Source organism: Zavarzinella formosa DSM 19928 (genome assembly GCF_000255705.1).
In the GTDB taxonomy this organism is placed as follows: domain Bacteria; phylum Planctomycetota; class Planctomycetia; order Gemmatales; family Gemmataceae; genus Zavarzinella; species Zavarzinella formosa.
On record NZ_JH636439.1, the window covers coordinates 1,290,335 to 1,348,005 of the forward strand.

Annotated in this window: 43 protein-coding genes and 1 tRNA gene (1 of these 44 cut by a window edge); 22 read left to right on the plus strand and 22 right to left on the minus strand. The window is 57.1% G+C overall.

The features are described 5' to 3' along the window. Nucleotides 1–4: 4 nt before the first annotated feature. Together BGIM_RS62540 and BGIM_RS62545 are read right to left on the minus strand one after the other, a co-directional pair. Entirely contained in the window at nt 5–178 is a 174-nt protein-coding gene (locus tag BGIM_RS62540) for a hypothetical protein (RefSeq protein ID WP_020468923.1), read from the minus strand. A 20-nt stretch (nt 179–198) separates the two neighbouring features. Next, the gene (locus BGIM_RS62545; RefSeq protein ID WP_157368634.1) at nt 199–501 is read right to left on the minus strand and encodes a hypothetical protein; all 303 of its coding nucleotides are present in this window, start codon (nt 499–501) and stop codon (nt 199–201) included. Between the two features lie 223 nt (nt 502–724). On the opposite strand from BGIM_RS62545, the gene BGIM_RS48960 reads away from it, so the two are divergent. Further along, complete coding sequence (locus BGIM_RS48960) at nt 725–1,243, plus strand: hypothetical protein (RefSeq protein ID WP_020468925.1); 519 nt, start codon at nt 725–727, stop codon at nt 1,241–1,243. Nucleotides 1,244–1,333: 90 nt separating this feature from the next. Here BGIM_RS48960 and BGIM_RS48965 read toward each other — a convergent pair whose 3' ends face one another. Further along, nucleotides 1,334–4,315, minus strand: a complete 2,982-nt coding sequence (locus BGIM_RS48965) for a PQQ-dependent sugar dehydrogenase (protein ID WP_162136223.1) — start codon at nt 4,313–4,315, stop codon at nt 1,334–1,336. A gap of 219 nt (nt 4,316–4,534) precedes the next feature. Between BGIM_RS48965 and BGIM_RS0106170 the strand changes: the two genes are divergently transcribed. Further along, nucleotides 4,535–5,731: a Gfo/Idh/MocA family protein gene (locus BGIM_RS0106170; protein ID WP_020468927.1), complete on the plus strand. Its 1,197-nt coding sequence runs from the start codon at nt 4,535–4,537 to the stop codon at nt 5,729–5,731. Nucleotides 5,732–5,741: 10 nt separating this feature from the next. Here BGIM_RS0106170 and BGIM_RS0106175 read toward each other — a convergent pair whose 3' ends face one another. The 3 genes from BGIM_RS0106175 to BGIM_RS0106185 are packed head-to-tail and all read right to left on the minus strand — an operon-like array spanning nt 5,742 to nt 6,581. After that, a complete protein-coding gene (locus tag BGIM_RS0106175) occupies nt 5,742–5,954 on the minus strand; it encodes a type II toxin-antitoxin system HicA family toxin (protein WP_020468928.1) in 213 nt (70 codons plus the stop codon). Then, the gene (locus BGIM_RS0106180) at nt 5,951–6,196 is read right to left on the minus strand and encodes a type II toxin-antitoxin system HicB family antitoxin (protein ID WP_020468929.1); all 246 of its coding nucleotides are present in this window, start codon (nt 6,194–6,196) and stop codon (nt 5,951–5,953) included. Before BGIM_RS0106180 ends, BGIM_RS0106175 begins: the two co-directional genes overlap by 4 nt. A gap of 25 nt (nt 6,197–6,221) precedes the next feature. After that, nucleotides 6,222–6,581: a BON domain-containing protein gene (locus BGIM_RS0106185; RefSeq protein WP_020468930.1), complete on the minus strand. Its 360-nt coding sequence runs from the start codon at nt 6,579–6,581 to the stop codon at nt 6,222–6,224. Between the two features lie 160 nt (nt 6,582–6,741). Here BGIM_RS0106185 and BGIM_RS66985 point away from each other — a divergent pair, with 160 nt between their 5' ends. The 5 genes from BGIM_RS66985 (at nt 6,742) to BGIM_RS0106210 (ending at nt 16,225) form a co-directional block, all read left to right on the plus strand. Continuing rightward, entirely contained in the window at nt 6,742–10,194 is a 3,453-nt protein-coding gene (locus BGIM_RS66985; RefSeq protein ID WP_020468931.1) for a DUF1553 domain-containing protein, read from the plus strand. 214 nt (nt 10,195–10,408) lie between these two features. Beyond that, nucleotides 10,409–10,801 carry an endonuclease domain-containing protein gene (locus BGIM_RS0106195; RefSeq protein ID WP_020468932.1) on the plus strand — a complete coding sequence of 131 codons (393 nt, stop codon included), beginning with the start codon at nt 10,409–10,411 and terminating at the stop codon, nt 10,799–10,801. Then, nucleotides 10,798–12,249 (plus strand): DUF1501 domain-containing protein, encoded by a 1,452-nt coding sequence (locus BGIM_RS0106200; protein ID WP_020468933.1) that lies wholly within the window; start codon nt 10,798–10,800, stop codon nt 12,247–12,249. The genes BGIM_RS0106195 and BGIM_RS0106200 overlap by 4 nt, the downstream gene beginning before the upstream one ends. A 29-nt stretch (nt 12,250–12,278) precedes the next feature. Then, on the plus strand, nt 12,279–15,395 hold the full coding sequence (locus tag BGIM_RS0106205) for a c-type cytochrome (protein ID WP_020468934.1): 3,117 nt from the start codon (nt 12,279–12,281) through the stop codon (nt 15,393–15,395). An 80-nt stretch (nt 15,396–15,475) separates the two neighbouring features. Further along, on the plus strand, nt 15,476–16,225 hold the full coding sequence (locus BGIM_RS0106210) for a TIGR02996 domain-containing protein (RefSeq protein WP_157368635.1): 750 nt from the start codon (nt 15,476–15,478) through the stop codon (nt 16,223–16,225). A gap of 456 nt (nt 16,226–16,681) precedes the next feature. On the opposite strand, the gene BGIM_RS0106225 is transcribed toward BGIM_RS0106210, so the two are convergent. Next, a complete protein-coding gene (locus BGIM_RS0106225; RefSeq protein WP_020468937.1) occupies nt 16,682–18,091 on the minus strand; it encodes an alpha/beta hydrolase in 1,410 nt (469 codons plus the stop codon). Between the two features lie 123 nt (nt 18,092–18,214). Between BGIM_RS0106225 and BGIM_RS0106230 the strand changes: the two genes are divergently transcribed. Then, nucleotides 18,215–18,850: a hypothetical protein gene (locus tag BGIM_RS0106230; RefSeq protein WP_020468938.1), complete on the plus strand. Its 636-nt coding sequence runs from the start codon at nt 18,215–18,217 to the stop codon at nt 18,848–18,850. Nucleotides 18,851–18,872: 22 nt separating this feature from the next. Here the strand turns inward: BGIM_RS0106230 and BGIM_RS0106235 are convergent, their stop codons facing one another. Both BGIM_RS0106235 and BGIM_RS0106240 read right to left on the minus strand, forming a co-directional pair. Continuing rightward, nucleotides 18,873–19,649 carry a putative hydro-lyase gene (locus tag BGIM_RS0106235; RefSeq protein ID WP_020468939.1) on the minus strand — a complete coding sequence of 259 codons (777 nt, stop codon included), beginning with the start codon at nt 19,647–19,649 and terminating at the stop codon, nt 18,873–18,875. 126 nt (nt 19,650–19,775) lie between these two features. Then, on the minus strand, nt 19,776–20,183 hold the full coding sequence (locus BGIM_RS0106240; protein ID WP_020468940.1) for a hypothetical protein: 408 nt from the start codon (nt 20,181–20,183) through the stop codon (nt 19,776–19,778). Nucleotides 20,184–20,337: 154 nt separating this feature from the next. Here BGIM_RS0106240 and BGIM_RS0106245 point away from each other — a divergent pair, with 154 nt between their 5' ends. The 5 genes from BGIM_RS0106245 to BGIM_RS0106265 all read left to right on the plus strand — a co-directional run bounded on the left by BGIM_RS0106245 (nt 20,338) and on the right by BGIM_RS0106265 (nt 29,025). Further along, complete coding sequence (locus BGIM_RS0106245; RefSeq protein WP_020468941.1) at nt 20,338–21,846, plus strand: sigma-54-dependent transcriptional regulator; 1,509 nt, start codon at nt 20,338–20,340, stop codon at nt 21,844–21,846. Between the two features lie 186 nt (nt 21,847–22,032). After that, entirely contained in the window at nt 22,033–22,563 is a 531-nt protein-coding gene (locus BGIM_RS0106250; RefSeq protein ID WP_157368636.1) for a hypothetical protein, read from the plus strand. Between the two features lie 27 nt (nt 22,564–22,590). Beyond that, nucleotides 22,591–23,949 (plus strand): efflux RND transporter periplasmic adaptor subunit, encoded by a 1,359-nt coding sequence (locus BGIM_RS0106255; protein ID WP_020468943.1) that lies wholly within the window; start codon nt 22,591–22,593, stop codon nt 23,947–23,949. A 72-nt stretch (nt 23,950–24,021) separates the two neighbouring features. Further along, nucleotides 24,022–27,543, plus strand: a complete 3,522-nt coding sequence (locus BGIM_RS0106260; RefSeq protein ID WP_020468944.1) for an efflux RND transporter permease subunit — start codon at nt 24,022–24,024, stop codon at nt 27,541–27,543. 54 nt (nt 27,544–27,597) lie between these two features. After that, complete coding sequence (locus BGIM_RS0106265; protein WP_020468945.1) at nt 27,598–29,025, plus strand: sensor histidine kinase; 1,428 nt, start codon at nt 27,598–27,600, stop codon at nt 29,023–29,025. A 36-nt stretch (nt 29,026–29,061) separates the two neighbouring features. Here BGIM_RS0106265 and BGIM_RS0106270 read toward each other — a convergent pair whose 3' ends face one another. The 3 genes from BGIM_RS0106270 to BGIM_RS0106280 form a co-directional block, all read right to left on the minus strand. Further along, entirely contained in the window at nt 29,062–30,342 is a 1,281-nt protein-coding gene (locus tag BGIM_RS0106270; RefSeq protein ID WP_020468946.1) for a DUF1501 domain-containing protein, read from the minus strand. A gap of 4 nt (nt 30,343–30,346) precedes the next feature. Beyond that, nucleotides 30,347–32,614 carry a DUF1592 domain-containing protein gene (locus BGIM_RS0106275; RefSeq protein WP_238537534.1) on the minus strand — a complete coding sequence of 756 codons (2,268 nt, stop codon included), beginning with the start codon at nt 32,612–32,614 and terminating at the stop codon, nt 30,347–30,349. Nucleotides 32,615–32,750: 136 nt separating this feature from the next. Continuing rightward, nucleotides 32,751–34,118: a sulfatase family protein gene (locus BGIM_RS0106280; RefSeq protein ID WP_020468948.1), complete on the minus strand. Its 1,368-nt coding sequence runs from the start codon at nt 34,116–34,118 to the stop codon at nt 32,751–32,753. Between the two features lie 126 nt (nt 34,119–34,244). Between BGIM_RS0106280 and BGIM_RS0106285 the strand changes: the two genes are divergently transcribed. Beyond that, a complete protein-coding gene (locus BGIM_RS0106285; RefSeq protein WP_020468949.1) occupies nt 34,245–35,255 on the plus strand; it encodes a zinc-dependent alcohol dehydrogenase family protein in 1,011 nt (336 codons plus the stop codon). 10 nt (nt 35,256–35,265) lie between these two features. Here BGIM_RS0106285 and BGIM_RS0106290 read toward each other — a convergent pair whose 3' ends face one another. Together BGIM_RS0106290 and BGIM_RS0106295 are read right to left on the minus strand one after the other, a co-directional pair. After that, nucleotides 35,266–35,979: a CPBP family intramembrane glutamic endopeptidase gene (locus BGIM_RS0106290; RefSeq protein WP_157368638.1), complete on the minus strand. Its 714-nt coding sequence runs from the start codon at nt 35,977–35,979 to the stop codon at nt 35,266–35,268. A gap of 144 nt (nt 35,980–36,123) precedes the next feature. Further along, a complete protein-coding gene (locus BGIM_RS0106295) occupies nt 36,124–38,223 on the minus strand; it encodes a hypothetical protein (protein WP_162136224.1) in 2,100 nt (699 codons plus the stop codon). 535 nt (nt 38,224–38,758) lie between these two features. On the opposite strand from BGIM_RS0106295, the gene BGIM_RS0106300 reads away from it, so the two are divergent. Continuing rightward, on the plus strand, nt 38,759–39,055 hold the full coding sequence (locus BGIM_RS0106300; RefSeq protein ID WP_020468952.1) for a hypothetical protein: 297 nt from the start codon (nt 38,759–38,761) through the stop codon (nt 39,053–39,055). 17 nt (nt 39,056–39,072) lie between these two features. After that, on the plus strand, nt 39,073–39,657 hold the full coding sequence (locus BGIM_RS0106305; RefSeq protein ID WP_020468953.1) for a hypothetical protein: 585 nt from the start codon (nt 39,073–39,075) through the stop codon (nt 39,655–39,657). A gap of 16 nt (nt 39,658–39,673) precedes the next feature. Here the strand turns inward: BGIM_RS0106305 and BGIM_RS0106310 are convergent, their stop codons facing one another. Then, nucleotides 39,674–40,771 (minus strand): NADH:flavin oxidoreductase/NADH oxidase, encoded by a 1,098-nt coding sequence (locus tag BGIM_RS0106310; RefSeq protein ID WP_020468954.1) that lies wholly within the window; start codon nt 40,769–40,771, stop codon nt 39,674–39,676. Between the two features lie 68 nt (nt 40,772–40,839). Beyond that, entirely contained in the window at nt 40,840–42,819 is a 1,980-nt protein-coding gene (locus BGIM_RS0106315) for a YjhG/YagF family D-xylonate dehydratase (protein ID WP_029629788.1), read from the minus strand. A 454-nt stretch (nt 42,820–43,273) separates the two neighbouring features. On the opposite strand from BGIM_RS0106315, the gene BGIM_RS57035 reads away from it, so the two are divergent. Beyond that, entirely contained in the window at nt 43,274–46,999 is a 3,726-nt protein-coding gene (locus BGIM_RS57035) for a hybrid sensor histidine kinase/response regulator (RefSeq protein WP_020468958.1), read from the plus strand. A gap of 40 nt (nt 47,000–47,039) precedes the next feature. Here the strand turns inward: BGIM_RS57035 and BGIM_RS0106330 are convergent, their stop codons facing one another. The 3 genes from BGIM_RS0106330 to BGIM_RS0106340 all read right to left on the minus strand — a co-directional run bounded on the left by BGIM_RS0106330 (nt 47,040) and on the right by BGIM_RS0106340 (nt 49,213). Further along, entirely contained in the window at nt 47,040–47,972 is a 933-nt protein-coding gene (locus BGIM_RS0106330) for a sugar phosphate isomerase/epimerase family protein (RefSeq protein WP_020468959.1), read from the minus strand. An 84-nt stretch (nt 47,973–48,056) separates the two neighbouring features. Further along, nucleotides 48,057–48,887: a phosphoenolpyruvate hydrolase family protein gene (locus tag BGIM_RS0106335; protein WP_020468960.1), complete on the minus strand. Its 831-nt coding sequence runs from the start codon at nt 48,885–48,887 to the stop codon at nt 48,057–48,059. Then, nucleotides 48,884–49,213, minus strand: a complete 330-nt coding sequence (locus BGIM_RS0106340) for a hypothetical protein (RefSeq protein ID WP_020468961.1) — start codon at nt 49,211–49,213, stop codon at nt 48,884–48,886. Before BGIM_RS0106340 ends, BGIM_RS0106335 begins: the two co-directional genes overlap by 4 nt. A 48-nt stretch (nt 49,214–49,261) precedes the next feature. Between BGIM_RS0106340 and BGIM_RS0106345 the strand changes: the two genes are divergently transcribed. After that, entirely contained in the window at nt 49,262–50,467 is a 1,206-nt protein-coding gene (locus tag BGIM_RS0106345; RefSeq protein WP_020468962.1) for a Tm-1-like ATP-binding domain-containing protein, read from the plus strand. Between the two features lie 67 nt (nt 50,468–50,534). Here BGIM_RS0106345 and BGIM_RS0106350 read toward each other — a convergent pair whose 3' ends face one another. Further along, the gene (locus BGIM_RS0106350) at nt 50,535–51,548 is read right to left on the minus strand and encodes a S1C family serine protease (protein ID WP_040888303.1); all 1,014 of its coding nucleotides are present in this window, start codon (nt 51,546–51,548) and stop codon (nt 50,535–50,537) included. A gap of 194 nt (nt 51,549–51,742) precedes the next feature. On the opposite strand from BGIM_RS0106350, the gene BGIM_RS57040 reads away from it, so the two are divergent. Beyond that, nucleotides 51,743–52,357: a glycine zipper domain-containing protein gene (locus BGIM_RS57040; RefSeq protein ID WP_020468964.1), complete on the plus strand. Its 615-nt coding sequence runs from the start codon at nt 51,743–51,745 to the stop codon at nt 52,355–52,357. 81 nt (nt 52,358–52,438) lie between these two features. Here the strand turns inward: BGIM_RS57040 and BGIM_RS0106360 are convergent, their stop codons facing one another. Further along, nucleotides 52,439–53,194 carry a PP2C family protein-serine/threonine phosphatase gene (locus tag BGIM_RS0106360; RefSeq protein ID WP_020468965.1) on the minus strand — a complete coding sequence of 252 codons (756 nt, stop codon included), beginning with the start codon at nt 53,192–53,194 and terminating at the stop codon, nt 52,439–52,441. Between the two features lie 203 nt (nt 53,195–53,397). Here BGIM_RS0106360 and BGIM_RS0106370 point away from each other — a divergent pair, with 203 nt between their 5' ends. Then, nucleotides 53,398–54,537 carry a glycosyltransferase gene (locus BGIM_RS0106370; protein ID WP_020468967.1) on the plus strand — a complete coding sequence of 380 codons (1,140 nt, stop codon included), beginning with the start codon at nt 53,398–53,400 and terminating at the stop codon, nt 54,535–54,537. A 560-nt stretch (nt 54,538–55,097) separates the two neighbouring features. On the opposite strand, the gene BGIM_RS0106380 is transcribed toward BGIM_RS0106370, so the two are convergent. Continuing rightward, nucleotides 55,098–55,171 (minus strand) — tRNA-Arg (locus tag BGIM_RS0106380). A 246-nt stretch (nt 55,172–55,417) separates the two neighbouring features. Between BGIM_RS0106380 and BGIM_RS0106385 the strand changes: the two genes are divergently transcribed. Both BGIM_RS0106385 and BGIM_RS48980 read left to right on the plus strand, forming a co-directional pair. Further along, nucleotides 55,418–56,218: a BON domain-containing protein gene (locus BGIM_RS0106385; protein WP_157368639.1), complete on the plus strand. Its 801-nt coding sequence runs from the start codon at nt 55,418–55,420 to the stop codon at nt 56,216–56,218. A 122-nt stretch (nt 56,219–56,340) separates the two neighbouring features. Next, on the plus strand, nt 56,341–57,671 hold the 5' portion of the coding sequence (locus BGIM_RS48980; protein WP_020468970.1) for an ATP-dependent DNA helicase. It continues 652 nt past the right edge of the window; only the first 1,331 of its 1,983 coding nucleotides appear in the window; it begins with the start codon at nt 56,341–56,343; its stop codon lies off the right edge, out of view.

Genomic DNA, 57,671 nt, shown 5'->3' on the forward strand with positions numbered 1-57,671 from the left:
TATTTCATTGCAGTTGAATGGTTGGATATGATTTTTTGAGTTTCACACGGGCGTCGGCTGTGGTGAACTGCCAGTCGACCGTCACCGCCGCCTTGGTCCGCTCTCGTTCCCAAGCCGACACTTCTTGTTTGAGTGTCTCCAGATCGGGGATGCGACGATCCAGACACTGATGGGCCACTACGCTGAGCTCGATCTCGGCTATGTTGAGCCAGCTGCCATGCTTCGGTGTGTGATGCCGTTCAGCCAAGTCCCGCAGGAACCGGGCAAAATCCACGCTAGTTTTTGTTCGGTGACCTCGACGTGCCTCCGGTCGGCCAGCGGTTCGAGGGCCATGAACAGGTTCGCCATTCCCTCGCGTTCGTATTTGTGGTCTTGCTTCGCGGGCGAACCAGGCCGGACGGGCAATGGCTCGCGCACGTCGCCAATGTGTTGCTTGCCTCCCTCGTCGACACACACCACCGGATGGCTCGGATCAATGGGCTTCTCATAAAGGTCAAGCACATCTTCCATAGGCGGGTGCGAAGCCGGCGTTCGCCTTCGACGGGATAATCCATTACTGTTTAAGCCAGGGCTTGAGATCGTTTTTTTCTAGGACGGCAAACCGTGGCCGGGTCAATGGAATCAACGACCTCCAACTCCACCAGTTTGTCCGCCAGCATTTTCATCGTCCAGCGTCCCCGCCCGTCCGGCCTTCAGCGAGTGTTTCGGATTGCACGAATGGGCGATGGTTTACCGCGAAGAGAACATTCGCCACGGCCGCACGCCGCTGCGTTTATCCCCCGATGACATTGCCGGGATCGTGGAAACCGGCGATTTGTGCTGTACGCATTACGATGCGTATCGTTTTTTCACTCCGCTGGCCGTTCCCAAAAATCGCCATCAACTCACACGCGACACAACGGAGCATTTCGATCAACCCGGTTGCGTGCATGTGACGATGGACCTGTACCGCTACGCTTACAAAATCGCCCCGTGGGTATCCGGCGAACTGCTTGGGGATGCGTTTCTACTGGCATGGGAAGCCCGTGAACTGGACATGCGAGCCAGCCCATATGACATGACCGGTTACGAACTCGAACCAATCCGCATCGAAGAGGCGACCGGACGACAGGAATACGCCCGCCGACAACAAGAATTGACCCGAAAAGCCGAACCGATCCTCGCCAAGCTCATCAAGGTGTATGAACGATTGCTTGCGGTGAACGAAGAGAAAAAAGCAGAAACTAAAAAAATAGAAGAATAACCACAAAGGCACAAAGATCACACAAAGTTTCACAAAGAAGAAGTTACGTTATGATCCTTTTGCCTTCATGATTATTTCTTTCCATAACAATCACTTCAAACTTTCCAAATAGGCCAGCAGATCGGCCGCTTGCTCGGCGGTCATGTCTCGCAAAAGCTGTTCCGGCATCAAGGATTTTTTCGACGGTGTCAGCGTCACCAGTTTCTTGACCGGGATCACCGTGTCTTTCCCCTGATTGTCACGAACAATCACCTCGGCGGCTGTTTGCTTGATCACAAGGCCGCTCACCAATCGGCCGTCGTCGATTTCGGCCGTATAACTGGCGAACTTGGCGTCAATATCCTTTGAGGGATCGACGATGCTCTCCAAAAGCTGCCGCTTCTGCATCTTCTTGCCAATCTGCGAGAGGTCCGGTCCAATCTCTCCCCCTTGCCCGCCAATCTTGTGGCATTGGGCGCATTGTGAGGCCGCTTTGTTGAAGAACACATCTTTCCCACGACTGGCATCCCCCTTCATCGCCAGCAGGCTTTCGGCTCGGATGATTGTGCCAAGCCGTTTCACTTTTTGGTCGTCGGGAACATATCGCTCAAACAAGTCACGGATCGGGGCTTCCTTGGTGCTGGCGGCCGCCAGAATTTGAGTCTTCGCCGAATCGGGCAAACGATGGTCATCCCACGCCTCGGCCAGCATCAAAGCCCCGGCGGGGCTGCCGAGCAGTTTGACGATGGCCTCTTTCCGAGCCGGAGAGTCTTCCTTCGCGGCACAGGCATCCACCAGCGTGCGGTCGTCTTTTCGGCCAGGAAGTTGTCTGATCCAATCGCGGATCAGTTTCACCCCCCGGTCATCCGCCAGTTCACTGCCAATGTGCGGCATCCGCCCCCGCCCCTGCTTGGCGATTCGATAATACAACGCCGAACGATAAGGGTCGCCCGGAGCGACAATCTGGCAGCCCGGAATATCAAATGTTCCCTGAACTGGTTTTTCCTCCAATACGTTCATCCGATCCAATTCTGTTTCCATTCGCAAGTCGATATTCACCGATCCGCCGGCGCCGAATTGATGGCAATGGCTGCAATTAACTTGCAGATACGATCTTGCTTTTGCGGTCTTATCAGCCTCGGTTGAATATGGGTTAACCAGCAATTTCACATCATCAATTTCGCCCGGCTTAAGCTTTTCATCTCCGCGTTTGATAACACCCAAGGCCGACAAGTGATTCCAAGAGGTGTTATCCCCGGCTTTCGAGACGTCCGAACGCAACTGCGGTTCTGTGAAGGAAAGCACCTCCCCGGCCCACGGATTATGGCATTGCCGGCATTCGCTGCGGCCCGAAAAATGCCACGTCTGTCGTCGAACCCTACCGGGGCTGGCGGCATCCTTCACCTTGAGTTCCACATCTTCGCCTGTCGCCGCCACCAACGAAGCATCGGTCTGTGCATCGTTCCACTTGTAGGTGTAACCTCGCCATTCCACTCCGTTGAAGTGCATCACCTGCGTTTCAACGCGGCGACGACTGGCCGGCTGGCCCGCTTCCATTTCCAGAGTAAATGTCTTCGCCAGAACCGCGTTTTTTGGGAAAAAGACCCGTGTGTTGAACCAAGCCGTGTCGGGCACTTTTTGAAGAGAGTGGTAAATGGTGGCCGAACCTTCGCCGGGGATGGCCACGACCCGTGACATCGCGGCATGATCGGCCCACGGCTCCGCATTGATGGAATACGCATAAGTGCCGGCCGCCAGTTTGTCTCCGGAGAGATCGTTCCACAGGCCGGTTTCACTCAATTTCTTGGGAAATGGTGGTTGCGGTTTCCCGGCTTCCTCGTTGGGGACAAAGCTGTAAATGCCCCCTTGCGGGCTGTAATCCAGATAAAAAAGTTCTCCGTCCGCATCCTCGGCAAACCCAACAATCTGGTGCTGACTGGATGCAATTTCCCGATGGGTTGCGATTTTGTCCCCGTCAAAGGTGGTCGCCCAAAATTTGCGGCTCATCCAATCGCCGCACACATAGGCGCCCGCCAAGTCCTTCCATTTCTTCCCCCGATAAACGAATCCTCCGGTGATGCTCGCGGCTTCCGAATGCGGGAACGAAATAGCTGGCGGGAGAATCGGCGTCGGCCCAATCTTGACATCCGGCCGGACACTCTGCGGTCCCTCCTTGATCGACCAGCCATAGTTGCCGCCTCGCGCCACCTTGTAAATCATCTCCCACATTTCCCAGCCAACATCTCCGGCCCAGAGGGAACCCTCAACGCGATCAAAGGACATCTTCCACGGATTCCGGAATCCAAACGCCCAAATCTCCGGTCGAATCCCCTCTCGACCCACGAACGGATTGTCCTTCGGAATGGCGTACTTTTTTCCCGCGTCCCGATGATCCACATCAATCCGCAAGATGCTGGAGAGCAGATCACTGCAATCCTGCCCGGTGTTGCGGGCATCCGGAGGATTGGGATTGGCGGCATCACCCGTGGAGATGTAAAGGCAGCCATCCGGTCCGAACACCAAACAGCCGCCGTTGTGTCCTCCTCCCTGAAACGTAATGAGGACTTCCTCGCTGGCCGGATCGATTTTCGGCGGGACAGTCTTGGTGACGGTAAAACGCGACACCCGACTCCCCTCCGGCAAGTCTCCTTTCTTTCCCCTGAGCACATAACAGACATAGCAAAAACCATTCTCTGCAAACTTCGGGTGAAACGTAAGCCCGTAGACGGAATCCAACTTGTCAGTCAACTCATCCGGTTTCCAGCTTTTCAAATCCTTGGAAACATCAATCGCCACATCGGCCCCCGTCGCCGTTAAGGCATTCGGGAACGAGAGAATCTTTCCCTCTTGCTGGACCACATACCAGCGGTTTTGCGTCTTGTTCAATTCAAGATGAACAGGCTTGTCGAATTGCAACTTGGGAAAGACCCGCTGGGGTCGATACGGTGAAGGGGGTTCGGGCGCGCCCAACAGTTTGGATGTGGTCCAAGGTTGTCGTTTGTCACCGAGAGGTTCGGCTTTGGAAACCTCCATGAAGACCGGAACGTTTGAGAGAATCGCAAGAGTCAGGATTGCCAAAAGCCTGTGAATCATGAATGAAATCCGGAGAATCGAGAGTTGCATGGAAAGGATTGTAACCCGGAAATCGTTGAAATTCCCGCAAAAACAACCTCTGAAATTTCATGCCTGTCAAATCGTCAACTCTCATGCCAGGGGTTTTGTCAGAGCCTCGACGGTCGTTCTCGGGATTAGCTATGTTTTCGGGTACAATCTTCCTCACTTTCTGTTTTCTCCCACCCGAGGATCTCTCCCATGCAGACGCGGCGAACGTTTCTTGTCTCGGCCGGGGCCACCGCCTTGGCTTCCTCTGTCTCTCACGCAGCCAATGACACAATCAATGTGGCGTGTCTTGGCACGGGCGGACGGTGTCGGCATCTCATGAAATCGCTGGCCAAGGTTCCCAATGTCCGCATGGCGGCCGTGTGCGATATTTGGGAGAAGGCGCTCGATCAGGCGAAGGCCATCGCGGACCCGAAGGCGATTGTCTCCCGGAAGTTTCAAGACCTGCTCGACCGCAAGGATATTGATGCCGTGCTGATCGGATCGCCGGATCACTGGCATGTGCCGATGGCCGTCGCTGCCTGCGCCGCCGGGAAGGACGTGTATGTTGAAAAGCCGTTGACGCACGACCTGAGCGAAGGAAAAGCCATTGTCGAGGCACAGAACACTCACAAGAGAATTGTGCAGGTTGGCACGCAACAACGGAGCATGCCGCACATCATCAAGGCCAAAGAGATCATCCAGTCCGGCGGCATCGGGCAGGTCTTCAAGGTTCACATGTCATGGAACCGTAACACGGACCGCGTTCGGCGTTTTAAGGATACCATTGATCCGAAGAGTTTGGATTGGAAGGCGTTTCTCGGAACCGCGAAGGCCCAAGATTACGATGAGTACCGATTCCGAAACTGGCGCTGGTTTTGGGATTTCGGCGGAGGGATTTTCACCGACTTGATGGTGCATTGGATTGATGTGGCCCACTGGATTCTGAAAGTCGATCACCCCGAAAAGGCAGTTGCCCTCGGCAATCATCTGGTGAGCAAGGATGTGTGGGAAACCCCGGACACCGTGCAAACGGTGTTGACATACCCCGGCGGGATTCAAATGCACTTTGAGGGCACGTTTGCCAACGCCCATCGCGGCGCGATGATCACTTTCATGGGCAAAGACGCGACGCTTTATCTTGATCGCGGAGCGATGATCGTCACCCCGGAACGCAACAAAAAGCTTGAACCGCAGGAACTCATCCTCGGCAAAACACCAACCCATCGCGGCGCCGACTTTTACGACCTCCCGGATGGTGAGCTTCTGCATTTGACAAACTGGGTGGAGAGCATGAAAAGTCGGCAGGCTCCGAGCGCCCCGGCCGAGGGGGGAGTCTCGAGCGCTTCAGCGGCGCATCTCGCCAACAAAGCATTGCGCAATGGTGGCGTGGCGACTTGGAAAGAGTGAAAATGTGTATTCAGGCATTTTCAAAATCTGACCATTCCAAACCAAGTTGCCGGATGACCGCCCGTAATGTTCCTTGTTTCAGATCACGACCGCCGTGATCTGGAATCACTGTCGATTGATTCGTGACCGGGTTCAGCCATTTGCGGTGTGATCCGCCGCCGGATCGCGGAATCTCGACGCAATGAAGAATTCTTAGTTTGCGGGCGACCTCTCGGTAAATCATCCAACTTCCACCAAGGTGTTGGATTCAATCGAGTCGGCCTCGGCTGCATGAAGAATCATCAAGGGCAATGGTCGCCCGAGATCGGCGTACAATTCCACAACAGCAGCCAATGCGTCACGGGCATTTTCTTGGGCTTCGGTGAGTGTGTCGCCTTCTGTTACAAGTTCCGGCAAGGCGGTGGAAGTCACCGTGTAGCCTCCTTCTGGTTGAGGCGTAAAAGTCAACGGAACGCGGTAAATCATCGGTTGGCTCCTTCAATTGACTATCTTACGGTTCCCGGATCGTCAGTTCGTTGACCACTTTGTTCACGCCCACGGTTTGTTGGGCGAGTTGTCCGGCTCGTTCGAGGTGTTCCCGGCTGGGGACGCTTCCCCGCAGGCGAATGCCTTCTTCGTCTTCCGTCACTTGAACTTGGGATTTTTGAAAATAGACATCCCCCTTAATACGAGAACGCACACGGCCAACCGTGGATGCCTCTGGGGCGATGTCTCCAAAGGGAGTGCGGGAGGGGGCGGCTTCGCGGATTTTCTCCGTGGAAATCTGTCCGATGCGGACGAGCTTTTCGCCGTCGGTACGTTCGCAACCGATCACCAGCAAAACCGGGAAAAGGAGAAGGGTGTTTCGCATGTTACCACGATAACAGCAGGGCACGGAAACCCACAACCCGGAAAAGCGGCCGGACCGGGAACTTCTCTCTCGCGTTTGGCAAACCGGACAGGTATATTACCATCAACTGCCTGCCACGGCGGGACTCGGTCCCGATCCCTCGTTTGTCACGCGTGTGCCAATGATGTTCAGCAAGTCGTTATTCCCCGGAACACTCGGGTTTCTGGTGTGCGCCGCCGTCGGTCATGCCGCCCCGGTGGATTTCAACCGGGATATCCGGCCAATTCTCTCAAACAACTGTTACTTTTGCCACGGGCCGGATGAAAAGGAACGCAAGGCCGATTTGCGCCTGGACACGGCCGAGGGTTCGCGGGCCAAGTTGGAAGATCACTTTGCCATCATCCCCGGCAAACCGGAGGCCAGCACCCTCATTAACCGGGTGAGCACAACCAAGGCGACAGAGGTGATGCCGCCCCCCCGGACGGGGAAGAAACTCACGGCCGGGGAAATCACCCTGCTGCGACAGTGGATTCAGGATGGCGCCAAATACGAAACCCATTGGGCTTACGTGCCGCCGAAACGAGCTGAGCTGCCGCCGGTGAAGAACACGGCATGGGTGCAAACCCCGGTTGACCGTTTTGTGCTGGCGAAACTGGAGCAACTCGGCTTCAAACCCGCCGGAGAGGCTGACCGATACGCCCTCGCCCGTCGTGTGGCACTTGACCTCACCGGCCTGCCGCCGACGGTCGCCGAGACCGATGCCTTTGTGAAGGACACAACTCCCGGATCGTATGAACGGTACGTGGATAAGATGCTGGCCAAAGAAAGTTACGGCGAACATTGGGCGAGGTTGTGGCTCGATCTGGCCCGCTATGCCGATTCGGCCGGGTATGCGGATGACCCTTTGCGAACGATCTGGGCCTACCGCGATTACGTCATCAAGTCGTTCAACAAGAACAAGCCGTTTGACCAGTTCACCATTGAGCAACTCGCCGGGGATTTGCTGCCGAAACCGACGGAAGAACAAACCGTCGCGACCGCGTTTCACCGCAACACGATGACCAACAACGAAGGCGGAACCAACGACGAAGAATTTCGTAATGTGGCCATCGTGGATCGGGTAAATACCACCCTGACGACTTGGATGGGAACGTCTATCGCGTGCGCTCAGTGCCACAGCCACAAGTACGATCCGATCACCCAGAAGGAATACTTCGGCCTGTTTGCGATTCTGAACAACACGGAAGATGCCGACCGGGGAGATGAAAGCCCGCTCCATCGCCTCATCACCCCCGAACAACAAAAACAACGCGACGCATGGACGGCCGAACTTGCGGAACTCGACGCCAAGTTCAAGAAACCGATCCCGGAGATTCTGGCCGGTCTGGCCAAGTGGGAATCGCAATTGCCGGTGAATCCCGCTTGGACAAGTTTGAAACCCGGCGCTGTGAGATCGAAGGCCGGTCTGCCGATGGTCATCCGGCCGGATGGTTCAGTCTTCATTGAGAAGTCTGCCGCAACGGATACGTACACCGTGGAGATTCCGGCGACCGACAAAGCCATTTCCGGCCTGAAACTGGATGTGTTGACGGACCCCAAATTACCGGGCAATGGTCCCGGCTTGGCGGGTGGAAACTTTGTTCTCACCAAGGTGTCGGCCTCGCTTGTTCCAAATGGCTCCGCACCATTGAAGGGGCGTTTTGTGCGAGTATCGATTCCGGGGCCGGGAAAGATCCTGCATCTCGCGGAAGTGCAAGTGTTCTCAGGCGGGGCGAATGTCGCCCTCAAGGGGAAAGCCGCGCAAAGCAGCACGGATTACGACGGCCCGGCCAATCTCGCCATAGATGGCAAGACTGACGGGAACTTTGAGAACAAATCCGTCACGCACACCAAGATCGAAGCCAATCCTTGGTGGGAGGTTGATCTTCAGTCGGCCCAGCCCATCGACAAAATCACTTTGTGGAACCGCACCAGCGGCGTGGAAGCCCGCCTCGCTGGTTATCGTGTCACCGTGCTTGACGAGGCCCGCAAAGAAGTTTGGAATTCCGGCGAGCGGCCGGTGCCAATGCCCTCGCTGACGTTGGAAACTAACGGCGAACGGATTCTCCCGATTGCCACGGCTTTCGCCGATCACGAACAGCCGATGTTTCCGGCGGCTTCCCTCGTCGATCCCGCGAGCAAAAAGCCAACAGGTTGGGCCATCGGGGGAGGGCTTGGCAAACCGCATTCACTCACGCTCTTGTTGAAAAATCCCGTGGAAATACCGCCGGGTTCGACGTTGCGGATTCAGCTGGAACAAAATTCTCCGCATCCGTCGCATTTGATCGGCTTGTTCAAGCTCAGTTCGACAGCCGAACCCCGCATTAGCGAAGTGGTGAAACTTCCGGCTGATGTGATGGCCGCTGTCGGCATTCCGGCCGCCAAGCGAACGGATGCTCAAAAGCAAACAATCACCGAGTTCTACCTTGGCACCACCGCCCCGGAATTCGCCAAGGACCGCGAACGCAAGTCCCAACTCACGAAATTGATCGCCGACCAAAAGCCGGTGACCGTTCCGATCATGAAAGAACTGGTTGGCGCCGCCCGCCGGAAAACCAAACTCCAATATCGCGGAAACTTCCAAGACCTCGGCGAAGAAGTCTCCGAAGGCATCCCGGCGATCTTTGGTGAATTACCGAAGGACGCCCCGAAGAATCGGCTGACGCTTGCCAAATGGCTGGTCGATCCGGCCAACCCGTTGACGGCCCGCGTGATTGTCAACCGTTATTGGGAACAACTCTTCGGCCTCGGCCTCGTCCGCACTGGCGAGGAGTTTGGGATTCAAGGAGAACTCCCCACCCACCCGGAGTTGCTTGACTGGCTGGCGACCGAACTGATCCGTTTGAAATGGGACATGAAGGCTTTTGTGAAACTAATCGTCATGTCAGCGGCCTACCGGCAGGATTCCAAGGTTCTGCCGGATGTGCTTGAAAAGGATTCGGACAATCGCTGGCTGTCCCGCGGCCCCCGATTGCGGCTCACCGCCGAGATGGTCCGCGACCAGGCACTTGCCGCGAGCGGGTTGCTGAGTTCCAAGATGTATGGCCCTTCGGTACGGCCAAATCAGCCGTCGTGCGGCTTAAACGCGGCCTTCGGAAGTTCCATCGATTGGAAGACCAGCGACGGCGAGGACAAGTATCGCCGGGGACTATACACCGAATGGCGGCGATCCAATCCGTATCCGTCAATGACGACGTTCGACGCGCCAAACCGGGATATTTGCACCGTCCGACGACCTCGAACGAACACGCCGCTTCAAGCTCTTGTGACTCTAAATGATGCCGTGTACGTGGAGGCCGCCCAAGCCCTCGCCCGGAAGATGATCTCTACCGGGGGAACCACGCCCAAGGATCGGCTCAACTACGGCTTCCGACAAGTGCTGACTCGTCCGGCGACGGATGTGGAACTCAATCGGCTTGAGCGACTCCTGAGCGAAACCCAAACGTCTTATAACAAGGAAAAAGCCAAAGCCACCCAAATGGCCACAATGCCGCTGGGGCCGTTGCCTGCGGGAATGGATTCGGCCGAAGCCGCCGCTTATACATTGGTCGCGAACGTGCTTTTGAATTTGGACGAGACGTTGATGAAGAAGTGACTTGGCGGAGGATGGAGTCATTGACGGGTAACCTAACCCCCCAACCCCCTTCCCTAAGAAGGAAGGGGGAGCAAGTGGGTGGATATCAAGACCCCATTGCCACAGTCCTTTCAAGCGGCGATGGTTCCCGTCTTGCTCCCCCTTCCTTCTTAGGGAAGGGGGCCGGGGGGTTAGGTTGCCGGACGTTGACTGACACCATTTGGAGAATGGCTCAATGTCCATCCCCAGAATCGTTCGCGGCCAATCGGTGGATGGGGCAAAGGCAAAACGGGCAAGACAACTTCGTCAAGAGATGACTGCTGAAGAAGAACTTCTGTGGGAGTGTCTTCGGAAGAATCGGCTAAATGGTTTGCATTTTCGCCGACAGCAAGTGCTTCATGGATTCATTGCAGACTTTTATTGCCATCGGGCAAAACTGATTGTTGAAATTGATGGGTCAGTCCATGACCATCGTCAGAAATATGACGCCGAGCGAGATCGGATTTTAGACAGTTTCGGATTCGATACGCTGAGGTTCACGAATCAACAAGTTCGGCATGAGTTGGACGGCGTGTTGAAAATGATCGTCGAAGTATCTTTGAAGAGATTGACCGAGGATTTACCATGAACCCGAATCAACAAGCCCTCCAACACCTCACCCGCCGGACCTTTTTCAAGGAATCCTCTGTCGGGATGGGTTCGATTGCGCTGGCTTCCATGCTGGCCGGGGAGACGAAAGCCGATCCGGCCTTGGCGGTCAGTCCGCTGGCGCCGAAGAAGCCGCCGCTGCCCGCGAAGGCGAAGCGGATGATTTATCTGCATCTCTCCGGGGCGCCGCCGCACCTTGATTTGTTCGATTACAAGCCGGAACTGGTGAAGCACGACGGCGAGAACTGCCCGGACAGCATTCTCAAGGGGCGCCGGTTTGCGTTCACGACCGGGGTTCCCAAGTTGCTTGGCACCCGGCGGACTTACAAGCAGTATGGCAAGGGCGGGACTTGGATGTCGGATGCCATCCCGGCCCTCCACGAACACGCGGACGACATGTGCGTGATTCGGTCGATGAACACCGATCAGTTCAACCATGCCCCGGCCGAACTGCTTCTGTACACTGGCTCGCCTCGTCAGGGGCGGCCGTCGATGGGAACGTGGGTCACTTACGGGCTTGGTTCGGAGAACGCCAACCTGCCCGGATTCGTTGTCCTGATCTCCAGCGGCGTGCAACCCAGTGGCGGGCAGGGCTGTTGGGGAAGCGGCTTTTTGCCGAGCGTGTACCAAGGGGTGCAATGCCGGTCGAAGGGTGACCCGGTTCTGTATGTTTCCGATCCGGCCGGGATGGACCGTGACCTTCGCCGCAAGTCACTTGATGCCTTGCGGGATCTGAACGAAATGCAGGTGAAGGATCTCGGTCATCCCGAGACTGTGACCCGTATCGAACAATATGAACTCGCTTTCCGCATGCAAACGGCTGTGCCGGAAGTGATGGACATTTCCAAGGAAAACGCCAAGATGATCGCCTCCTACGGGGCCACGCCGGGTGGGGCATCTTTTGCGAACAACTGCCTTTTGGCCCGCCGGTTGGTGGAGCAGGGGGTTCGCTATGTCCAACTGTTTGACTGGGGTTGGGACTTCCACGGCACCGGCCCCGGCGAGGACATTCGCGGCGGGTTGACCAACAAGTGTGCCACCGTGGACAAGCCGATTGCCGCCCTCATCAAAGACTTGAAACAACGCGGATTGTTTGAAGACACGTTGATTGTCTGCGGTGGAGAATTCGGCCGGACGCCGTTCCGCGAAGGGCGCACGGCCGGCAGTCAGAACCTCGGCCGGGACCACTACCCGGATTGCTACTCGCTATTTATGGCCGGGGGCGGCGTGAAGGGTGGTTACACCCACGGCGAGACCGACGATCTGGGTTTTGCCGTCGCCAAGGACAAAGTTCATATTCACGATTTGCAGGCGACCATTCTGCATCTGTTGGGCTTCAACCACGAACAACTGACGTATCGCTTCCAGGGCCGTGATTATCGTCTGACGGACGTTCACGGCCATGTGGTGAAACCGATTTTGGCTTGATTTCGTTTTCTTCCAAGGATTGCACACTCATGATTCGACTCTCCCGGCGAATACTCGCAACGGGCGGCATTGTCCTCGGGTCGCTGTTTGGCCACTCGCTGACGGCGGCTGACCCGGTGACGGCCACGCAGGCCCCGAAATTGATGGCCACGGTCGGCAGTGGCCTGCCGTCAGATGGTCCCGCGACAGCCAAGCCTGCGGAAACCCCGGCTTTTCGCGGCACCAAGCCTTTCTGGATATGGGGAGCCGACGACAAGCAAAATTACACCCTCAAGGCGGAATTCACCGTTCCGGCGGGCGCCAAGGCGATCATCCGGGCCACATGCGACAACCAAGCCGTGGTGAAGATTAATGACACCACGGTTATCGCGCGCTGCATGGCGTGGGAAGAGCCGGTCGTCAATGATTTTTCCATGCACCTGAAGCCCGGCGCCAATGTGCTTGAGGCGGCGGTCATCAATGAAGGAGGCGTCGCCGGGTTCCTTTGTCAGATTGAAATCACCGACGCCAAAGGCGTCAAAAGCTATGTGATCTCGGACGACAAGTGGGAAGCCGTCCCCGCGACGAAGGCCGGCAAGCCGGTCGCGGCCCGAAAGATCGGGTTGTACGGTGTGGCTCCGTGGAACAAAGTATTTGAAGAGCGGAATGCGGCCGCCGAATCGAGTGCGTTTTTTGTGAAGCCCGGTTTCCAAGTCGAAAAGCTGTTTACCGTGCCGAAAGATAAATTCGGCTCATGGGTCAACATCACGTTCGATAACAAGGGCCGGTTGATTGCCAGCGACCAAGGGAATCTCGGGCTGTATCGGATCACGCCTCCGAAGCCGGGTTCCAAGGAAGAGACCAAGGTTGAAAAGCTGGACGTAAAGATGTCCGCCGCCCAAGGGCTGCTTTACGCGTTCGACTCTCTCTATGTGGTCGCCAACGGTGGTCCTGGCAGCGGCCTGTATCGTCTGCGTGACACGAAAGGGACTGACCAGTTTGACGAAGTGGTGAAACTCAAAGCATTCGCCGGTGGCGGAGAACACGGCCCGCATGCCGTGCGGCTGACCCCGGATGGCAAGAATCTGTTGGTGATCGCCGGCAATCACACATTGCCGCCCGAAAAGTTTGATGCGAGCCGACTGCCGAGCAATTGGAATGAAGACTTTCTGATGCCGCGGCACTGGGACCCCAGCGGCCACGCTCGCGGTATTCTTGCCCCCGGCGGTTGGGTCGCCAAGACCGATCCCGACGGGAAAACATGGGAAATCCAGACGGCCGGATACCGCAATCCGTTCGATTTCGCCTTGAACGCGGACGGCGAAATGTTCGTGTATGACGCCGACATGGAGTACGACGTCGGCTCTCCGTGGTATCGGCCGACTCGCGTCAACCACGCCACCAGCGGCAGCGAACTCGGCTGGCGCAGCGGCACCGGCAAATGGCCCGCCTATTATCCGGACAGCCTTCCCGCCGCCGTGGACATTGGCCCCGGGTCGCCCGTGGGTGTCGAGTTCGGCTATGGCACGAAGTTCCCGGCCAAATACCAAAAAGCCCTGTTCATCCTCGACTGGACCTTCGGGACCATCTACTCAATCCATTTGGAACCCCAAGGTAGCAGTTACAAAGGTGTGAAGGAAGAATTCGTTTCCCGGACGCCGTTGCCGCTGACAGACGTGGCGGTCGGGCCGGACGGCAACCTCTACTTCACCATCGGTGGCCGCGGTACCCAGTCCGAATTGTTCCGAGTCAGTTACGTCGGCAGCGAATCGACCGAAAAGGTTGAATACAAGAATCCCAAGAACGCCGACCAACGGGAAATCCGCCATCAGTTGGAGTTCATGCATTCGGGCAAGATTGAAGACCCGGCCAAGGCGGTTGCGTTTGCCTTGCCATACCTCAAGAGCGAAGACCGTTTTCTCCGCTACGCTGCCCGCGTTGCTTTGGAACACCTGCCGACCGACACATGGGCCGACAAAGTTCTCACGGCCACGGACCCGGACACGGTGATCCAAGGCACCATTGGCCTTGCCCACCAAGGCTCGAAGACGTTGGGGCCGAAGTTGACGGCCGTCCTGCAATCGCTCGACTTCGCCAAGTTGGACGAACGGCAGCAAATCGACTGGCTGCGGGCGTTGGCCCTCGTGTTCATCCGCACGGGTGAGCCTGACAAAGACACGGCCGCCGCCATCGTGAAAAAGCTTGATCCGTTCTTCCCCAATGGCACGGATTTCGTGAACCGCGAACTGTGTCTGGTGCTGGTGTATCTCAAATCTCCGACAGTGATCGCGAAGACGACCAAGCTGCTCGACGGCCCGTCCCATCCGACGCCGAACCCCGGTTTGAGCGATCTCTTGGCCCGCAACAAGGGCTATGGGGCGGCCATCCAGAAGATGATCGACAACGGCGCCGATCAACAGAAGTTGGCTTACATCTATCATCTGCGCAACGCCAAGGATGGATGGACGATGGCCCAACGCAAGTCCTACTTCGCGGCGATTGCCGACGCCCGCACCAAGAGCGGCGGCGCCAGTTATCAGGCTTTCCTCAATAACTTCGAGAAAGACAACTTTGACAACGCCCCCGAGGCCGACCGGCTGGCCATCGAAGCGGCCGGTTTGCGGAAGCCATTCAAACCGAAGGAATTGCCGAAGCCCCAAGGGCCGGGCAAGACCTACACGATGGAAGACATGCTTGCCTTGGAAGGACAGTTGAAGGGCCGGAACTATGCCAACGGTCTAAAGATGTTCTCGGCCGCCCAGTGCGTCCAGTGCCACCGCTTCTACGGCGATGGCGGGTCCACCGGCCCGGACATGACCCAATCGGCCGGCCGGTTTAGCTACAAGGACATGGCCGAGTCGATCATCATGCCGAGCAAAATCATCTCCGACCAATACCGGGCCTTCAACATCACCACAAACTCCGGCAAGAAGTTCTCCGGCAAGATCGTAACCGATACCAAGGATTTGGTGACCATCCTGACAGACCCGCTAGATTCGACAAAAGTGGTCGACATCAAGCGAGCCGACATTGACGAAATCAAGCCCTCGGCCGTTTCGATGATGCCGGAAAACTTGCTCAGCACCCTGAATCAAAACGAGGTGCTTGACCTGATGGCTTACTTGCTCTCGCGTGGCGATCCGAACAGCCCGTTGTTCAAGAAGTAATCGGTTGGCGAAAAAGAGCGTTCAACTTTCCAGCCGGGAGACATTTGTCTCCCGGTTTCTTTTTGTCGTGGGAGCAAGTCGTGGCCCGCAAAAAAGCGAAACCGTTGACGACGAAAAAGCCATTGCATCCCGAAGAGGAAGCCCTGCTTCGTCGATGTCTGGAAACGCCTTGGGACGACGCCCCGATTTTGATTTATGCCGATTGGGTGCAGGACAACGACGAGGACGAACGGGCCGAGTTCATCCGCGAGAGCGTGGCATCGGGCGAAGTCACCCATTCACCGCCTGCGGTGGTTGAAGAATGGGAGGAAACTTTTTTGCCGACCGCTTTGTGGAAATTCATTCGCGGTTTGCCAGTGTGTGTGGTTGAGAGCAGTTGTTCCGAGTTGACCGAGTTATCAGACAGGGAAGAATATCCTCATACAGTCCAAGCAGTCGCACATGCGTTGAGGAGTGATCTCAGAATGATCGCCCACAATATTCGACTTGCACGAAGGTTTGGATGGCCGGTCGCTCTTTCTCTGTACCAAACAATTTCCACAGGCACCGTCGCGTTTGGAAATGATGGAATGATCAAATTGGCTGCACTGCCAGACCTTCGGCATATCGGCGTGATGCGGTTAAACAATCTGGATTACGGTGAATGGGGTTTGACCGCGTTGGCTAATTCACCACATGTTCAAAACCTCTGGTATCTGCGATTGCCAGATGCCGGAGAAGGCACGGTTGAAGAAGAAATTCTCAGATCGTCTCCGAATTTAAAAAACCTTCGGGTGATTGATGCCCCGGACTCGGACGACACGCAAGACGAGGAAGAGTGGCTGGATTGACAAACACCGAGGAAAATCGTCCCGCATGCTCAAGACGTTACCGGCGAGAACTCGGCTTCATTTTGTGTTCAAACAACTCAAAAGATCCGCTGTTTTTTCGCAGACCATGATGTTACAGGCCCTTGGCTTTCACGATTTGAAAACCGCTTAAAAACCAAGTTAAAAGTGACCGAAAACGACGAAAAACAGCCCTCCGGCGACCATTTTTGGACAGTTGGACACCCACCGAGGTGGTCAAAAACAGTGGGCCAACTGAACACCATTTTTCAAAACCCTCGGTAAATCGACATGTCGCCTAATGATTTTGGAGTAATCTGGGGCCTTTGGCGGGCGTTTTCCGTGGCCCAAAATGACCGTTCAATGTTGATTCGGAACCGTTTGAAAAGGGCCATGTGGCCCAAAAGGTGAATTGGCCCGAATGAGATGCGAGGGGGGAGATTCATTCTTTTCACCGGCTCACTTTGTCTTCGCCGCCAGTTTGTCAAAGAACGCAAACACATCTTTCGCCGCCTCTTGCACGATGGCGAGGTGTTCGATGTCCTCGTATTCCTTGAACGTCACCGGGGTTTTCGCGGCCGTCAGCGAATCGTTCAATTGCTTAGCGCCCTTCAATGCGATGTCTTGCTTGCCGCAACCGATGAAGAAGGGAAGGTCTTTCACGGCCTCCGGTTTGTCGATCTTTCCACCGCCGCCGAGGGCCGCCACTCCGGTGAAGCGTTCTGGAGTTTGCTGGGCCAGGGCGGTCACATGTCCCGCCCCCATTGAGTGGCCGACGAGGAACACCCGTTTCCGATCAATGGGATAACGCTCCGCGAGTTGATCAAGGATAGCCGGGACATTCGGGGTGGGGCCGAACATGCCGTTCACCCGCGTGGCCACGATCAGCCAACCACGTTCAAAGGCCATTCGGGGAACGATGCCGTTGCCATAGGCGTCGAAGAACATGTTTTCGGAACCTCCCATGCCGTGCAAGGCGAACACCACCGGCACGGGGCTTTCCTTGGTCATTGACACGGGTAATCGAATTCGCACGAAGGACGTGGCCTTTTCCGTCGGCAGGGCCAGCCAATGCTCTCCGCTGTGGCCGAGGGCATAGAACGGTTCCTTGGATTCAATCAATTGTTCGGCTTCGACGATGAGTTTGGCGGCGGGGTAATCTGTCTCCGGGACAGTCTTGGTCGCGAGATCACCGAGCAGTTTCGTGAGGTGGGCGAGGGTGGCCTGTTCGATGGCGTGTGTCAAGGATTTGGCGTCCAAGACTCCACGAAGTTTGGCGAGGCGTTTGTCCAGATTCTCAACACGAGATAGCGTGTGTGTTTTGATGCCCAGCACTTTCCCGCCGGAGACGACGGCCACGCTCACTGGCAGATCGGCGGTGACCAAGCCCGGAATATCCTTCAAAGCCACTGTCACCGTGACGGGGAGTTTGTCGATGGGAAATTCCTGCGCCCGTGACCGGCCGACGATCACATGGATGACGGGGTTCGCCGGAGCGTCGCCGTCCGGTTTGTAAAAGAGTTTCACCGCGACCGGCCATTCGGTGGCCTTGGCGTCCAACAACCGGGATTCGGGCAGCACACTGACCGCGTCAGCCCATTTCACGCCCGCCGGAGGAGAGTCGGGGGAAAGCAGGGCGTGCCTCGCTTCGTCGAGGTATTTGGCCGCCCCGGTCATGTTGAGGCTGAAGAAACTTTGCACCGCTTTGTTGATGAGCGGAGTGGCTCGTTTCTTTGCCTCCGCCGACGGCGACTGTGTTTCCCATGCCAGTTCCAAATCGTGGACTTTTTTCCCGAGAACGTAGCGTTCCGTCTGGGCGCTGGCGAGGCCGGCCCAGAGCAACCCGACGAGACAAATGGTCAGACGCATCAGTGGATTCCAATGAGTTGGGCAGACGGCCGGGTGAGATTCGTCTTCATTATTCTAGTCGCCGCGAGTCGGGAAAATGTCTAAAACTCTTTCAGAAGAACGACTTCCATCGGAAAGGCCGCCGTGCGTCACACCTTGGCAATTCTCTTGTTGCTGTTTTCGTTCACCGGGGCCCAGGCCCATTGCTGCTTTGGCGGGTATCACCGGAGTTATTGTGGGCCCGCCTGTTATTCCCCGCCGGTCTACGCCATGCCGTATTGGTCCTCGCCGATTTATTACCAACCCGTTTGGGTGAATCCGGTCGTCATGCCCGTGACGCAAGTTCCGGTCTATGGGATAACGAACCCGCCACGAACCAAACCTGCCGAGGGGGCGAATCCCAAGATCGCCAATCCCCGCATTCCCGTCGATAACACGGAACCAAAAAAGATTCTTCCCGCGCCGAAAGCCGTTCCTCCGGCGAAAATCGACCAACCGAAGACGAAGGAAAAGGAAAAATCCGTCTCCATCGATCAGTTCTTGATCCCTGCCGAGAAGATCCGCGCGGAAGCCCCGGCTGAGGTGAAAGTTGGCATCTTCAACCATAGTGACCGTGAAATGGAACTGGAGATCAACGGCGAATCCGTGAAACTCCCGGCCGATCAATATGTCACGTTGCGAATGCCGCGAACATTCACTTGGGCGGTGAAGGGGCAGACGGCCAAGGAAGTAAAGGTTCCCGCCGATGCCGACGGGTTGGAGATTGTCTTCCGCAAGTGAGACATACTTGCTCGGTTTTTGCCTACGTTCCGCTGCGAAGGTCGGTCAAGAACATATGACCGGGCGCGTGGGTGATGGCAAACGGCAATTTCGCCCGCATGAGGGCCGCTTGCGGCGTCACCCCGCAGGCCCAGAAGACGGGCAATTCGCCCGGCCGGATGTCCACGGGATCGCCGTAGTCTGGCTTGGTAATGTCATGGATGCCAATGGCCGATGAATCGCCGACGTGAATCGGGCCGCCGTGGGATCGGGGGAAGCGTTCGCATATTTTGGAGGCCGCCAAGGCTTGCATCGGAAGCATTGGCCGCATGGACACTACCAAAGGACCGGCAAAGCGACCGGCGGCTTGGCATTCCAAACCTGTGTTGAACATCGGCACATTGCGGCCTTGTTCCAGATGCCGCACCGGAATGCCTTCGGCCAGCAAGGCATGTTCAAATGTAAACGAACATCCAATCAAAAATGACACGAGATCATCCCGCCATAATTCGCGGAGATTAGTTGGCTCATCTGACACCCGGCCATCCCGCCAGACACGGTACTTGGGAAGGTCTGTTCGCAAGTCTGCCCCGGCCGTCGATCTCTTGGGTTCCGGGTCGCCGATATCGGTCACATCAAGCAATGGACAGGCCCGCGAATTGCGATGGCAAAACAAGAGAAAATCAAACGCGAATTCCTTGGGAACGATCACCAGGTTGGCCTGCTCGTATCCGGCGGCATACCCGGTTGTCGGTCCGGTGAGTTCGCCAACGCGACAAGCCATCCGAACATCGCCCGCCGTTTGGAAAGCCTGACTCATGAGGTGGCCTTTGGAGATCGAGATAATGCTCAGCCAATCTCTATTTTACCAATCCAATTGACACGAAAAAGCCCCCGGAGAATCCTCCGGGGGCTTCAGGAATGATCTGTGGGGAAGACCCGCCATTTATTGGGCAAATGTTCGCTCAACAGAAGCCGGGGCACTGGTGGCGGCTGGCGAAGCCGGGACGGCGTTGGACGGGATCGACCGGATGATCGGACGGCCGCCGGTGACGATTGGTGTATGACGAGCACCTTCAATTTCCGCGCTGGCCGCCTGCGGCGTCACCTCGGCGGGAGGCATCTCCACCTGGCGGGCGGCCCGGCCGATTCGGCCGAGGAAAAATCCGATGGCCATGAGGATAAATCCCGTCAAAAACAGGCCGGAAACCCAAAAACCGGAATTGCCGGTGTCGGTCGCGCCACGCATGTAGGTGAAATAGTAAACCGCCGTCCAGACATCGATCAACGCGCCAACAGTGATATAGATGATGGCCGTGCTGGGTGCAAAGGAAGGTCGGGTTAGAATCGCCATGTTGATGGCTCCTCGGAAAATTTGAGTTGTGTTCCAATAGTTTGAAGCAACTTGTATGCCAAACGGACCAGTCCAATGAAGCGGATGCTGGCAGCAAGTAGTCTGTTGCCAGATTGAAATTGTCGAACAATCCGACTGTTGAAGAACCAATAAGATGAAACCAACCCTTTGGTTTCTCATCCGTCTGACGTTCAAGACCCCGATGCACAAACTGCTTTTGATTGACGACGAACCTGTCATCCAACATGCGTTTCGCAAAGCGTTTCATTTGCCGGAGTACGAAACTCACACGGCGAGAACCGCAGCCGATGGCTTGCGGATGCAGTCCGAGATCAAACCAGATGTCATCGTTCTTGATGTCCATCTTCCGGATGCGGACAACCTTGCTGCCTTTGACCAAATCAAGGCTGTCGATTCCCGGGTGCCGATCATCTTGATCACCGGTCACGGCACGACCGATCTGGCCATTGAAGCCATGAAACGCGGGGCGTTCGATTACCTGCTCAAACCCGTCTTGTACGAAGAACTGAAAGACGCCATTGATCGCGCTTGTGCCTGTAGTCGGCTGGTGGCAACCCCGACGATTGTTGGCGACGCCCCGGCCGTCGAAGATCGGTCGGATGCTCTTGTGGGGCGATCCCCCGGAATGCAAGAAGTTTACAAAGCCATCGGTCGCGTGGCGGCGACGGACACGACTGTATTGATCCTTGGCGAGAGCGGCACTGGGAAGGAATTGATCGCCAGGGCCGTTTGCCAATACTCGAAACGGAAGAACAAGCCATTCCTCGCCATCAATTGCGGAGCTATCCCGGAAAACCTGATCGAGAGCGAACTGTTCGGGCACGAAAAAGGGGCCTTCACCGGGGCGGACCGCAAACGCATCGGCAAGTTTGAGCAGTGCCATGGAGGCACGCTTTTCCTTGACGAAGTGGGGGAGATGCCTTTGCTCGCCCAAGTCAAATTGCTGAGAGTGTTGCAAGAGCAACAGTTTGAGCGGGTAGGCGGCGACGAGACGCTCCGAACGGATGTCCGGGTGATCGCGGCCACCAATTCCGACTTGGAGCATCTGGTGGCCGCCGGACGTTTTCGCTCCGATTTGTATTTCCGGCTCAATGTCTTCACCATGCGTCTGCCCCCGTTGCGGGAGCGAGGCGACGACATTGAATTGCTGGCCGATTACTACCTTGCCCGCTTCGCCCGTGAACTGGAACGGCCGGTTCCCGCCTTGCCCCCGGACACCAAGGTCTTGTTGCGGAGTTATCGATGGCCGGGGAACATCCGCGAACTGCAAAGCGTTTTGAAGCAGGCATTTCTGCAATTAAGCGGATCGGTGCTGGTGCCGGAATTGTTCACCATCAATCATGTTCCCAAAACACCGGCCGCACCGCCGCCGGGACAACCGGTGGCCGAATCGCGTCCGTCGCTTGATTGGGAAGCGTTCATCAACGAACGATTGGAAGCCGGTTCTTCCGAACTTCATGCCGATTGTCTGAACATGATGGAAAGACAATTGTTCTCACGAATTTTAAACCGCACGGGTGGAAACCAAGTTCGGGCCGCCGAAGTGCTGGGGATCACTCGCGGCACGTTGCGGAACAAATTGCGGCTTTTGGGAATCAATGTTGATCGCAGTGTTGGAATGGACGACGAACCCGCTGATTGATGATCGACCACGCCACTGGTGGATGTTTGACCACCTCATCGGGTTCTCATCTCATTAGTTAACTCTTCCGTCATTTCTCGCGGAAATCTCGTCAAAAGTAGTAATTTTAGGCATGGCATGGGGATTGCTTCTCTAGGTTGCTGAATCCACATTCAGCCGAGACACCCACCTATGAACATCGCCAGGATGTTTCCCCTTCCTCTCGTTGCCTTCATGTTTCTCTCAATGGCAACAGCCGAGGACAGCAAGTCCGATTCCAAGACGACCCCTCCGGTCAAATCGACCAAAAGGGATCCGAACACCAATATCTTCCCCGCCGGGTCGGTGACCGGGACGGTCGTGAAAGTGACGGACGATCAAATCATCTTGAAGGTCAACGAGACGGTGAACACACCCGGCCCGAGTCGGCGGGTAAATGTCGGCGGTCGCACGGTGTCCGTGCCAACCACCAAGACAAAAACCGTCCAAAAGGATGAGACGTATTCACTTGAATCGGACGCGAAACTGAAGGTCATCAACAAAACAAAAAATAGCGATGCTCCTTCGTCGATCTCCGATCTGAAGGCCGGGATGACGGTGCTGGCTTACCTGAACAAGCACGTTCACGCCAACATCAATGGTGGAAAGCCGGATATCTCGTTTTTTGTCCGTGAAGTGGATTTCACCCCGCAGGCCGCCCCGGCTACTCCGGCTACCCCGTCAACATCTAAGAAGTAAGCACAACGCCCGGAAGAGGTTTTTGTCATGTCCGCCTTGTTCACTCGTTATCCGTGGTTGGCCCGTGGCTTGGTGGCCGGTGGCGTGATTGTCACGGGCCTCGGGGGAGCGGCCGTTTACATGACTGCCACGACTCCGAAGGCCGCCGGTCAGTCGCCGGCCGCGAAGACGGAAGCCCCCGCCAAGATGGTTCGATTGGAAGACCGCCGAATTCGGGTCCCTGAAGAACTAGCCCGAAATATGCGCATCAAGACCGCCGAGGTCGCGGCGGCGAATCATCCGGTTCCGCTTCCCGCCTTGCAGGGCTGCCTGGCCCTCGACAACAATTCGCTTGCCCGTGTCCATTCCCGTTTCCCCGGGGAAGTGGTGGCCTTGGGCACCACAACCGAGGCGGCCGAACCTTCTCTCTCTTCGCAACCCCCCGTTGCGAAAGTTCGGCCACTTCGGTTTGGAGATTCCGTCCGACAGGGAGATTTGCTGGCGGTGGTGTGGAGCAAGGATCTTGGCGAAAAGAAAAGCGAACTGGTCGATGCGGTTTCCAAATTAGAAGCGGACGAACAGGCGTTGGCCCGCGTGACGGAACTTCAACGGCAAGGAGCATCGCCGGAACGAAGTCTGCGGGAAGCCGAACGAACCGTGCAATCTGACCGGGTGGCTGTCGAACGGGCCGAGCGAACACTCAAGTCGTGGCGATTGACCGCGGAAGAAATTGCCGCCGTTCGGGCGGAGGCGGGTCGGCTCAACAAAGCCGACGCCAAACGAACAGAATGCGACCATTGGGCTCGTGTGGAAGTCCGCGCCACGCAGGATGGGGTGTTGCTCGAAAAGAACGTCTCCGTTGGCGACATCGTGGACACGACCGGCGATTTGTACAAAATCGGCGACTTGTCGCATCTGGTGGTTTGGGCGCATGCTTTTGAAGACGATCTGCCGATGTTGCAATCTCTTCCCAAGCCAATGCACTGGAGCGTGAATTTGCCCAGTCGGCCGGGTGCTTCATTCTCGGGAACGCTAGAGCAGATCGGCGCTGTGATTGATCCGAACCAGCACACCGCCTTGGTGACGGGGCGTGTGGAAAACCCCAAGGGCGAATTGCGGATTGGTCAGTTTGTCACCGTGCGTTTGTCCCTGCCGCCGACAAGCGGGGAACTCGAATTGCCCGTGGATGCCGTCACCGAGGACGGCCGGGAGAGTGTGGTTTTTGTTCAACAAGCCGGCAAGCCGACGGAATATGTCCGGCAAACGGTTCACGTCACCCGGCGGTTTCGGGAAACGATCCACGTCCGTTGCGAGGGGTCCGGGTTAAAGGTCGGCGATCATATTGTGACGACCGGTTCGCTTCTCCTCCGCGATGCCTATGAGCAACTGCCCAAACCGACGGAATAGTCCCGTCGGTCGCCCGCCACCTCTTTCGTCAATTGACATCCCGTACTTGATCGCCCAACCCTCCGGTGTTTCATGGTTCGCAAGCTCATTGAATGGGCCGTCGCCAATCCGCTCATCATCCTGTTGCTCGGGGCCACTCTGGCCATCGGCGGCGGTTATGCGTTTACGCATGTGAACATCGAAGCCTACCCTGACCCGGCTCCGGCCATCATCGAGGTGGTCGCCCAATATCCGGGGGCCAGCGCCGAGGAAGTCGAACGACAGGTGACGATTCCGCTTGAAGTGGCCCTCGCCGGTATGCAGGGTTTGGAAACCACACGAAGCAAGTCTCTGTTTGGTTTGTCCCACATCCGCAATCAGTTTGACTACTCCCGTGATTACGAGCAGGCGAAGCAAGACGTGCTCAACCGGCTGGCGATGGTGAATCTTCCGGCCGGTGTTTCGCCCCAGATCTCGCCGGCATCGCCAGTGGGGGAAATCCTCCGCTATACCTTGGAAAACCCGCGAGATTCCGCCACTGGAAAGCCGCTTTATACCTTGAGTGATCTCAAGGCCATTCAAGACTACGTGATCCAGCGTGAGTTAATGCGAGTCCCTCGGATTGCCGGGGTGACGGGTGTTGGCGGCATGGTGAAAAAGTATGAGGTTCAACCGGACCCGGATCGCCTGCGGCAATACGGTGTGACGTTGAATCAATTGTTGGCGGCCCTTGGAAACGCCAATACCAACGGGAGCGGGGATAATCTGACCCAAGGGCAATTGACGATTGTTGTCCGCTCACTTGGATTGTTGGGACAGGGACAAGATCCGCACCAGCAGATCTTGAGCATGACGAGCCCTGTCGAGGCCGCCGAATTCTTGCGAAGCGAAGAAGCCCGGCGCATCCGCGAGATCCGGCAGGTGGTTGTCGCCAGCGTCAATAACGTGCCGGTCACCGTCGATCAATTGGTTGACGGGGGGCCGATGCTCAACGCGGATGGCACGCCACGGGTGGACGACCATCAATTGATTCGCACAGGGGTGATTGTCGGCATGCAAACCCGACAGGGCCGCGTGGCCATGACCAGGCCGGTAAAAGACTCGGAAGGCAAATGGCAATTGAATCCGGACGCCTCCCCAATTTGGGAAGACAACGACGATGTGATCCAGGGGATTGTGCTGCTCCGCAAGGGCCAGGAATCTCTCCCGGCCCTTAAGGATGTGATTGCGAAAATCGACGAGCTAAACCAACCGGGCCATTTGCCGCCCGGTGTCCGGATCGTGCCGTTTTACAATCGAACGGAACTCATCAACCGGACGACGGAAACAGTTCACGAAAATCTGATTGTCGGCATGATACTCGTCACCACCATTTTGCTGATGTTCCTCGGCAACGTGCGGGCGGCGATCATCGTCGCCCTCAACATTCCGCTCGCCCTGATGTTTGCATTCGGGGTGTTATTCTTCCGGGGCAAGTCGGCCAATTTGCTCTCCATCGGGGCCGTTGATTTCGGCATCATCGTTGACTCGTCGGTCATCATTGTCGAGAGCATTTATCGAAACCTGACCGCTCATGCCGATCACGGGGAACAAACCTCTCTTGGTGAACGGGTTGTCAACGGGGCCGGACAGGTGACCAAAAGTGTGTTTTTCGCCACCATCATCATGGTGTGCGCCCTGCTGCCGCTGTTCACGATGAAGGGGCCGGAAGGCCAGATCTTCGGTCCAATGGCCGATACCTATGCCTTCGCCCTTTGCGGGGCCTTGATGCTTGCGTTGACCGTGTCTCCCGTGCTGTGTTTCCTGTTGTTCAAAAAGCTCAAGGCCAAGAGGGATAACTTTCTGGTGCGGGGATTGCAATCTGCTTTCCTCTGGCAATTGAGCATGCTCCTCAAGTTCCGTTGGATTGCTTTCGCGGTGTTTCTGGTCGCTCTCGCTTATACCGGTTACACGGCCGCAATGATGGGCCGGGAGTTCATGCCCGAACTGGAAGAAGGGAACCTGATGGTTCGCGGCACCTTCCCGGTCAATGTGTCGATGGGGGAAGTGACCAATCGATCCGCGCAATTGAGAACCTTGCTGCGGAATTTTCCCGAGTTCAACGTGATCGTCTCCACCATCGGCCGACCGGACGACGGCACCGATCCGACCGGCTATTACAACATCGAAACTTTCCTGCCGCTTCGTCCCCAAGACGACTGGCCGGTTGATGCCAAGCGTGGCCGCCCCCGCTCAAAGCCGGAGTTGGTTCACGATCTGGACCAGGCCCTTGAAGAGAATTTTCCCGGCGTTGATTTCGACATCTCGCAAATCATCCGGGACAACGTGATGGAGGCCCTTTCCGGCGTGAAGGGGGAAAACTCGATCAAGATTTTTGGGCCGGACCTCGATTCGCTGGAGGAAACCGCCATGAAGGTGCGCGACCTCATCAACGATGTTCCGGGGGTGCAAAACGCCGGAGTGTTCCGCATTCAGGGGCAATCAAACCTTGAGTTTCCGATTGACCGGCAAAAGTGCGCTCGCTGGAATGTGACGGCGGCGGATGTGCAAGCCGTGATTCAGACAGCCATTGGAGGGAAAGCCGCGACGCAATTGCAAGAAGGCGGCAAAACCTTTGAGGTGTCGGTGCGCTGGCCGAGACGCCTGCGCGGAGACGAACAGTCGATCCTCGCCATACCGGTGCCGGTGAATGGAAACCAAGTTGTGCCGAACAACCAAACGGCCGTCGGTGGCACTTCCGTTGGCGGTGGAAGCGTTGGCCTGTCACCAACCGGAACCACAATGACCATGCCGGCATTAAGTGGAAACATTTTCAACGCCCCGGCTTTGTCAACCGGCACTCCCGTTCGTCGGCTCGGCGACTTGGTGACCCCGCTGGATGCCCGAGGCCGGCCGGATGAAACCGCCTCTTTCTTGCGTCCCGGCGCTTCGACGATTTACCGTGAACAGGGACAGCGATTGATTGCGGTGAAATTTGAAGTGCGCGGCCGGGATTTAGCCGGCACGGTGGCCGAGGCCAAATCGAAGGTCGAACCGTTGATGAAAATCCCCTATCGCTCCGAGTGGAGCGGCGAATTCAAGCAAATGGAGGAAGCCGAAAAGCGGATGGCCCGGATGTTTGCCGTCTCCATTGTGTTGATCGGATTGTTTTTGTATCTGGCGTTCAACTCGTTTCTCGACGCGGCAGTGGTGTTCGCCAACGTGCTGGCGATGGGTATCGGCGGCGTGTGGGCGCTGAAACTCACCGGGCTGAACTTCAACATCTCGGCTGCTGTCGGTTTTATCTCGATTTTGGGTGTGGCCGTGATGAATGGTTTGTTGTTCGTCTCGGCCTTTAACAGCCATCGGGCGGCGGGGATGCCGCTTGAGGAGGCATTGAACAAGGGAACGGCCCAATTGGTCCGCCCCGTGATCATGACCGCTTTGGCAGCCATCCTCGGATTGCTCCCGGCGGCGATTTCCACGAAGATGGGTTCAGAATCTCAACGTCCGCTGGCCGTGGTTGTGGTCGGCGGGATGCTGTTCACCATCGCCGCGTTGAACCTTGTTCCGGTGCTTTACAGTTTCTACGGCAAACGCACGCCGCCGGCCGGTGCCGGAGGAATGAGTCACTGACGGTTTGGACGCGCAACGATAGACTGACGCACTCGGCGCAAACCGTGGATCACCATGTCGCTTAAACTTTATCCCCGGCGACTTCTTTTTTTCACCACCCTTTTCAGCGGTCTGGCGTTGGCGGTTTGCGGGACACTGGCAGTGTCCCTGGCCCGCGAACAATCACACACGGCCGATGTGCTGGGGGAAAACATCGGGTCCCGACGGGCGGCCGCCAATCTGGAGGAGGCCGTCCGGGATTTGCTGGCGTTGCACCAGCGCAAGGCCAAAGACGTCGAGGCAATTCACGAGCGGGTTGAGCAGCATCTCATTGAAATCGAAGAACTCGCGGACAAGACCGAGGAACGGCGATTGGAAGAACTGATCGCGAAAAGCTACCAAAAATATCTGGATGAATGGAACCGTCGTCCCAAAACGGATGACCAACGGGAAGTCTTGATACGCCATTTGAACGAAGAAACCCTGCCGGTTTGTCAGCAGTTGCGAAACTTGAATGCCAACCTCATCGAGGAATCCGAGAAGGATCTCCGTCAATCCCTGCGGCGCATGGCTTGGGGACTCGGCGGGGTCGGCGGGTTGGCCTCCGTGGCCGGATTGGTGCTGGGATACGGCCTCGCCCGAAATCTCCGACGGACGATCCACCGTTTCCTTGTCCACGTCCAAGGGGCGTCTGATTTGCTTGGCCAGGAGTTGCCGCCAGTTGAGTGGCAGCGAGACGGTGAAAGGCTTGATGATGGCGCCGACGATTTGCTCCACCGGGTGGGGCAGGTGGTGCAGAAGCTCCAACAGAACGAGCGTGAAATTCGTCGAAGCGAACGGTTGGCGGCCGTGGGACAACTTGCGGCCGGAGTGGCCCATGAGATCCGCAATCCGTTGATGTCGGCCATTCTGCTGTTGGAAACTGCCCGTCGTGATCCGGCCGCCGGGGGATTGAGCGACGAAGAACTGGTGATGATTGAAAACGAGTTGCTTCGGATTGAGAGTTCCCTGAAGACGTTTCTCGATTTCGCCCGGCCGCCAAAGTTGGAGCGCACGCGGGCCGATTTGGCCGCTGTGGTGCGAGATGCTTTGGCGCTCACACGGGGCCGTATTGATCGTCAGAATGTTCGCGTCATTCTGTCACATCCGAAAAACGAATGCTTTATCGATGGCGACAAAGACCAACTTCGACAGGTGATTCTAAATCTGATTTTGAACGCACTAGATGTCATGCCGCACGGTGGAAATTTGACCATCGAACTGACTCAGCCAACATTTGGGCGATTGATCCTCTCTGTCGCTGATTCCGGATCGGGAATCAGCCCGGAAATCCAACCGCGGCTTTTTGAGCCATTTGCCACCAACAAAGAAACTGGCATCGGCTTGGGATTGGTGGTTTCAAAACGAATTGTTGAAGATCACGGCGGCCGGTTAACTGGCGTCAACGGTCCGGCTGGAGGGGCCGTATTTACCGTCGAACTCCCGTCAAATGTCGCTGCTTGAGTGCGTTGCAGCAAACGGAGATGTTCGGGCGCTCAATCAACCCCAGAAACCTTGGAGTTTTTCCTTCTCGACGCCACCCAATGGGAATTTTTTGCTGTGTGCATGATCGGCGATTCCAGCCAACTCACGCAGGGCGAGATGGATGTGTTCTGGACGTACTTTGACGCCTTTTTCCTTGTCACACTTCAGTTGCTGCGGGTTTAGGGGAACTTGAAATTGTTTCTCGTCGGTTGCCCCGATCACACGATTCCCTTTGATGCCGCGACCCAGAAACATGATGGAACCAACGGACCAATGGTCCTTGCCGTTGCCGTTGTTGTAGGTTGGTGTCCGGCCCATCTCGCTCTGCACAATCACAACAATCTGTTCGCGAATTTTCAGTTCCCCGGCTCGCCGAAGTAAATAGGCGATGCCGGCGAGAAATTCGGGGATGAGCCGCATCTGGTCGGGGTCGTTGTTGGCGTGGCTGTCGAATTGCCCGATGGTCAGATTCGCGGAGACGCACACACCGGCTTTGAACGAAGCCAAAGCGATTTCAGCCTGTTGTGAAAGACGCTCTTTGGGAATCGTGGCGGGGATGTGAGCGGTCACCCGTTGCAAGGCTTTGGAGTTGTCTTGGGCCGCATACAGCATGTTCTCGGCTCGCTCCGCGCGGGGAAGACGGGGCGTGTCCTCGTTTGTCTGATGTTGTTCCCGGAGAGTCTGTTCGATTCGATCCAAGGCGAAGCGATCATGATAAGGGGACCGTTCGTTGCCGTCGATCGCATCGGCGTTGGCGATCCGCTTGAGCGATGGCAGATACGGGACGCGGGACATGGCCACGAGATTGCCCGTCGCCGAGTAGTTTCCGAATGTCAGGTAAGAGATCGGGCAATCCGGACCCTGACAGGCGGCGACAAGGGCGGGAAACGTCGGATAGGCCAAGCTGTCGAGATTGCCGGTGGCCATGTATCTGGCCCCCGGCGAGTGGTTGTTCACGGAATAATCAATCCCGTTGAGGACCAGCAATTCCTTGCCAAACTCGGCGTAGAAATCCTCGTTGCTCATTCCGGCTTTGGTCTGTTTGGCCGTGGGGGCGTATTTGTGCGTCCCGTGGGTGAGAATATCACCTTCCTTGTAAAGACGGTTGATATTGTTGATCCCTTTGGGGTCCATCAAATACGTCGTGTCCCACCCGCCCGAGGCGTTGAAAACCACATAATAGGGGCCTCCATATGGCTCGTCTTTCGTCTTGGCCCGCACCGCCGACGGCCAACCGATCGGGGCGGCGAGACCAAGGCCGGCCAGGCCGCAGAGTTTGAGGAAGTCGCGTCGCATGAGATTACTCGTAAAGGAATTCCTGGCGTCGGAGCAGATAAGTGACCACGCCGCGCCAAGCCCGGATCGTATAAGCCGGGTCGGCGGGCGGTGCGGGAACGCCTTGCCGACAGTGATAATTTTCGCGTGGGTCGATCCCCTTTTGTTCATGAGCGTCGTGGACAATTCCGGCGAATAGTTTCCACGTTCGTTCAACCTCGGCCGAATCCGGGGCGTCTTGGCGACCTAAAATCCGCTCGTGCAGATGCGCGATCGCCTTGCGGATGGCCGCATCGCCTTCGGGGGTGGCGCCCGGAATCACGGAGGGTTCGATGCCGGGGAACAATCGTCGCTCCGCTGGCGGGCGTCCGAAGTCGCGGCCGGTTTGTTTGCACGCCACGTCGTTCGACATGATCCGCTGGATGGCGCCCATCGCGCCGCTGGGATCGGTGGCCCGTTCGGTGACTTCCTTCGAGTCGATGCCGCCATAGAGCATCGCTAGTTGGTCGTTTAACTTGCCCCACGGTTCCCCGAAAATCGCGTTGACCTTCCGCTCGATTTGTTCAGGGGAGAGCATCCGCACCAAGCCGACATCGTCCAGTTCTGATCGTCGGCGAGGATCTTTGATGGCGGTTGCCGGGCCGTCCGCCCGGTAGAAATTGGAAACGACCAGATCCTTGAAAACGCTTTTGAGATTGAAACCATCTTTGGCGAATCTCGTCGCGATGGTTTCAATCTCCCGGCGTTGTTCCTGATAGGCCCGCCGTCGCGGGACAAAAAGCGGATCATCAAGATCCTTGGGAGGCAACAAGGCTTTGCGACCGGTGAGAATGTAGTAAACATGCTCGACCATCGCCACGGCAAAGCGAGGATCTTTAACCGTTCGTTCGCCCAGCCATTGCAGGGACCGCCAGCGTTCTTCCGGTGGCATGGCCTCGCCTTCAAAGCCTGGCTCGAACATGTCCTTGTACCAACCTCCCTTGCGCCGACCGTAAACACCCTCAAACTTGTAGTAATCTTGAAACAACCCGGCGACCGGGTCGATGGTCTTGTGGCAGACAACACACTCCGAGGCTTCCATCGTCGGAATCTTGTATTTGGTGCTGACGGCGGCAGCATCGGAAACCCTTGCCGCGAGTTCCAAAACATCCACTCCGAGGAAGTGCTGAAAATACATCCGGGCACGAAGACGGTTACGGTTAGTCTCGGTGGTCGGATAACGTCGCAGATACTGGAAGGTGCTCAAGATGCCCGCGTGCGGATAGAAACCTGTCGCCGATTGTTGATCGTCATCGCGAGTTCGGGCGACAAGCGCCTTCAATTTGACCGGAATGTATTCAAAGGGATCATCGGGGTTTTTGAACTGCGGGCGAAGTTGCTCGAAGATCCCGTAGCCGCGAGCGGAATAAGGCGTGACCATGATGTAATCGGCCGTGAGGATCTCCGTGAACGGCCGGTCATTGCGGACGATGTGTTCGACGAGTTTCATCGGTTCGCCGAGGATCGCCTGGCGGTAATCGTTGGCGAGTTTGTAGCGAGCCTGCTGCCGGGCTTTTGCATCGGCGATGTGGTTCAGATCGTGCTTTTCCGTCCAGTTCCGTGTTGTGCTGAAGTGTTCATAGGACAGGACCGTTTCGGGGTTGCCGTCAAATCCGAGTGTGAGGAAGACATCGTTGAATCCCTCGCGAAGCCGGGTGTAAAACGCCTCTTCTTTCATCAGGGAGTCGAGCAACGCGGGCATGGCCTTCAAGCCCGATTTGGCGATCGCTGATATTTCGGCATCCGTGGGCAACCGACCGGCCAGAGAAAGGGTGACTCGGCGCAAGAGCCGACGGTCGTCGAGCATCACGATGCCATCGAAAAAGGGCGGCGCATTTTTGTCGATTGCCGGAAGCTCAATCGTCGGTGAATTTACCCGCCGGACAAAATCGGTGAGGATGCGATGGCCGACTGAATCGGGCTTCAAGACGACGGCCCCGCCGTGGTCAAGCCCGCCGATGACTTTGAGGAGCAGGCGGGATTGGTCCTTCTCCCGAAATTTCGCCATGCTGGCAAAAGCCGCCCGGTTTTGCCGAAGGGCTTCTTCTTGGTCCTGCCCTTTGCTTCGGTTGGGATCTTGCAGGATGAACTTGCTCTTCTCGGCATCGCCGCCAATTTTGTGACACTTCAAACAGGACAAGGCTCCCACTTTGGCCCACACTTCATTTCTGAAAAAATCATCCACGGTTGCGACACAATCCGGCCCGGTATGGCCTTTTTTCTCGTCGCCGCGAGCGTCGGTGGCGTGAGCCATCCCGAAGCTTAGAAGAAAAAGCAGCGGGCAAGACTTCATTGGCATCTTGAACACTCTTGGCGCGGAATACTTCATGAACTTGGATATAGCCGATGTGATCTTCGGCGTGGCGGGCGGGGCAGCGTGGGAATTCTATTCACTCATGCAGATCTTTAATCAACCAAGGATCATTCGTGGCCGTTTGCCATTTGCGGAGGTCAGCCCGCATCGTTTTCACCCGGTCGGTTTGAGCGGGGTCGTTGGCGAGGTTCTTCAGTTCGTTTGGGTCGGCGACGATGTCGTAAAGCTCCAGCATGGGTCGATGTTCGTAGGTTTCGCGGGAGCGTTGGCCCATCATTGTGTCGTTTCGCTTCAAAATCCCCTGCCACATTTCGGAACCATGCAAATCACTGGCAAAAGGGAAGGGGAGGGGATTAGCTAGGTTGACGATCAACTTGTGCGTTCGTGTGCGGATCGCTCGCATCGGGTAGTACATCGTGATTTCGTGAAACTGATGTGAGGCGAAAACAGTGTTTCGAGTCGTGTCATCCGTGGCCGACAGAATCGGCAACAGTGATTTGCCAAGCATCGCCGCCGGGGGCTTGATCCCGGCGTATTCAAGGATTGTTGGGGCAACATCCGTCCAACTTGCCATCGCCTCATTGACGACGCCCGCTTTTGTCTGGCCCGGAGCATGGATAATCAACGGCAAATGAATGCCGCTGTCGTAGAGCGTGGTCTTTGCGCCGGGGAACGGGATGCCGTTGTCGCTCAGAAAGATCACCAGCGTGTCGGTGTCGTGTTTGGTTTCTTTCAAGACATTCATCACTTGACCGATGCCGAAATCCAAACGATTCACCGAGGCATAGTATTCGGCCATCTCGCTTCGCACTTCCGGCTGATCTGGCAAGAAATAAGGCAATGACACGGCTTTGGGATCAACGGAGATCGTCGGCACGCCCTTGAAGGTTTTGTCCATGTCAAAGCCCTTGGCGGCCCGGTGCGGGTCGGTGAAGCCGACGAGAAGGAAGAATGGCTTGTCGCCGCCGGTGGTGATAAATTTTCTCGCGTCGTTGCCGATGGCGATGCCGTTGCGGCCGTTCGTCTTCATCTCGGCATCCCACGGATAAACCTCGGGCGGTTGCACATGCAATTTGGAGATGACTCCCGTGCGATACCCGGCCGTTTGAAGCATACGCGGGATGCTCCGGACGTCACGGAAACTATGGGCGTTGTGCGTGGCATGGGCCAGACCATATTGCCCGCAATGATGGGTGGGCATTCCCGTGAGAATTGTCGCCCGGCTTGGCGAACAACTTGACACGCTGGCGAAGCCATTGGTGAAACGGGTGCCCGATTTCGCCAGAGCGTCGATGTTCGGCGTTTGGGCCAATTTGTCGCCGTAACAACCGACTTCCATGCCGAGATCGTCGGCGATCAGCAACACAATGTTCTTTTTAGCCGTTTCGGCGAATAGCCCGACGGGAGTGAACACCAGCAACAGGAATGACAAAGCCCCACGCATGATGAAATCTCACGGCCAGAGAGAGTAATGCCTCGAAGGTAATGGTCTTGGCCGGGAAAGTCCATCGAAAGATTTCGCCGGACGGACCCGTATCTTGAATATCTCTTACTTAACGAGGCTTTCCCCATGAAAGCGTGGATCATCGCCGATCAGTTCGGCATCGAGCATTTGCAACAGGTTGATCGCCCGACACCAGTGCCCGGCCCCGGCGAGGTGTTGGTGAAGATCCAGGCGGTCTCCTTGAATTACCGCGATCTGTTAATGATCGCCGGGCAATATTCCCCGAAATTACCCCGCCCGCGTATTCCGGGCTCGGATGGCTCCGGCGAGGTTCTCGCTATTGGGCCGGGCGTCACGCGGTTCAAAACCGGCGATCGGGTGACCGGGACTTTTTTCCAACATTGGATCGGCGGTCCGGTGTCAGAGGAAAACACAAAGGGCGCGCTCGGCGGACCCGATCTTGACGGCGTGATGGCTCAAGAGATGCTGTTCCGCGAAGAAGGATTGATCCCGACGCCGGGATATCTCAGCGATGAAGAGGGCGCCACTTTGCCGTGTGCCGCCGCCACCGCATGGAACGCCTTGGCGGGGAATAACCTGAAAGCCGGTGAAACGGTGTTGCTCCAAGGCACCGGGGGCGTGTCGCTCTTTGCCTTGCGGATCGCCAAAATTTTCGGGGCGATTCCGATCATCATTTCCAGTAGCGACGAGAAACTGGAAAGAGCCAAAACCCTTGGAGCGGTCGCCGGATTGAATTACCGCACAACGCCGGATTGGGACAAATGGGCCAGGAAAATGACTGATGGCCGGGGTGTGGATCATGTCGTGGAAGTCGGCGGCGCGGGGACGTTGGAAAAATCCGCGAAAGCGACCCGCGTGGGGGGGCACATCGCCCTGATTGGCGTGCTGGCTGGTGGAACCGGGGCCAACCCGATGCCCATCCTGATGAAGAGTCTGAACCTGCGAGGCATCTTCGTCGGTTCACGGGAGATGTTCACAAACATGCTGCGAGCCTTTGAGCATCATCAAGAAAAACCAGTGATCGACAAAGTGTTCGGCTTCGACGAATTCCCGGCCGCGTTGCGGCATATGGAATCGGGTTCACATTTTGGCAAAGTGGTTGTTTCGTTGAAGTGAAGTTTGAAACTCATGAAGAGGGTAGGCCGACGATGATGTCGTACCCGGCGTGGGTGCCTGCCGCCACGCCGAAACCCCGCCACCAGAAAATCACCGCGAAAAACACACCGGCGAAAATGCGAAACAGAAACCGGGTTTGATCGAACGAATCCGCGTTCGGGCCGACATGATGGGCCACGGAGAAAAGCACGGAAGATGCCAGGATGGCCATCGGCACGGCCGCTACCCACGGGATCAGCACAAAGTTCAGCAATCGGGCCAAACCCGCGCACAAAATCAGTCGGAAGATTGCTTCTTCATAAATCCCGGCGCCGATGTACGTCACGACATCGGCCGCTTTTTCCCGTGAAACTTCCAAGTTCATCGCAAAGCCATAATGGCCCAAGATCGAACTGAAATTACTGGCGATCACCCATAACACGCCGGCGAACATGACGCTTTCCAGCGCCATGCCAAAAACAACCGCCAGCACCTGTTCGGGGCGGTCTTTCCAACGCCACACGGTCCAGATCAGCAATAATCCAATAATCACGCCGGGGGCCACCAAGCGTGGATCAGCCCCCGCGTTGCCGAGGTAATGCCGCAGCCAGGTGTCCGCGCCATTACGAATCTTGTCCGGGTTTGGTCCGCCCAGCCAGATCACACCGCACTCGTAGATCCCCAGCAGGGGAACGAGGAAGATGAGACAGGGCCACGGGTGGCGGGTCGCGGACAGGTAGTTCATTGTTTGGCCCGCAGGCGGCTCGGCGGGAGAGTGATTGATCTTCGCATGAAGATAATTCGTTGCCAAGAGGAAGAGATTTGAAAAACAAAAGGACCGCGTCTCCTTGCGAAGACACAGTCCTTTTGTCACGTCACTGATCGGGCATTACTTGCAAGTGGTGCAACCCGTGCAAGTGTGGACTTCGCAGGCGAGCCGCTTCGAGAACAAGTTCTTGAAGAAGCCGCAGAACAAATCCTTCTTGGCCGGTTTGGCACAAGGATCACACACCGCCGGGGTGCAGGCGCTGCTGCTCGTCACCGGGGAGCAGGCCGGAGCGCTGCAAGCCGGGGCGGGGCAGGTGTTGCACGGCGTGCTGCAAGCCGGGGCGGCCGGAGTGTTGCACGCGGGTCCGCAAGCCGCCGGGCTGCCGGGGCCGGCCGAGTTGCAAGGACCATACGGGCTGCACGAGGCCGGAGCCGCCGGGGCACACGGGCACGGTTCGTACACGGTCACCCAGCGGGGCTTCTTGACGCACACTTCCACTTCATTCGTCACGGGCACTTGCTTGCAAACGGTCGTCGGGACCATTTCGGTGGTGCAGTACGGAACCTTGTAGGAAACCGTGTAAGGCACCATCTTGGTCACGCACACCGGAACCGTCTTGCAGACCACTTCCGTGGTGGTCGTGCAGACCGTCGTCGGAACCTGCTTGACGCCCTCTTCCTTCACGAGCCGACAGGTGGTCACGGGGACCAGCTTTTCGACCGTGGTGGGAACCATTCGGGTCACCGTGTAGGGAACCTTCTTGGTGTGGGTTTCCGGCACGCAGCGGGTCACCGTGTACGGCACCTGCCGAACGTGGGTTTCCGGGACCATCTTCGTAGTCGTGTAGTGCGTCTGCCGGGTGCAGACCCCGCCTTCCACGAACACTTTGCCAGCCCCTTCTTCGCCGCAGCCGTTGAGGCTGGAGGCGTTCGGGCAACCGCTGACGATGCCGTTCGGGCCGGGGGCCTGGCCACAGGAGTTCCCGTCGCAATAGCAACCGCGAACGGTTCGCATCACGGTGTAGGGAACCTGCTTCTTCACGGTTTCGGACACATAACGGGTCACCGTCACCGGCACCTGTTGCGTGTGGGTTTCTTTGACCATCCGCGTCACCGTCATCGGGATCTGCCGGGTGGTCATGTGGGGAACCTTCTTGCAGATCGTGACCGGCACTTGTTCGCAAACGGTCTTGCGGACATACACCGTGCAGGGGATCTGCTCGCACACGGTGCGGTAGGTCTTCACCTGCCGGGTGCGGGTTTCACAAGGACCGCGTTGCAGGCACAACTTTGTGCCGGTTTGCTTCTGGGTCGTCTGGCAGGAGCAAGGGTCGAAGCAACACGTGTACTGCGGAATCCGAACAAACTGGAGATGACCCGGAACCGTGTACGTTTCACAATGGTACTCGGGGATCGTCCGGCTGACGGTCTTGATCGTCGTCTGCGGTTCGCAATAGCTCCGCGTCCGGTTTTGCATCACGGTTTCGGTGCAGTCCGTGTAAGTCGTTTCGCACACGCTCCGCATCACCGTTTCGCAGACCGGCCGACAGGTCGTGTGGCAGACGGTCTTGTAATGCGTTTCACACACCGGCTTGCACAGCGTCTGGCTGCACTCGCGGTAGTGGGTTTCGCAAACCGTCTTGCACACCTGATAGGTGTCGGTCTTGCAGTGGGTTTCGCAAACCGGCTTGCACGTGGTGTAGGTGCATTCCTTGTATTGCGTCTCTTGGACTTGCTTGTACACGGTGTACGAGCAATCCTTGTAATGCGTTTCGCACACGGGATGACACACGGTTTCCGTCACCTTTTTCATGCAGGTTTCCTGCACGGGGCGGAAGTTCGTGTAAGGCACATCCTTCATCACGGTCTGGTAGCAGGGACGGGTGACCGTTTCCTGAACCGTTTTGTACTGCGTCTCCTGGACGGGCTTGAAACACGTCTTGATCTCGTCGCGGTAGGCGGTCTTGGTGACCGGCTGCATGACGGTTTCGCTGACGGTCTGATAGCAGACATGGAACCGTTTTTCCAGCACCGTGTCGTACACCATCTTGTACGTGGGCCGGACGTTCGTGTTGCACGCCGAGAAGCTCACCTGCGTGTCGCCACACGCACATGGAGCGCTTCCCGCCCCTCCCAGGCCCCCGAGCCCCGCGTTGGCGGTCGCCGCTCCGAAGAGGGCGAAAGCCGTCACCGCCAGGTGAGTGCCCAAGCGGATCCTCATGATAATCGCCTCCTCACCGGCATCTTCGCCGGTCTGATTTTGGTGCTTCCCGGCCGACGAAACGCCGTCGTTTCGTCGCGGCCGTCCTAGCGGCCGTCCCCCCATCGGCTCCGGGATCGCACGCTGATGAAAACGGGTTGATGCCCCCTTCCTTCAGGGGACGATCATCCGCACGAAGCGAAGTATCGGCGACCGGCGAACGCCGGGATCATGCCGGGCTTTCCCCGTCCACCGGTTCTTCCAAAATCCCCATCCCGTTCTGTGGCTCGTGCGAAATGTGCCGGTCGTGCCGGGCCTGACGGACTGGATGCCCGATTTGAGATTTCGCTTGTCCCTGAGTGGACGGCTTTCTTCAATCCGGGTTAATAATGACCTTGATTATCCAGTTGTGCCGGTTCCGCGGACTTCAGCGATTCCGGGGGATTCAACTTGACATGGCCCCGGAAAACTGCGACGGATGTAGGGATCCTATTTTGTCGAAACAGATGTCTTCTCCCAAAGATTTGTTTCGGTGTCTCAACGCGGATGGTGACCCATGATTCGATATTCGTGCGATATGTGCGGCAAGGATTTGACGAAGGTTCAGGAAGGACGATTCGTTCTGAAGATGGAATCCTGTGCGGTCATCCCCACGGAAGAACTGACGGACGAGGACATGGATGCCGATCACCTCGAAGAGATTGGCGAACTTCTGAGCCGGGGAGAAGAACTTCCCGAACCGATCCCGTCAGCCAGATCGTTTTCTTTTGATCTGTGCCATTTCTGTCATGCGAAGTTTTTGGCCAATCCGCTCAATGTGCAACTCCCGAAATTCGACTTCAGCGAAAACTGACCCGATTGGAAAACACCATGACGCGCTTCCTGAGTTTGGCGGTTCTTCTGATTCTGACGGCGGTGAGTCACGCCCAGTTTATGATCCGGCTTCATCCTCCTTCAGCCGCCCCGCGCCCGGCCGGGGTGATCCCGCCTCCGGCGGTCCCGATCTCCGGCCAGCCCTTTGGAAGAACTGTTCCAGCCGTGAATTCGGCTCCCTATCTGTCGTTTAACCCTTGGGGCTTTTACTCCGGGTATCCTGCCTTCTACCCAAGCTGGCAAGAACCGGATAATCCTGGGATGGTCATCAATAACTTTTACAACGTCCCGGCGCCGCCGCCGGTTGTCATGCCGCCCAAGCCCGCCCCGCTTCCGGTCGAGATGAAGGCCCAGTTGATCCTGAATGTGCCGCGCGGAGCCGAAGTGATTGTCTCTGGCAAAAAATTGGACAGCGCCATCCGACCACTCGTTGTGTTTTCGCCCGATCTTAAACCCGGCGAGCGGTTTCTTTTTGATGTGAAAGTGACATGGAGGGAAGGGGACAAGTCGGAAGAACGCACCCGGCAACTTCAACTTGAAGCCGGAGACGAAAAGAGTTTGAGTTTCTTCCCCGGACGGTGAACGTTCATGACTTTCATCAATGGCCTTTCTTGGATGGATTGACCACATAGTCGTAAGGTGGTGGCAACCGCAACGATTGTTCGGGTTGTAGCTGTTGGGCGGCATGCAACGGCCAATATGCATCCTGAAGCATTTTTGATGCAAGCAGAACGATGTCGGCTTGGCCTTGGCGAATGATGTCATCGGCCTGTCGGGCGTCGTTGATCATTCCCACCGTGGCCGTCGGTATGTTCGCTTGGGTGCGGATGGTCTGGGAGAGAGACACCTGCCAACCCGGCCCCACCGGGTAGCGAACGCCGGGCACACCAAACCCGGAACTGCAATCAATCAAATCCACGCCCTCGGTTTTCAGCCGTTTGGATAACTCCACTGATTCTTCAAGCGTCCAACCGCCGTCCACCCAATCTGTGGCGGACAACCGCACCGTCAGCGGCAGGGAATCAGGCCACACTTCTCTTACTGCTCGCGTCGTTTCGATCGCAAAGCGAATACGGTTCTCAAACGAACCGCCATACTCGTCCGTCCGTTTGTTCGCCAAAGGGGTGAGGAATGAATGGGCCAAATAGCCGTGGGCAAAGTGCAATTCCAACCATTTGAAACCGGCATTCAGCGAGCGGATGGCGGCCGCCGAGAAAGCTTTGGTGATCGCGGCGATTTCCGGTTTGGAAAGTTCATGAGGCGTGTGCGAACCGGGTCGAAAGGGCAGGGGGCTGGGAGCGACCGGTTGCCAGCCTCCTTGATTGAACGGCACGGCCACATCATGATCGTGTCGAATCCAAGGTTGTGCGGTGCTGGCCTTTCGACCCGCGTGGGCAATCTGGATTGCCGGGACGGCCCCTTGATCGGCGACGAATCGAGCGATCCGTTCCCACGCCTCGGCATGGGCATCCGACCAAATGCCCGCGTCATGCGCGGTAATCCGGCCTTCGGGAACGACCGCCGATGCTTCGGCGATCACCAAGGCCGCCCCGCCGACCGCGCGTGATCCCAGATGAACCAAGTGCCAGTCGGAGGGCATTCCGTCCTCGGACCAGTATTGGCACATCGGAGAAACTCCGATTCGGTTTCGGAGCGTGATGGTTTTCAGGGTGAGCGGATCAAACAGATGAGCCATCGGAAGCGATCTCAAAAGGGTGCTGATTGAATACCCCTTGATACCGAACTCAAGTCCTAATCCTTACATCAATCGTTTGGAGGAACGATTGGTTTCAGTAAGGCGGCGGCGATGGCTTCTACATCGTACACGCAACCGCCCCACACCCCGCCGCTGGCGTTTTGCAACACGGCCCACAACTTGGTGTCATCCGGCAAGTTCGGATCGGGGGAGAGGTCCGGCCGGGGCAGACGTTTCGCCAATTCGGCCGTTCCCCATTCGACTCCTTTGGCTCCCGTGGCATCCCCGATGAGGTCAACGCTTCCATGCAATGTGCTTCGGTTAATCACAATTTGAATCAGGTCTCCGTCGAGAATTTTGCCAACGGGACCGCCCGCGAGAGCCTCCGGCGAAACATGACCGATGCAAGCCCCTGTGGACACCCCGCTGAAACGGGCATCGGTCAGCACAGCCACTTGTTTGCCCCAGGAGAGATGCTTCAGGGCGCTGGTCACTTGATAGGTCTCTTCCATGCCAGACCCCATTGGCCCGCGGGCGCACAACACCAGCACATCTCCCGCCACCACCTTTTTGGTTCCCGATCCCTTGATGGCGGCGATGGCGTCTTTCTCCCGCACAAAAACCTTGGCCGGACCAGTCTTGCGGTAGACGCCATCGGCATCCACCACAGAGGCATCAATGGAGGTTGATTTGATGACCGATCCTTCCGGACACAAGTTTCCGCGAGGAAACGTCATGGAGGAAGTCAGTCCTTTGCTCTTCGCCCGCTCAAACGTCATAATGACGTTGTCAGGGTCCACGTGGTCCTTCTCGGCCAGCAAATCACGGAAGCGTTTTCGGCGGTCGCTCTTTTCCCACCATTCCAGATTCCGGCCCACCGTCTCGCCGCTCACAGTCAGGCAATTCAAGTCCAGCAGGCCCGCATCCCTCAAAATCCGCATGGTTTCCGGGACGCCGCCGGCCAGGAAAACTTGAATGGTCGGATGGCCGACCGGGCCGTTCGGCAACGCGTCAACGATACGGGGAACCCGCCGGTTGATGTCGGCCCATTCGTCCACATCGAATCGCCTCACCTTGGCGTGGAATGCCACCGCCGGCGTGTGGAGGAGCAGGTTGGTGCTGCCGCCGAACGCCGCGTGAACGGTGACGGCGTTTCGGAACGCCCCTTCGGTCAGGATTTTCGTGTTGTTGATCTTCCGGTTCGACAGTTGAAGCAACGCCCGCGCGGATCGACGAGCCATGTCCAGCCAGACAGGCTGGCCGCTTGGCGCGAGAGCCGAGTGTGGCAGGCTCATCCCGAGGGCTTCGCCAATGAGTTGCGACGTGGCGGCCGTGCCGAGGAACTGACACCCGCCCCCCGGCGACGCGCAGGAATGGCAGCCTTCTTCGGCCGCCTGTTCCAGCGTGATTTCACCGGCCGCATATCGGGCGCCGATAGTCTGGACCTTTCCGGTGTCCTCATGGGCCTCGGTGGCGAGCATGACCCCCCCCGGAACCAAGACCGTCGGATAATTGTGTTCTCCCGCGAGAGCCATCATCATTGCCGGAAGACCTTTGTCGCAGGTGGCCACTCCCAGCACACCGGAGCGGGTTGGCAGCGAGCGAATCAATCGCCGCAGCACCATCGCCGCGTCATTGCGGAACGGCAGGCTGTCGAACATGCCGGTGGTGCCTTGGGTGCGGCCGTCGCATGGGTCGGTCACGGCCCCGGCAAAGGGAAGCCCGCCGAGACGCTTCAACTCCTCGGCCGCTGCCTTCACCAACAGGCCGACTTCCCAATGACCCGAGTGATACCCGAGGGCGATTGGCTTGCCGTCTTCGCCCCGCAAACCGCCGTGCGTCGAGAGAATCAGGTACTCCTTGCGGCCCAACAGTTCCGGTTGCAGGCCCATGCCGACATTTTGTGACCAACCAAAGAGATCGCCGCTCGGGGCGTGACGAAGCAGTTCATCCGTCAGCGGGAGTTTTCCCTCCGGCCCCCCCGTTTTCGTCGTCAGTGTGTATACGTCGGGGTCGTTCGATTCGACAAGCGAGAGAAAGGGGTTCATGTTCACCAGATGTTCGCGGAATATTGAATCAAGAGAGATGTCTTATGCGCGGGGAACAAGTTGTGAAAGTTCGTTCGCCGACAGGTTTGACGGCAACGGAAAATGTTATCCAAGTCACCCAATTGATTTGCGGTTGTTCCACGTTTCAAGAGCGGTTCTTTCGCGAGAGTCAATTTCATGACCCTGCAAAACAATCCCGGCCATGAAAATTCATGCCGATTGTTTGCACATGACAGATGGCAGATTAGATTTATTAAAAGAATCACACTCGCCCGGTGACTTTATTGGGGAGTTCTTTGCCTGTGTCGGCGTTGAACCCGTTGCAATTCTCATGGTCAAGTCCTTCTGTCATCGAGACCATATCCAACTCCGCCCGCCCACCCACCTTGCAACCGCCATTATTGTGTTCTGGCTGATTCTGTCTTGCCCCTTGTTTGCCGAGTCTGTTTCCCCGATGTCGGCGAAACAAGTCGGCGAGATCCCGTTGGAAAAAGCCCGATCCGGGATTTCTGTCACGTTGCGGGGTGTGGTCACTTATTCCGATCCCCTGCAATTGTGGTTTCATTTGGAAGACGGCAGCGGGGCTGTGCTTGTGCGTCACGGGCGGGACGAATTGCCGCCTTCGATTGGTGATCGGATTGAAACGTCGGGAACCACCTTTGTCATCAACAAGCGAGTGGCTGTCGGCCAGGCAAAGATGCTCCGATTGGGGATCGGTCAGTTGCCGGAGGCCCCGGCCAGGACGATCGCCCAAGTCATGCCGGGGGAGGACGCTTTTCGACTGATAAGACTGCGGGGAACTGTTCGTCGAGTGTCAACCCAGGCGAATGATCGTCGGGAGTTGGTATTGTCCGACAAAAACGAATCGATCACGATCATCTTGCGGCCGGGGGAGGCCGGAGTCGGATTGCCCGCGAAGCTCTACGGTGCCCGAGTCGCTGTGCGCGGGGTTCTTCATCCTCCAAGTGAGTCCGGGGATGAGCCGGCGTCTCTTTGGATCAGCTCTCCGGAAGAGATCACGGTTGAGCAACCTGCGCCGGCCGATCTTTTCGGGAGCGCGGACACCGTCGCCATCGAACGACTTCCCGACACGGAAAACCGGCTTTATCGGATCAGGGGCCGGGTGGTCGGCGAGCCGAAAACGGACGAGGCCCAGATCAGGGACGAAAACGGTGTTCTGAAGATCGTTAATCCGGATTCGCTCCCGCCGTTAAAAGTCGATGACCAAGTGGAAGCCGTGGGATTTGCCGACCGCGATGCCGGTGGCAAAGTTCTTCGTTTCGCGCGGGTTCGCGTCCTGGCTTCCAAGGACAAGCCTAATGCCAGCGGTCATTGGTTTCTCCATTCGGCGATGGAAATCCGGCAACTCAATCGCGAGATGGCGAAGAAGAAAATTCCGGTGAGGTTGCGGGCGACGGCCACGCATGTCGGACAGGTTTACACCGATTTCTTCGTTCAAGATTCAACCGGAGCCGTTTATGTGACGCCACTGGAGGAGAAACCAACTTTCAAGCCCGGTGATGTCGTCATCGTCGAGGGAGTCACCAGTCCTGGCGGCTTCAGCCCCGAGATTGACGAGGCCCGCGTGACCGTCTTGCATCCAGGTCGTTTGCCCAAGCCGGAAACCATCGCTCAAGATGATATTCCTTCAGGCCGTTTGGACGCTTATTGGGTGGAACTAGAGGGCATTGCCCAGCGATTAACGACACGGAACCGCTATCATCGATTGCGAATCTCAAGCCGGTTGGGTTCCGTGGATTTCATCGTTCCGGCAAGCGAACAATTTGAGGATATTGTGGACCGCCGGGTGCGGGTGACGGGGGTTTATCTCGCCAGTTACCGGCAAAACACCCAAATGCAGGGGTTCGCGATCATGTCCCCCTCGACTCGTTTCGTGACACTCCTCGACACCGCCCGGCGCGACCCGTTCGATTCCAATGTTCGGCCTATCGGTGAACTGCTGGATTACGACCCCAATCATGAACCCGGTCGTCGGACGCGAGTGGTCGGACAGGTCACTGCTCTGGCCGGCGATGATTCGTTTTTTCTTCAAGATGCCACCGGAGGTGTTTTCGTCCAACTCAAGGCGAACGCCCGACGGCCGGAACGAGGGGATTTTGTCGAGGTCGCGGGGTATGTCGAATCCAACGCCCTAAACCTGGCTCTTCGGGAAGCGATCAGCCGGGGCGGCACGGAATACGTGGCGATCAAACCCTTGGAAACAACGGCCCGCGAAGTGTTGAAAACGGGGGCGGACAACCGAACGGAACGAGCCTCCGGGTCGGTGATGGCCAACCGGCTGTTGCGGATTCGAGGCCGATATTTGGGCGAGACCGGCCGGGGGGAGCAACTCACGCTGGAATTGCAGGATCGTTCTGTTCTCTTCAAGGCTATTTTTCCACCCACCGTCGATTCGAGCGAGTTGGCTGACATTCCAACCGACAGCATCGTTGAATTGACGGGCGTGTGCAAATTGCAGGGAGATCCCGAACTTGGTGTTCAGGGTTTCGTCGTGATTCTACGGGACATCAACGATGTCTCCCTGATCGAACAACCCCCGTGGTGGAACACCAACCGGTTCCGCTGGCTGCTCTATGGGATGTTCGTATTGCTATTGACGGCTGTCGTCGGCCTTGCTTATTTGCGGTATCGGCTGCGAAAACAACGTCGGCAAATCGGCGAACGTCTTCGCCGGGAAATGCAACTAGAAGCCCAATACCGTGAACTCGTCGAACATGCCACCGATGTGATCTTCACTCTTGATTCCAAGGGATTGATCACCGGTTGGAATCATGCCGGCGAAGTTTTGACGGGGCTTTCGCGTGAACAACTGATCGGCCAACCGCTCATCCAGTTCCTTGCGGGCGGTCCCGGTTCGGATATCTCCGCCTTGTATTCCGACACTCCGGTGACCATACCATTGACCCTCCGGGCTTCCGGACAGCAACTGGTCAATTTGGAAGTCAGCACCCGACCCGTGTTGGAGCGGGGCATCCCGGTGGGGTTGCAGGCCATCGCCCGCGATGTGACGGAGCGTATTCGGCTGGAACAACGAATGCGAGAAGTGGCCAAGATGCAGGCCGTGGGCCAGCTTGCGGGCGGGGTCGCGCATGATTTCAATAATTTGCTGACGGTCATCAACGGCAATTGTGACTTGTTGCTGAGACAAACCGATCCGAGTCCCGTTCAGCGAGAACTTCTCGACGAGGTGAAAACCGCCGGCGGGCAGGCGGCTTCGGTCACCCGGCAGTTGCTCGCCTTTGGTCGGCAGGCGGTGATCGCCCCGAAACCTCTGAACTTGAATCAAGTGATTTACGATCTGACCCGTGTGTTGAAGCGATTGATCGGTGAGCCGATTAACTTGATATTCCATCCGGATGAATTGCTCGAAACTGTCCGAGTTGATCCGGGTTCCTTGGAACAGGCAATTCTCAATCTGGTGGTGAACGCGCGAGATGCGATGTCCGATGGCGGGACGCTGACCATTCGGACCTCAAATCTTCCCAATCGTTGGGTGCGGTTGGAGGTGTCCGATTCGGGTCACGGCATGACCGCCGATGTGAAAAATCGGATCTTTGAGCCGTATTTCACCACGAAACCCATCGGTCATGGGACAGGACTTGGCCTGGCGATGGTGTCTGGTTTCATGGAGCAAAGCGGCGGGCGAATTGCTGTCCAGAGCGAGCCGGGATTGGGAACCACGTTCTATTTGGAATTCGAGGCCGCGCCGGTCGACAGCTCGTTCGGTTCGACTCCTTCCGACGCAAGCCCCCCGCCGGAACCAAGCGACGGGCACATCATTCTTTTGGTGGAAGACGAACCTTCCGTGCAATTGTTGGAACGGCGGATTCTCGAAACGGGCAAATACAAGGTGATGGTGGCCGGATGCGCCGAGGAGGCTCTGGAATTGATGGCCGGGTACGTCGGTCCGTTGGACATGCTGGTGACGGATGTGGTAATGCCGGGGAAAAACGGCCGGGAACTGGCGGAGGAACTCCAACGCCAGCGTCCTGACCTCAAGGTGTTGTTTTTGTCGGGCTATACGCCGGATGAAGTGCTTCGGCAGGGGGTGGAGGCCGATGCCGCCCAATTTTTGCAAAAACCGTTCACGCCGTCTGAATTGCTGCGGAAAGTGAAACAAATCCTGACAAACTCCCCCATGCCGGTGACCCCTTCCTGAGAGAGGTCGCGGGGCAAGGTGGCTTGCCGGGATGGGATGGTCACAAGCTTGCCGCAACGGCGGCTTTGGTCTTTTCCAAGCCGGTCTTCAATACCTCGAAAGCATCCCGTTTGTAATATTCGGGATTGAACAGCTCAAGCGAGAGCATTCCTTTGTAGCCGATTTCCCTCAACGTGCGAAACACTTGGCTGAGAGGGGCAACGCCGTCGCCGGGGAAGACGCGGTCGGCATCCTTGATCGCTTTTGCGTCCTTGTCCTGCGGGTAATCGTTCACATGGAAGATGCCGATGGCTTTCCCCTGAAGCATCTTCAGACCCTCAAACCCGGACCCCCCTTTGAAGAGGTGGTAAATGTCCGGCAACACGCACGCTTGCGGGTGGGCGCTTTCCATCGCCACAAGAACTGTTTCGCCAAGTTTGGAAAGGGTCTTGGAGAAACCCCAAACTTCCACTTCAGGGATCACGCCGACTTTCGCCCCGACCTCGGCCAACGCCTTGTAACGATCCGCGATCGCGTTCAGGTTCATGTTAGCTTGTTCAGTGGCTCCGGCGGGCGGGGCGGCGATGCGCTTGCCGCCGATGGCCAGCACCATTTCCATGTCCCGTTTGGCTTCGTCCAAGCCTTGTTTCCGCACGGCATCGTCATCGACAATCCATTTGGCGAAGCCGATGGAGCTTTCCACTTTCAATCCGGCGTCGGCAATCCGCTTGCCGAGGTCTTTGAGAATGCCCCCTTTGGTCACAAAATTCTGAAGTTCGCCGAGCCAAGGTTCGATGGCGTCGTATCCGGCCTTCGCGGCCAGATCGACGATCTCGGTAATCGGCAGTTTTTGGCCGCGAATGGTGCTGGTGTTCAGACAGAACCCGAACGGCGCTGCCACAGGGTCTTTGGCAGGGAGATTTGAAGGCATGGTGGCGGCCACGGCAAGACCGGCCGAGGCGGCCAGAAGATCGCGACGGGTGACGATTGGCATGTGGATTCCCCGAGAGAAGCTGACGGCATCACTCTACGAAATCGGGGGTTTCGGGCACAGTTCGCGGCCGGTTGAATTGCCGGTTCACACCGGGATGGCTTTGAACTTGCGAACGCAATCGGTGATGGCCAGTTCCGTCGGCAACCGCTCGATACTGGAAGCCCCGAAGAAACCGACCACCCCTTTGGTGTGCCGGATGACATGGGCCGCGTCCTCCGGTTCGGAGATCGGGCCGCCGTGGCACAAAACCAAGATGTCCGGGTTCACTTTTTTTGCCGCATCGTGCAATGCTTGCACCTGAGTCGCGGCTTCATCGAGTGTCATCGCGGATTTGGCCCCAATGCTTCCTTTGGTGGTGAGGCCCATGTGCGGGATCAACACGTCGGCCCCGGCCTTGGCCATCGCCTCGGCTTCGGCCTCCGTGAACACGTAAGGGCAGGTCAGCAGGCCGATCTCGCGGGCTTCACGAATCATCTCCACTTCGCGGTCAAAACCCATTTCTGTTTCTTCCAGCCCTTTGCGAAACGTTCCGTCGATCAGCCCGACCGTCGGGAAGTTTTGCACGCCGCTAAAACCGAGGGCTTGGATTTCCCGGAGGAAAAGTTTCATGATGCGGAAAGGATCGGTGCCGCATACTCCGGCCAGCACCGGCGTGTTGCGGGCCACGGGAAGAACCTCGCGGGCCATTTCAACAACGATTTGATTCGCATCCCCGTAAGGCATCATTCCAGAGAGGCTGCCGCGACCCGCCATGCGGAACCGGCCCGAATTGTAAATAATGATGAGATCAACGCCACCAGCCTCGGCACATTTGGCGCTGATGCCCGTGCCCGCCCCGCCGCCGATGACCGGCTTGCCCGCCGCTATCTGGGCGCGCAATCGTCGCAGACATTCTTCACGAGAAAAGAAGCTCATGAGCCGTGTCCCGACGGAGGATTGCTCGGCACTTTCACGGTCGCGGGCTTCTGTCGTCGGCCAAACACCAAATCCAACCCGCCGGTCATCAGTACGCCGACGATGGCCATGACCAAAGGAGTTTGCCAGAGAACCCGTTCATTTTCGGGATTATAAGCGCCCCCGGCATACATTTGATGGGCGATCAAAAACGCCCGGCCGAGCAGGTGTCCGACAACGCCCAAACTAATGCCGACAATCGCCATGTGGCGGGTGGTCTTTTTCCAAAAGGGATTCATCAACGCCTCGATCTCGGGGTGTTCGTCTCGATGTCGTAACTGAACCATAGAACGTAAACAGGAACTCCGCACGCTGACTTTTCCGGGGAATCTCTGATGGCCGTCCTCCTGATCGGAACGCTCGACACCAAGGGAACCGAACTGGCTTATGTGAGGGACATTCTCCAGTCTTCCGGCCTGACAACGACGGTGATTGACTCCGGTTCTTCGGGCGTGCCCCGCATTCCCGCCGATGTGACACGGGAAGAAGTGTTCGCGGCAGCCGGAACAAGCCTCGCGGCGATCCAGCGAAAGGCCGACCGGGGAGAGGCCATCTCCCTCGCATCCATCGGGGTTGCCCGGTTGGTTGCGAAATTGTACCGGCTGGGACAAGTGGAGGGGATTTTCTCATTGGGAGGGTCGGCCGGGACGACTATTGGCGCTCGGGCGATGCAAGAATTGCCCTACGGCCTTCCCAAAGTGATGGTTAGCACGGTCGCTGGTTCAAACATGCGAGGGTTTGTCGGTGTGCGGGACATCACCATGATGAATTCCGTGACCGACATATGCGGCCTGAATCGTTTCTCCCGCCAGATTCTGGCCAATGCCGCGAACGCTTTGATTGGAATGGTGACAGGTCGTCGATCAGTGGTTTCCGGTTCGGATGACAAGCCAATCATTACAGCCACGATGTTCGGCGTAACGACTCCAAGCATTGAACAGGCCCGTGTAATCCTCGAAAACTCCAACTACGAGGTGTTGGTGTTCCACGCGACCGGCACCGGCGGGCTGACGATGGAGGCCATGATCCGCGACGGCTTGGTGGCCGGGTCGCTGGATATCACCACGACCGAACTGGCCGACGAACTGGTGGGGGGAATTTTAAGCGCCGGACGGGACCGTCTGACGGCTGCCGCCATCCGGGGAATCCCGCAAGTGATTTCCGCGGGGGCGCTCGACATGGTCAACTTTGGCCCGAGGGACACTGTCCCCGCCCGTTTCGAGGGGAGGCGGTTTCATCAACATAACGAAAATGTCACCCTAATGCGGACCACGCCCGAGGAAAATGACCGGCTTGGAAAAGAAATTGTCGAAAAGGCGTGTGCCTCAAATGCCCCGACAGCGATTATCCTCCCTCTCCGTGGCGTTTCAGCCATTGATCGCGAGGGAGGCCCGTTCTGGTGGCCGGAGGCGGACGAAGCGTTGTTCCAGAGCATCCGAAACTGGATTAGTCCCACGGTGAAATTGATCGAATTGGATACCCATATCAACGATGCCGAGTTTTCGAGAGTTGCCGTGGAAACGCTGTTGGGATGGTTATAAAAGATCGGAATTGGGCGCCGATGAAAGACGCCCAATCTCGGTCTTTGGTTTTTTGAGCATCAACGGTTCATCGAGCCGCCACGGGATATTCCACGGGAACGATACGCCGATCCTGCCGCCGGCCGTCACGAAGAATGCTAATCGTCGTGGCTTCTCCGACAGGGTGAGTTGTCAGTAGTTTGTGCAGGTCATCAACACTTCCCACCGAGTCATCGGCGAAGTTCAGAATCACATCTTCGATCTCAAGACCGGCGGCGTCAGCCGGGCCCCCTTCTTCGAGGGCGATGATTTCCACCCCGCTTCCCATTTCGACGCCGATTCGTCGGCCGAGTTCGACCGGAATCGGAACCTGCCGGCCATGCAAGCCAAGATACCCCCGAATCACCCGGCCGTGTTTGATAAGCGACGGGAGAATATGTTTTGCCATGTTGATCGGGATGGCGAAGCAGATGCCTTGGGCCGGTTGGATGACGGCCGTGTTGATGCCGATCACATTGCCCCGGCTGTCCACCAGCGGGCCGCCGCTGTTGCCGGGATTGAGGGCCGCATCCGTCTGGATGATGTTGTCCACCAAGTGGCCTGAAACGCTGCGAAGCGTGCGGCCGAGGGCGCTGACCACCCCGGCCGTCACCGTCGATTCAAAGCCCAGCGGGCTGCCGATGGCCATTGCCAGTTGACCGACGCGGAGTTTCGCGGAATCCCCGAATTTGGCGAACGGGAAATTGTCGCCATCGGCCCGGACGAGGGCCAGGTCGGTCCAGGGATCGTTGCCGATCACATGGCCGTTGACTTCCTGTCCGTCGTGCAATCGCACCCGGACGGTTTCCTGATCGCCGACCACATGGTGATTGGTGAGCAAGAACCCCTCGGGCGAAAACAAAACGCCGGACCCAGTGCCCGTTTGTGCTCCCCGGCCCACCCGCAAATTGACCACGGCGGGGCGAAGGCGGTCGGCCACGGTCACGGTGACGTTTGAGTAGGCATCGAGCGCGGCCGCCTCTTCTTCCCGGTTCGGCGTGGAATCGGATTGTTCAAAGGAAGCCCCGCCATCAGTGATGAAATTCTGCCAGAATCGGGACATGTGAAACTCCGTGTGATCGTCGACGGCATTGTACATCGGACGAGTCAAGGGCAGTTTGCCGTCGGTTACTGAAAGAGGATTACCCGGATCGCCCCGCTTTCTTACATCTCCGTGTGCTGCCTTGACAAACTGAAGACATCCGGGCATAAGACACGATGGATATTGGAAGCATGTCAGCATCTGAGGGATTCGGAATGCGACGACGGACAACCGGATTGATGATTCTCGGGCTTCTCCCCTTCCTCGGCGGTTGCGCGGGGACATCCCAGACAACCCAAGGGGCCGGGATCGGAGCCTTGTTGGGCACCGGAACAGGCGCCTTGCTCGGAAGTGCCACCGGCCACACCGGCACTGGCGCCTTGCTTGGGTTGGGCGCCGGGACGATCATCGGCGGCGCCATCGGAAACGAAGAGGACCGCCGGGAAAAAAACGCATTGATTCAGGCGAAGAACGAGGCCGAAGTTCGGGCCGCCCAACAGGGAACACGATTGGGGCTGACCGATGTGATTCAATTGTCGAGGCAAAATCTTGGTGATGAGGTGATCATCAATCAAATTCGATCCACGCACTCGACGTTTCAGCTTTCAACGGAAGATTTGAGGTCTCTCAAGGAAAACGGTGTCTCCGATCGGGTGGTTGTGGAAATGCAGAATGCCAGACCGGAGAGGCCGGAAACCGTGGTGGTTCCCCGGTATGTCCCTTATTATGCCCGGCCACGATATTATTATGGTCCGGGGCCGTACTACTATTACGGCCCGCCCCCTCCTCCTCCTCCGCCCGCCGTTGGAGTTGGATTTGTCATTCGATGATGAGAGGTAAATGAAAAAGGACCGCTGAACAGCGGTCCTTTTTTCTTAAATCCGGAATGGGGTCAGCAAAAATCGATTGGCTCAAACCACATCAATAACGATGCTGGAGACGTTGTCCCGAGAACCGGATTCCAAGGCCAGCGTCACCAACCCATCCGCACAGGCTTGGGCTTCCTGCTGACCGAGACAGAATTGCAGGAGTTTTTCATCCGACACGACGCCATGAAGGCCGTCCGTGCAGAGGAGGAAGCGATCCCCTGCCTGAATCGGCACAACACCGACATCCGGGCCTTCCCCGACTTCCTTGCTGCCAAGATACTTCCAGAGCACGTTCCGGAACTTGTGGTCCTTCGCCTCGGCGGCCGAGATGGTCTTGGCTTCGACGAGCGCTTGAGCCAGCGAGTGATCCACCGTGAGCTGGGTGATCTTGCGGTTGCGAATGAGGTATACCCGGCTGTCACCCACGCCGGAGACGAACATCTCACCGGACTTTCGCCACACGGCCACGACCACGGTCGTGCCCATGTTTTTCATTTCTTTGTCCAACTGCCCCATCGCGATGATTTCTTCGTTCGCCTGGACGATGGACCGGCGAATCATCACTTTGGTTGATTCAGGGTTCACTCCCGAGGTCAACGTTTTGCGAAGCTCGCGGGGGATGATTTCCACCGCCCGCTTGCTGGCAATTTCCCCGGCGGCCTGCCCCCCCATGCCGTCGGCCACGACGGACACGGAAAGCCCGGTGTCCGGGAAGGTCTTCACCTCAATGGAATCTTCGTTGTTTTCCCGGTAATTCCCGAGATTGGTGCATTTGCCGATGTTGAGTGACAATGCCATGGGAACCCTCGCGCTCGACGCTCATCTGGATGACGGGTGGTTGATCGGGGAGCATCCGCCGCCGACGCAATCCGTTCAATTGATTTAGCTTAACTAATATACCGTTCCGGGAGAGCCGTGCCAAATATCCCCGGAAATGGTTTTCCGGAGAAGACCCGGCATAACCGGCACAACCGGACGATTGGACAGGAGAACCCACCGGAATGAAGTCTCTGGACACCGCCCGAGTCGCTTTGGTGCACGACTGGCTCACCGGCATGAGGGGGGGCGAAAAGTGCCTGGAGGTACTCTGCCAGCGCTTTCCGAACGCCCCCTTGCACACATTATTGCACGCAAAAGGGAGTTTGTCCCCGGACATTGAACAGATGGACATTCGCCCGAGCTGGCTGAACCGTCTTCCCGGTATTGTCAGCAATTATCGTTATACCTTGCCGCTGATGCCCTTCGCCGCCGATTGGCCGATTCGCAATTGCGATCTCTTGGTGAGCTTCAGCCACGCCGTTGCCAAGGCGGCCAAACCACCGGTTGGGGTGCCGCACGTCTCCTACTGTTTCACCCCGATGCGATATGCCTGGCACATGCGGGATTCTTACTTTGCCGGACGACTCGGGGGTGTCAAATCGCTGGCAGTCAACCGGCTGTTAAAGGCCATTCGCAACTGGGATCGTCGCACATCCAGTCGGGTGACACACTTCATCGCCATCAGCAAGACAATTCAAGACCGCATCCGGGAATGTTACGGCCGCGAGAGCGTCATCATCTATCCGCCGGCCGATACGGCTTTTTACTCCCCGGATCCGGCGATCAAGCGAGAGGATTTCTACCTCATCATTTCAGCGTTCGCCCCGTACAAGCGGCTTGATTTGGCCATCGAAGCCTGCAAAAAGCTCAACAAACGGCTGATAGTCATCGGCAGCGGCCAAGATGCCGCCCGTTTGCGGGCAATGGCCGGGCCGACCGTGGAGTTTCTTGGCTGGAAGTCCAACGAAGAATTACGCGGCCATTTGCGACGCTGCCGGGCTTTGTTGTTCCCCGGCGAGGAAGATTTCGGCATCGTTCCCGTGGAGGCCAACGCCTGTGGGACGCCTGTGATTGCCTTTGCCAAAGGGGGGGCTACGGAAACAGTCACGCCGTTTGGCGAACCGCGTCCGACCGGTTTTTGGTTTGCGGAGCAGACCGTTGATTCATTGGCCTCGGCCATTGAAACTTGTGAACGCGAACATCACGGATTGAACCCGGCCGATGCTCGGGCCAAAGCGGAGATGTTTGACAAAAAACGCTACGAGCAAGAATTGTTGGGATATTTGGCGAAAGTCTTGAATGAGCATGGCTCAAAAAAGTAGAGCCGGGAAATGAAGAGAGCCTCCGGCAGATCACCGGAGGCCCCTACTTAGAACTGCGGCAACTGACGCCGCTCGTCAGCAGCAATCAAGCTTGCCGCACCTGTTTACCATGAATCACGTGACCACCTCCTCGTCTAAATGCCTCCCCGGAAAAGGCCCTTGGTATTGGTGGCCACTCCGAGCTTGCACTTGCCGCACCACGTTAGCGCGACCCATGAATCCACGTTAACAACGGGTCTTTGGACACGCAACACCGAATCAACGAAAATCTTTAAATTTTCAGGACTTAGGCGTTGCGAAGTTGTCGAAATCTTTGTTCAAGCGTTTCACTTTTTCTGACTGGTGCCCGGAATGTCAGAAACGGTTGATGGTGTTGGTTCTGGTGATCCAGTCTTCAAAGTTGACAACCAGTGCCGACCTCGCCCGGAGATGTGTTTTGACAACACGGATCTGCTGAAACAGTGGATATTTGGGATGGAAACTAACCATTCAAAACGAAGAGGCCCCAGAATTCTGGGGCCTCTTCGTTTTGTTGATTTTTAAAAATCCCTTGTTTTGAGTGCATCCAACTGGAGTCGAACCAGTAACCTTCGGTTTCGTAGACCGATGCTCTATCCAGTTGAGCTATGGATGCTTCCGTGTTGATAATTTACGAGCGGGCTTCGTCTCGTCAAGCCAGACGGCTTCATTTCCGAGTGGTCCTGGATGATTGGTTGAGTCAGGCCGGTAATTTGGCGAATTTGTGACGGTTTTCGGACGGCTTCTCATGATTCTTGGCGGATGAGTTGCGCGTGAGACTCTTGGCTTGCCCGTCGGAGGGTCGATCAGACTCTTGAAATATACCGCTCAGTCGCAGCGGTTTGGAGGCAAGGAGGAACTCATGACCGTTCGCAAGATGTTCCCGCTCGCGGTCGCCCTCGGTCTGTGGACCGCCGGCGAATCGATCGCGGAACCGAAGACCACCCCGACGAAACCCGCTCCGGCGGCCGAGTCGAAGGTGGACAACCAGAAACTGGCGGATGCCGTGGCGGCCAAGCTCAAAGCGAGCGGGGTCATCAAGGGAGCCAGGGTCGGCATCGAAACCCGCGGCAGCATACTCATCCTGTCCGGGACCGTGACAAGCCAAAAGCAGCACGAAGACATTCTTCGGGCCGTCACGGAAGTGAAGGGGATTACTCGCATTGAAAGCGAGATTCAAGCTCCCCTGCCGACGCCGCCGGGTGGCGTTCCGGTTGCCGCGCCGGCCACGAAAGCGGCTCCGGTTTCCAGCAGCAACGTCATTCGTTCGAGCGCTGAAATCGAACAAGTCCAAGGCCCCGGCCCCGGTCCGGCCCCGATGTTGATGCAACCGCCCGGCCCGATGCCCGGTGGCCCCGGATCGGCGATGGTGGCCCAAGACCCGGTTCCGCTCAACGGCATGCCCGCGATGGCGGCCCTCGACCCGACCGGCCCGCGGCTTCCCCCGAACGCCTGGCCGACCTACGCCCCTTACAACAACATGTCGCGGGTCGCCTACCCGGCGAGCTACCCGTACAACGCCTTCCCGTACATCGGGCCGTTCTATCCCTTCCCGAAGGTTCCGCTCGGCTGGCGGAAAGTCGTGTTGGAATGGGACGACGGGCACTGGTACCTCGGTCGGCTGCAAACGCCGCACGATCACTGGCGTGTGAAGTTCTGGTGATCAGCCAGAACAATGTCTGATGTTCAGGCCGCGATTCTTCTCCGGAAGAATCGCGGCCTGTTCTCATTTTCCGGCCACATCCGACGTGGCAACCCGGCGGCGATTCGCCGATAATCATCTCTATGAACCCGACTTCTGTTCTCGGTCCGCGTGGAAGTGTTTCCCGTTTTTGGCCCGATTTTGAAAGCCGATCTGAACAGCTTGAGATGGCCAAGGCCGTCGCGGAGGCCATCGACAAAGAGCATCATTTGATGGTCGAGGCGGGCACGGGGGTGGGAAAGTCTTTCGCCTATTTGGTCCCGGCCATCCAAGCCGTTTTGTCGAAGAAAGACTTTCGAGTTGTCATTTCGACGAACACCATCAATCTTCAGGAACAGTTGATCCACAAAGACATTCCGTTCCTGCAATCCGTCTTTCCCGAGCCGTTCAAGGTTTCTCTCGTCAAGGGTCGTGCCAATTATATCAGTCTTCGGCGACTGCGGGTGGCCCAGCAAAAATCGCTCGCCTTGTTTCCGGAAGTCAACCTCGCCACTCAACTCAACGAAGTGGGCAAATGGTCCCGCCGTTCGGTTGATGGTAGCAGGGCTGATCTGGGGTTTGCCCCGGCCCCGTCGGTTTGGGATGCGGTGGAAAGTGATTCCGGCAACTGCCTCGGCAAGAGTTGCCCGGATCATCAACGATGTTTTTACTTCAAAGCCCGGCGAGGAATTTACTCGTCGCAAATTCTCATTGTCAATCATGCGTTGTTTTTCAGCGACCTTGCCCTCCGACAAGCAGGGACAAACCTTCTTCCCGATTATCAAGCGGTGATTTTTGACGAAGCCCACACGATTGAGGATGTTGCCGCCGATCATCTTGGACTCCAGATCACCCAAGGCGGGCTTGAATATCAGATCAACAAACTGCTTTCTTCCCGGCACAACAAAGGGTTGTTGATGTCCCACGGGGACGCAGAAAGCGTCAAGCAGACCGACCGGACCCGGTTCGCCGCCGATCAGTTTTTTCAAAACATCCGCATGTGGTATGAGCGGGAGCCGAAGTTCAACGGCCGGGTGCGGCAACCCGGTATTGTCGCTGATTTGTTGGGCGAAGAACTCACCAAACTCTCCAGCCATCTCACGCGGCTGGCGAATCAGTTTTCAGCTGACGAAGACAAAATGGAGCTGAACAGTTCGGCCGCCCGACTGGCCAATATTTCGGCTTCAATTGATTCTTGGTTGAACCAAAAACTGCCTGGGCAGGTGTATTGGATCGAACAACAAGTTGGCGCTCATCAGCGGTTTGCTCTGGCGAGCGCCCCAGTCAATGTGGGCGAAATTTTAAAGAAACAGCTTTACGAAAAGGTGCCAACGGTGGTCGCCACCAGCGCCACGCTGAGTTCCGGGGGTAAAAAGGGGTTCGATCTCTATCAGCAGCGTTTGGGGCTTTCCGGGGCGGCCACCCTACAACTTGG

Bases quoted from the DNA above. Each gene is read 5' to 3' on its own strand.
- BGIM_RS0106340 (WP_020468961.1), bottom strand. From the start codon at position 49,213: ATGGTTCAGTTACGACATCGAGACGAACACCCCGAGATCGAGGCGTTG.
- BGIM_RS0106305 (WP_020468953.1), top strand. From the start codon at position 39,073: ATGACGCGCTTCCTGAGTTTGGCGGTTCTTCTGATTCTGACGGCGGTG.
- BGIM_RS0106170 (WP_020468927.1), top strand. From the start codon at position 4,535: ATGCAGACGCGGCGAACGTTTCTTGTCTCGGCCGGGGCCACCGCCTTG.
- BGIM_RS0106310 (WP_020468954.1), bottom strand. From the start codon at position 40,771: ATGGCTCATCTGTTTGATCCGCTCACCCTGAAAACCATCACGCTCCGA.
- BGIM_RS0106280 (WP_020468948.1), bottom strand. From the start codon at position 34,118: ATGCGTGGGGCTTTGTCATTCCTGTTGCTGGTGTTCACTCCCGTCGGG.
- BGIM_RS0106185 (WP_020468930.1), bottom strand. From the start codon at position 6,581: ATGCGAAACACCCTTCTCCTTTTCCCGGTTTTGCTGGTGATCGGTTGC.
- BGIM_RS0106275 (WP_238537534.1), bottom strand. From the start codon at position 32,614: ATGGCTCACGCCACCGACGCTCGCGGCGACGAGAAAAAAGGCCATACC.
- BGIM_RS0106360 (WP_020468965.1), bottom strand. From the start codon at position 53,194: ATGGCATTGTCACTCAACATCGGCAAATGCACCAATCTCGGGAATTAC.
- BGIM_RS0106285 (WP_020468949.1), top strand. From the start codon at position 34,245: ATGAAAGCGTGGATCATCGCCGATCAGTTCGGCATCGAGCATTTGCAA.
- BGIM_RS0106235 (WP_020468939.1), bottom strand. From the start codon at position 19,649: ATGAGTCAGGCTTTCCAAACGGCGGGCGATGTTCGGATGGCTTGTCGC.
- BGIM_RS0106250 (WP_157368636.1), top strand. From the start codon at position 22,033: ATGTTTCCCCTTCCTCTCGTTGCCTTCATGTTTCTCTCAATGGCAACA.
- BGIM_RS0106255 (WP_020468943.1), top strand. From the start codon at position 22,591: ATGTCCGCCTTGTTCACTCGTTATCCGTGGTTGGCCCGTGGCTTGGTG.
- BGIM_RS0106370 (WP_020468967.1), top strand. From the start codon at position 53,398: ATGAAGTCTCTGGACACCGCCCGAGTCGCTTTGGTGCACGACTGGCTC.
- BGIM_RS0106195 (WP_020468932.1), top strand. From the start codon at position 10,409: ATGTCCATCCCCAGAATCGTTCGCGGCCAATCGGTGGATGGGGCAAAG.
- BGIM_RS0106200 (WP_020468933.1), top strand. From the start codon at position 10,798: ATGAACCCGAATCAACAAGCCCTCCAACACCTCACCCGCCGGACCTTT.
- BGIM_RS0106270 (WP_020468946.1), bottom strand. From the start codon at position 30,342: ATGCGACGCGACTTCCTCAAACTCTGCGGCCTGGCCGGCCTTGGTCTC.
- BGIM_RS0106240 (WP_020468940.1), bottom strand. From the start codon at position 20,183: ATGGCGATTCTAACCCGACCTTCCTTTGCACCCAGCACGGCCATCATC.
- BGIM_RS48960 (WP_020468925.1), top strand. From the start codon at position 725: ATGGTTTACCGCGAAGAGAACATTCGCCACGGCCGCACGCCGCTGCGT.
- BGIM_RS0106385 (WP_157368639.1), top strand. From the start codon at position 55,418: ATGACCGTTCGCAAGATGTTCCCGCTCGCGGTCGCCCTCGGTCTGTGG.
- BGIM_RS0106300 (WP_020468952.1), top strand. From the start codon at position 38,759: ATGATTCGATATTCGTGCGATATGTGCGGCAAGGATTTGACGAAGGTT.
- BGIM_RS0106315 (WP_029629788.1), bottom strand. From the start codon at position 42,819: ATGAACCCCTTTCTCTCGCTTGTCGAATCGAACGACCCCGACGTATAC.
- BGIM_RS0106180 (WP_020468929.1), bottom strand. From the start codon at position 6,196: ATGATTTACCGCGTTCCGTTGACTTTTACGCCTCAACCAGAAGGAGGC.
- BGIM_RS0106225 (WP_020468937.1), bottom strand. From the start codon at position 18,091: ATGCGTCTGACCATTTGTCTCGTCGGGTTGCTCTGGGCCGGCCTCGCC.
- BGIM_RS0106290 (WP_157368638.1), bottom strand. From the start codon at position 35,979: ATGAACTACCTGTCCGCGACCCGCCACCCGTGGCCCTGTCTCATCTTC.
- BGIM_RS0106295 (WP_162136224.1), bottom strand. From the start codon at position 38,223: ATGAGGATCCGCTTGGGCACTCACCTGGCGGTGACGGCTTTCGCCCTC.
- BGIM_RS0106345 (WP_020468962.1), top strand. From the start codon at position 49,262: ATGGCCGTCCTCCTGATCGGAACGCTCGACACCAAGGGAACCGAACTG.
- BGIM_RS66985 (WP_020468931.1), top strand. From the start codon at position 6,742: ATGATGTTCAGCAAGTCGTTATTCCCCGGAACACTCGGGTTTCTGGTG.
- BGIM_RS0106350 (WP_040888303.1), bottom strand. From the start codon at position 51,548: ATGTCCCGATTCTGGCAGAATTTCATCACTGATGGCGGGGCTTCCTTT.
- BGIM_RS0106265 (WP_020468945.1), top strand. From the start codon at position 27,598: ATGTCGCTTAAACTTTATCCCCGGCGACTTCTTTTTTTCACCACCCTT.
- BGIM_RS0106175 (WP_020468928.1), bottom strand. From the start codon at position 5,954: ATGATTTACCGAGAGGTCGCCCGCAAACTAAGAATTCTTCATTGCGTC.
- BGIM_RS0106335 (WP_020468960.1), bottom strand. From the start codon at position 48,887: ATGAGCTTCTTTTCTCGTGAAGAATGTCTGCGACGATTGCGCGCCCAG.
- BGIM_RS0106205 (WP_020468934.1), top strand. From the start codon at position 12,279: ATGATTCGACTCTCCCGGCGAATACTCGCAACGGGCGGCATTGTCCTC.
- BGIM_RS0106330 (WP_020468959.1), bottom strand. From the start codon at position 47,972: ATGCCAATCGTCACCCGTCGCGATCTTCTGGCCGCCTCGGCCGGTCTT.
- BGIM_RS0106260 (WP_020468944.1), top strand. From the start codon at position 24,022: ATGGTTCGCAAGCTCATTGAATGGGCCGTCGCCAATCCGCTCATCATC.
- BGIM_RS57040 (WP_020468964.1), top strand. From the start codon at position 51,743: ATGCGACGACGGACAACCGGATTGATGATTCTCGGGCTTCTCCCCTTC.
- BGIM_RS48965 (WP_162136223.1), bottom strand. From the start codon at position 4,315: ATGATTCACAGGCTTTTGGCAATCCTGACTCTTGCGATTCTCTCAAAC.
- BGIM_RS57035 (WP_020468958.1), top strand. From the start codon at position 43,274: ATGTCGGCGAAACAAGTCGGCGAGATCCCGTTGGAAAAAGCCCGATCC.
- BGIM_RS0106245 (WP_020468941.1), top strand. From the start codon at position 20,338: ATGAAACCAACCCTTTGGTTTCTCATCCGTCTGACGTTCAAGACCCCG.